This is a genomic window from Pseudomonas sp. W5-01 (assembly GCF_046540435.1).
Lineage (GTDB): Bacteria > Pseudomonadota > Gammaproteobacteria > Pseudomonadales > Pseudomonadaceae > Aquipseudomonas > Aquipseudomonas graminis_B.
The window spans coordinates 1-57,671 of the sequence record NZ_JAXCIP010000010.1 but is presented as its reverse complement, the minus strand read 5'-3'; the positions used below and the strand labels follow the sequence as shown (position 1 = coordinate 57,671).

42 protein-coding genes and 1 riboswitch (1 of these 43 running past the window's edge) are annotated in these 57,671 nt (G+C 61.4%); of the genes, 12 read left to right on the top strand and 30 right to left on the bottom strand.

The features are described 5' to 3' along the window. The 8 genes from parC to SLW75_RS24675 all read right to left on the bottom strand — a co-directional run. Positions 1 to 1,976 carry the 5' portion of a DNA topoisomerase IV subunit A gene (gene parC / locus SLW75_RS24710; RefSeq protein ID WP_410935706.1) on the bottom strand. It extends 292 nt beyond the left edge of the window, so 1,976 of the gene's 2,268 nt are visible here — the first part of the coding sequence; it begins with the start codon at positions 1,974 to 1,976; the stop codon falls past the left edge of the window. A 10-nt stretch (positions 1,977 to 1,986) separates the two neighbouring features. Beyond that, entirely contained in the window at positions 1,987 to 2,469 is a 483-nt protein-coding gene (locus SLW75_RS24705; RefSeq protein ID WP_296310613.1) for a TIGR02281 family clan AA aspartic protease, read from the bottom strand. Between the two features lie 35 nt (positions 2,470 to 2,504). Next, a complete protein-coding gene (locus SLW75_RS24700) occupies positions 2,505 to 3,482 on the bottom strand; it encodes an esterase-like activity of phytase family protein (RefSeq protein ID WP_192135365.1) in 978 nt (325 codons plus the stop codon). Then, positions 3,482 to 5,386 (bottom strand): DNA topoisomerase IV subunit B, encoded by a 1,905-nt coding sequence (parE, locus tag SLW75_RS24695; protein WP_065987823.1) that lies wholly within the window; start codon positions 5,384 to 5,386, stop codon positions 3,482 to 3,484. Before parE ends, SLW75_RS24700 begins: the two co-directional genes overlap by 1 nt. Before the next feature lie 103 nt (positions 5,387 to 5,489). Beyond that, on the bottom strand, positions 5,490 to 6,107 hold the full coding sequence (locus SLW75_RS24690; RefSeq protein ID WP_410929714.1) for a YqiA/YcfP family alpha/beta fold hydrolase: 618 nt from the start codon (positions 6,105 to 6,107) through the stop codon (positions 5,490 to 5,492). A gap of 143 nt (positions 6,108 to 6,250) precedes the next feature. Then, positions 6,251 to 7,060 (bottom strand): 3',5'-cyclic-AMP phosphodiesterase, encoded by an 810-nt coding sequence (gene cpdA, locus SLW75_RS24685; RefSeq protein ID WP_065987825.1) that lies wholly within the window; start codon positions 7,058 to 7,060, stop codon positions 6,251 to 6,253. A 121-nt stretch (positions 7,061 to 7,181) separates the two neighbouring features. Continuing rightward, positions 7,182 to 7,634, bottom strand: a complete 453-nt coding sequence (locus tag SLW75_RS24680) for a DUF1249 domain-containing protein (RefSeq protein WP_065987826.1) — start codon at positions 7,632 to 7,634, stop codon at positions 7,182 to 7,184. Beyond that, positions 7,625 to 8,242: an NUDIX domain-containing protein gene (locus SLW75_RS24675; protein ID WP_410935705.1), complete on the bottom strand. Its 618-nt coding sequence runs from the start codon at positions 8,240 to 8,242 to the stop codon at positions 7,625 to 7,627. The genes SLW75_RS24680 and SLW75_RS24675 overlap by 10 nt, the downstream gene beginning before the upstream one ends. Before the next feature lie 219 nt (positions 8,243 to 8,461). Here SLW75_RS24675 and SLW75_RS24670 point away from each other — a divergent pair, with 219 nt between their 5' ends. The 3 genes from SLW75_RS24670 to SLW75_RS24660 all read left to right on the top strand — a co-directional run bounded on the left by SLW75_RS24670 (position 8,462) and on the right by SLW75_RS24660 (position 11,435). Next, entirely contained in the window at positions 8,462 to 9,208 is a 747-nt protein-coding gene (locus SLW75_RS24670) for an RsiV family protein (RefSeq protein ID WP_296313816.1), read from the top strand. A gap of 237 nt (positions 9,209 to 9,445) precedes the next feature. Then, complete coding sequence (locus tag SLW75_RS24665; protein ID WP_410935704.1) at positions 9,446 to 10,804, top strand: DUF6861 domain-containing protein; 1,359 nt, start codon at positions 9,446 to 9,448, stop codon at positions 10,802 to 10,804. 4 nt (positions 10,805 to 10,808) lie between these two features. Then, on the top strand, positions 10,809 to 11,435 hold the full coding sequence (locus tag SLW75_RS24660; protein WP_410935703.1) for a GAD-like domain-containing protein: 627 nt from the start codon (positions 10,809 to 10,811) through the stop codon (positions 11,433 to 11,435). A 54-nt stretch (positions 11,436 to 11,489) separates the two neighbouring features. On the opposite strand, the gene cytX is transcribed toward SLW75_RS24660, so the two are convergent. Next, on the bottom strand, positions 11,490 to 12,782 hold the full coding sequence (cytX, locus tag SLW75_RS24655; RefSeq protein ID WP_410935702.1) for a putative hydroxymethylpyrimidine transporter CytX: 1,293 nt from the start codon (positions 12,780 to 12,782) through the stop codon (positions 11,490 to 11,492). A gap of 113 nt (positions 12,783 to 12,895) precedes the next feature. Further along, positions 12,896 to 14,797: a phosphomethylpyrimidine synthase ThiC gene (thiC, locus tag SLW75_RS24650; protein ID WP_410935701.1), complete on the bottom strand. Its 1,902-nt coding sequence runs from the start codon at positions 14,795 to 14,797 to the stop codon at positions 12,896 to 12,898. Between the two features lie 171 nt (positions 14,798 to 14,968). After that, a riboswitch (TPP riboswitch) is annotated at positions 14,969 to 15,073 on the bottom strand. 182 nt (positions 15,074 to 15,255) lie between these two features. Here thiC and SLW75_RS24645 point away from each other — a divergent pair. Further along, on the top strand, positions 15,256 to 16,695 hold the full coding sequence (locus SLW75_RS24645) for a TolC family outer membrane protein (RefSeq protein ID WP_065987833.1): 1,440 nt from the start codon (positions 15,256 to 15,258) through the stop codon (positions 16,693 to 16,695). A gap of 374 nt (positions 16,696 to 17,069) precedes the next feature. Here SLW75_RS24645 and waaA read toward each other — a convergent pair whose 3' ends face one another. Continuing rightward, positions 17,070 to 18,344 carry a lipid IV(A) 3-deoxy-D-manno-octulosonic acid transferase gene (gene waaA, locus SLW75_RS24640; protein WP_410935700.1) on the bottom strand — a complete coding sequence of 425 codons (1,275 nt, stop codon included), beginning with the start codon at positions 18,342 to 18,344 and terminating at the stop codon, positions 17,070 to 17,072. Positions 18,345 to 18,506: 162 nt separating this feature from the next. Here waaA and SLW75_RS24635 point away from each other — a divergent pair, with 162 nt between their 5' ends. The 4 genes from SLW75_RS24635 (at position 18,507) to SLW75_RS24620 (ending at position 21,886) form a co-directional block, all read left to right on the top strand. After that, positions 18,507 to 18,839 (top strand): DMT family transporter, encoded by a 333-nt coding sequence (locus tag SLW75_RS24635; RefSeq protein ID WP_065987835.1) that lies wholly within the window; start codon positions 18,507 to 18,509, stop codon positions 18,837 to 18,839. Positions 18,840 to 18,902: 63 nt separating this feature from the next. Then, the gene (locus tag SLW75_RS24630; protein WP_410935699.1) at positions 18,903 to 20,078 is read left to right on the top strand and encodes an NAD(P)/FAD-dependent oxidoreductase; all 1,176 of its coding nucleotides are present in this window, start codon (positions 18,903 to 18,905) and stop codon (positions 20,076 to 20,078) included. Then, a complete protein-coding gene (locus SLW75_RS24625) occupies positions 20,075 to 20,884 on the top strand; it encodes an aldo/keto reductase (RefSeq protein ID WP_410929720.1) in 810 nt (269 codons plus the stop codon). The genes SLW75_RS24630 and SLW75_RS24625 overlap by 4 nt, the downstream gene beginning before the upstream one ends. A gap of 36 nt (positions 20,885 to 20,920) precedes the next feature. Further along, entirely contained in the window at positions 20,921 to 21,886 is a 966-nt protein-coding gene (locus SLW75_RS24620; RefSeq protein WP_410935698.1) for a metal ABC transporter ATPase, read from the top strand. A gap of 8 nt (positions 21,887 to 21,894) precedes the next feature. Here the strand turns inward: SLW75_RS24620 and SLW75_RS24615 are convergent, their stop codons facing one another. The 7 genes from SLW75_RS24615 to msbA all read right to left on the bottom strand — a co-directional run bounded on the left by SLW75_RS24615 (position 21,895) and on the right by msbA (position 30,212). Then, positions 21,895 to 22,707, bottom strand: coding sequence for a hypothetical protein (locus SLW75_RS24615; RefSeq protein ID WP_410935697.1), 813 nt, complete (start codon positions 22,705 to 22,707; stop codon positions 21,895 to 21,897). Between the two features lie 67 nt (positions 22,708 to 22,774). Then, positions 22,775 to 23,485 carry a hypothetical protein gene (locus SLW75_RS24610; protein WP_410935696.1) on the bottom strand — a complete coding sequence of 237 codons (711 nt, stop codon included), beginning with the start codon at positions 23,483 to 23,485 and terminating at the stop codon, positions 22,775 to 22,777. Continuing rightward, positions 23,485 to 24,459 (bottom strand): glycosyltransferase, encoded by a 975-nt coding sequence (locus tag SLW75_RS24605; protein ID WP_065987841.1) that lies wholly within the window; start codon positions 24,457 to 24,459, stop codon positions 23,485 to 23,487. The genes SLW75_RS24610 and SLW75_RS24605 overlap by 1 nt, the downstream gene beginning before the upstream one ends. 73 nt (positions 24,460 to 24,532) lie before the next feature. Then, entirely contained in the window at positions 24,533 to 25,957 is a 1,425-nt protein-coding gene (gene hldE, locus SLW75_RS24600; protein ID WP_065987842.1) for a bifunctional D-glycero-beta-D-manno-heptose-7-phosphate kinase/D-glycero-beta-D-manno-heptose 1-phosphate adenylyltransferase HldE, read from the bottom strand. A gap of 139 nt (positions 25,958 to 26,096) precedes the next feature. Then, positions 26,097 to 27,500, bottom strand: coding sequence for a PIG-L deacetylase family protein (locus tag SLW75_RS24595; protein WP_192135383.1), 1,404 nt, complete (start codon positions 27,498 to 27,500; stop codon positions 26,097 to 26,099). A 1-nt stretch (position 27,501) separates the two neighbouring features. Beyond that, positions 27,502 to 28,398, bottom strand: a complete 897-nt coding sequence (locus SLW75_RS24590) for a GNAT family N-acetyltransferase (protein WP_369319081.1) — start codon at positions 28,396 to 28,398, stop codon at positions 27,502 to 27,504. Next, positions 28,392 to 30,212 carry a lipid A export permease/ATP-binding protein MsbA gene (gene msbA, locus SLW75_RS24585; protein WP_065987845.1) on the bottom strand — a complete coding sequence of 607 codons (1,821 nt, stop codon included), beginning with the start codon at positions 30,210 to 30,212 and terminating at the stop codon, positions 28,392 to 28,394. Before msbA ends, SLW75_RS24590 begins: the two co-directional genes overlap by 7 nt. A 121-nt stretch (positions 30,213 to 30,333) precedes the next feature. On the opposite strand from msbA, the gene SLW75_RS24580 reads away from it, so the two are divergent. Beyond that, positions 30,334 to 30,975, top strand: a complete 642-nt coding sequence (locus SLW75_RS24580) for a lipopolysaccharide kinase InaA family protein (protein WP_410935695.1) — start codon at positions 30,334 to 30,336, stop codon at positions 30,973 to 30,975. Here the strand turns inward: SLW75_RS24580 and SLW75_RS24575 are convergent. The 4 genes from SLW75_RS24575 to SLW75_RS24560 all read right to left on the bottom strand — a co-directional run bounded on the left by SLW75_RS24575 (position 30,944) and on the right by SLW75_RS24560 (position 35,982). After that, entirely contained in the window at positions 30,944 to 31,837 is an 894-nt protein-coding gene (locus SLW75_RS24575; RefSeq protein WP_410935694.1) for a lipopolysaccharide core biosynthesis protein, read from the bottom strand. The two genes, SLW75_RS24580 and SLW75_RS24575, sit on opposite strands and share 32 nt — an antisense overlap. Beyond that, positions 31,824 to 33,032: an O-antigen ligase family protein gene (locus SLW75_RS24570; protein ID WP_410935693.1), complete on the bottom strand. Its 1,209-nt coding sequence runs from the start codon at positions 33,030 to 33,032 to the stop codon at positions 31,824 to 31,826. Before SLW75_RS24570 ends, SLW75_RS24575 begins: the two co-directional genes overlap by 14 nt. A 78-nt stretch (positions 33,033 to 33,110) precedes the next feature. Further along, positions 33,111 to 34,241, bottom strand: a complete 1,131-nt coding sequence (locus SLW75_RS24565; protein WP_410935692.1) for a glycosyltransferase — start codon at positions 34,239 to 34,241, stop codon at positions 33,111 to 33,113. Further along, on the bottom strand, positions 34,225 to 35,982 hold the full coding sequence (locus SLW75_RS24560) for a carbamoyltransferase (protein WP_410935691.1): 1,758 nt from the start codon (positions 35,980 to 35,982) through the stop codon (positions 34,225 to 34,227). The genes SLW75_RS24565 and SLW75_RS24560 overlap by 17 nt, the downstream gene beginning before the upstream one ends. Before the next feature lie 390 nt (positions 35,983 to 36,372). Here SLW75_RS24560 and SLW75_RS24555 point away from each other — a divergent pair, with 390 nt between their 5' ends. Beyond that, the gene (locus SLW75_RS24555) at positions 36,373 to 42,420 is read left to right on the top strand and encodes a dermonecrotic toxin domain-containing protein (protein ID WP_410935690.1); all 6,048 of its coding nucleotides are present in this window, start codon (positions 36,373 to 36,375) and stop codon (positions 42,418 to 42,420) included. A 4-nt stretch (positions 42,421 to 42,424) separates the two neighbouring features. On the opposite strand, the gene SLW75_RS24550 is transcribed toward SLW75_RS24555, so the two are convergent. From SLW75_RS24550 to glnE, 8 genes are all read right to left on the bottom strand, one after another. Beyond that, complete coding sequence (locus tag SLW75_RS24550) at positions 42,425 to 43,876, bottom strand: lipopolysaccharide kinase InaA family protein (protein WP_410928106.1); 1,452 nt, start codon at positions 43,874 to 43,876, stop codon at positions 42,425 to 42,427. A 77-nt stretch (positions 43,877 to 43,953) separates the two neighbouring features. Continuing rightward, a complete protein-coding gene (locus SLW75_RS24545; RefSeq protein ID WP_410935689.1) occupies positions 43,954 to 44,709 on the bottom strand; it encodes a lipopolysaccharide kinase InaA family protein in 756 nt (251 codons plus the stop codon). Further along, the gene (locus SLW75_RS24540; protein WP_065987853.1) at positions 44,706 to 45,440 is read right to left on the bottom strand and encodes a lipopolysaccharide kinase InaA family protein; all 735 of its coding nucleotides are present in this window, start codon (positions 45,438 to 45,440) and stop codon (positions 44,706 to 44,708) included. Before SLW75_RS24540 ends, SLW75_RS24545 begins: the two co-directional genes overlap by 4 nt. Next, the gene (gene rfaP, locus SLW75_RS24535; protein WP_065987854.1) at positions 45,440 to 46,246 is read right to left on the bottom strand and encodes a lipopolysaccharide core heptose(I) kinase RfaP; all 807 of its coding nucleotides are present in this window, start codon (positions 46,244 to 46,246) and stop codon (positions 45,440 to 45,442) included. The genes SLW75_RS24540 and rfaP overlap by 1 nt, the downstream gene beginning before the upstream one ends. Next, on the bottom strand, positions 46,243 to 47,367 hold the full coding sequence (locus SLW75_RS24530; protein WP_410935688.1) for a glycosyltransferase family 4 protein: 1,125 nt from the start codon (positions 47,365 to 47,367) through the stop codon (positions 46,243 to 46,245). The genes rfaP and SLW75_RS24530 overlap by 4 nt, the downstream gene beginning before the upstream one ends. Further along, on the bottom strand, positions 47,367 to 48,431 hold the full coding sequence (waaC, locus tag SLW75_RS24525; protein ID WP_192130984.1) for a lipopolysaccharide heptosyltransferase I: 1,065 nt from the start codon (positions 48,429 to 48,431) through the stop codon (positions 47,367 to 47,369). The genes SLW75_RS24530 and waaC overlap by 1 nt, the downstream gene beginning before the upstream one ends. A gap of 1 nt (position 48,432) precedes the next feature. Next, on the bottom strand, positions 48,433 to 49,467 hold the full coding sequence (gene waaF / locus SLW75_RS24520) for a lipopolysaccharide heptosyltransferase II (protein WP_192130982.1): 1,035 nt from the start codon (positions 49,465 to 49,467) through the stop codon (positions 48,433 to 48,435). A 126-nt stretch (positions 49,468 to 49,593) separates the two neighbouring features. Further along, on the bottom strand, positions 49,594 to 52,545 hold the full coding sequence (gene glnE, locus SLW75_RS24515) for a bifunctional [glutamate--ammonia ligase]-adenylyl-L-tyrosine phosphorylase/[glutamate--ammonia-ligase] adenylyltransferase (protein ID WP_410935687.1): 2,952 nt from the start codon (positions 52,543 to 52,545) through the stop codon (positions 49,594 to 49,596). 384 nt (positions 52,546 to 52,929) lie between these two features. Between glnE and aceE the strand changes: the two genes are divergently transcribed. Both aceE and aceF read left to right on the top strand, forming a co-directional pair. Beyond that, positions 52,930 to 55,575 (top strand): pyruvate dehydrogenase (acetyl-transferring), homodimeric type, encoded by a 2,646-nt coding sequence (gene aceE, locus SLW75_RS24510; RefSeq protein ID WP_065987859.1) that lies wholly within the window; start codon positions 52,930 to 52,932, stop codon positions 55,573 to 55,575. Between the two features lie 146 nt (positions 55,576 to 55,721). After that, complete coding sequence (gene aceF / locus SLW75_RS24505; RefSeq protein ID WP_410935686.1) at positions 55,722 to 57,383, top strand: dihydrolipoyllysine-residue acetyltransferase; 1,662 nt, start codon at positions 55,722 to 55,724, stop codon at positions 57,381 to 57,383. Positions 57,384 to 57,671: the final 288 nt, after the last annotated feature.

Below are 57,671 nucleotides of genomic sequence, written 5' to 3'. Positions count from 1 at the left end.
GTGGTCACGGCGGCGAGCCAGTTGTGCTCACGATCCGGCACCGGACGCGGCAGGATCACCTTGGCCCCGGCCGGCAAGCTCAACAGCGCCTTGCCTGCTTTGTTCTTGGCCTGCAGGTCTTCACCCTTGACCACGAAACCGTAGCCGGCATCGGACGCAACCACGTACAGCGCGTCATCCTCGGGCAACAGCACGCATTCGAATGTCGCACCGGGCGGCGGCGTCAGACGCCCGGTCAGCGGTTCGCCTTGCCCACGGGCCGATGGCAAGGTGTGCGACGGCACCGAATAACTGCGACCAGTGGAGTCGATAAACACCGCAAACTGGTTGGAACGACCCGGCGCCAGGGCCTTGAAGCCATCCCCGGCCTTATAGGAGAGCCCGGTGGCATCGGTTTCATGACCTTTGGCGGAACGAACCCAGCCTTTTTCCGACAGCACGACCGTCACTTTCTCGTTCGGCAGCAGATCGTGTTCGGTCAGGGCTTTGGCTTCGGTGCGCTCGACGATAGGCGAACGACGGTCGTCGCCATAGGTTTCGGCATCCTTGATCAGCTCGGTGCGTACCAGTTTCTTCAGCTTGGCCTCGCTGCCCAACAGGGCTTGCAGCTTGGCTTGTTCCTTGAGCAATTCATCCTGCTCGGCACGCAACTTCATTTCTTCCAGTCGCGCCAACTGACGCAAACGGGTGTCGAGAATGTAATCGGCCTGGATTTCGCTCAGGGCGAAACGCGCGATCAGCGCGGCTTTCGGGTGCTCCTCGGTGCGGATGATGTGAATCACTTCATCCAGATTGAGGTAAGCGATCAACAAACCATCCAACAGGTGCAAGCGACGCTCAACCTTGTCGAGGCGGAATTGCAGGCGACGACGCACGGTCTGTACCCGGAACTCCAACCACTCGACCAGCAATGCGCGCAGGTTTTTCAGCTGCGGCTTGCCGTCCAGGCCAATGATGTTGATGTTGACCCTGTAGCTAGACTCCAGCTCGGTGGTAGCGAACAGGTGCTGCATCAGCGCATCGTGGTCGAAGTTCTTGCGGGCGCCCGGGATGATCACGATCCGGCACGGGTTTTCGTGGTCGGATTCGTCACGCAGGTCAGCGATCTGCGGCGCTTTGGACGGTTTGGCCTGCATCATCGCCGCGATCTGCTCCAGCACCTTGGCACCGGACACCTGATGCGGCAGCGCGGTAACGATGATGTCGCCGTCTTCGATGTGGTAAACGGCGCGCATACGCACCGAGCCCTTGCCGGTTTCGTACATTTTCAGCAGGTCGGCGCGGGGCGTGATGATTTCCGCTTCGGTCGGGTAGTCCGGGCCCTGAATGTGCTCACAGAGCTGTTCGACCGTGGCTTTCGGCTCATCGAGCAACCGCACGCAGGCTGTCGCGACCTCCCGCAGGTTGTGCGGCGGTACGTCGGTGGCCATGCCGACAGCGATGCCGGTGGTGCCGTTGAGCAGAATGTTCGGCAAACGCGCCGGCAACACCAGCGGCTCGTCGAGGGTGCCGTCGAAATTCGGTCCCCAATCCGCCGTGCCCTGACCCAATTCACTGAGCAGCACTTCGGAGTAACGGGACAGACGCGCTTCGGTGTAGCGCATGGCGGCGAACGACTTGGGATCGTCCGGCGCACCCCAGTTACCCTGGCCGTCGACGAGTGTGTAGCGATAGCTGAAGGGTTGTGCCATCAGCACCATGGCTTCGTAGCAGGCCGAGTCGCCGTGGGGGTGAAACTTGCCGAGCACGTCACCGACGGTACGCGCCGATTTTTTGTGCTTGGCGTCAGCGTCCAGGCCCAGCTCGCTCATCGCGTAGACGATGCGTCGCTGCACAGGCTTCAGGCCGTCGCCGATGTGCGGCAGCGCCCGGTCCATGATCACGTACATGGAATAGTTGAGATAGGCCTGTTCGGTGAAGTCAGCCAGCGATCGGCGTTCTACGCCATCCAGGCTGAGGTCAAGGGAGTCGCTCATGCGGGCCTCATCATTTTGTCGTCTGGCGCAGCAGCAATGTGCCGCCGCGCTGTGTGAATTCGAGTTGTTTCACGGCGCTCATGCCCAGCAGCACCTGTTCACCGTCCAGACCGGGCACCACCAGGGCGCGCACGTTGTTCAGGACGATGTCGCCAATCTGTAACCGTTGCAGCGTGGTCCGGAACGCGTCGGTGCGTCCGTTGGCCGTACTCACCTGTACGCGCTCGCCCCGCTCGAGGCGCAGCGCCTGCGCGACGTTCTCCGGCACGGCGACGTTGGTTGCGCCGGTGTCGAGCATGAACTGCACCGGACGGGTATTGATCTGCCCGGTCATGACAAAATGGCCGTCACGATTGCCCACCAGCTTCACCTCGACATAGCCGTCTCCATGCTCGGAGGCGACGATGGTATTCGGATTTTCCTGACGCTGCTCCCACTCGCCAAAAAACCGCGTCGCCAGAAACAGCGCCGCCGCCCAGGCGATGATCAGCATCAGCCGCCCGGCGCGTTTGCCGGGGGGTGACGGGGTCAAGGCTTGCCGCTCCAGCCACCCTCGGGCGCGGCAAAGCGCCAGACGACGGGACGTTTTTCGCCATCGGCGCGGACACCGAAGTTGTTGTCGGTGCCGACCCAAGCGCCTTTTTCGTCGACGATCAGCGCTTCGGTCAGGCCGTATTTCTGGTCATACAGCCGGTTTGGCTGGAGCGCCTCTTTGGCGAACGACCAGCACGTTTCCAACTGACCTGTCGTCAAGGTCCGACGGCAGATTCGGTAAGCCGCGCGCTCCAGGGTGAACAGCTTGCCCTTGTACAGCGAGACGTCGGAAAAGTCCTTGGAGACGGCCTTGCCACCCAGCTCGGGCGGCAAAATATCGTTGCCGGACTCGACTCGCAGAATGCAGCTGGCGTCACAGGCCCAGCCGTCCTTGCCGAGCTTTGCGGTCAACAGGCCGCGCTTGTCACGCTCGGCGGCGAGCCATAGTTGATCGCCTGCCGGATTGACCGCGATCCCTTCGAAGATGGCGTTGAAATGCTGCAGCATCCCGGCCGACTGCGCTTCTTCGACGACCTTCCTGGGCAGCTCCAGCCAGACCGGCGCACCGTCAACCGGCACTTTCAGCACGGCGGCGTAGGCTTCACTGACGAGGTAACGGTTGCCCGCTGCGTCGCAACTCACGCCTTCAAAATCCAGGTCGCCGCCACGGATCAGCGCCGAAGCCTTGGCCATGCCACGCAGGGTCGCAGACAGCCCGCTGTCCGGAATCGGTGGGATTTCCAGCGTCTGGGCCTTGGCTTTCCAGACCGTTGCCGAGGTGTCAAGGCTGTAAAGCAGGGTGTCGTCGCGGTCCGAAACGGTCCACAGCACGCCGTTGCAGGACGCGAGCCCGGACAGGTTGCCGCCGATCATGTCGTCCACCGGATGCTCTGACAGCAGCTTGAGCTCGGGCAATGGCGCGGCGAAAACGGGCGTGGCGATCAATAACAGCGCTGCAAACCAGCCCCGCATCAGACCAGCACCTCGGCCAGATTGCCTTTGGATTCGAGCCAGCTCTTGCGGTCGCCTGCGCGTTTCTTGGCCAGCAGCATGTCCATCATTTCCGACGTCGCCTCAAAGTCATCCAGGGTCAGCTGCACCAGTCGGCGGGTATTCGGGTCCATGGTGGTTTCGCGCAGCTGCGGCGGGTTCATTTCACCCAGGCCTTTGAATCGGGTGACCTGCGGCTTGCCGCGTTTCTTCTCAGCCACGAGCCGGTCGAGAATGCCGTCGCGCTCGGCTTCGTCCAGGGCGTAATAAATGTCTTTACCCAAGTCGATACGGTACAGCGGCGGCATGGCGACGTAGACGTGACCTGCATCCACCAGCGGGCGGAAATGCTGGACGAACAAGGCGCACAGCAGCGTGGCGATGTGCAGGCCGTCGGAGTCGGCGTCGGCGAGGATGCAGATTTTGCCGTAGCGCAGCTGGCTCATGTCCGCAGCGCCCGGATCAACCCCGATCGCCACGGCAATGTTGTGCACTTCCTGGCTGGCGAGCACTTCGCCGCCGTCGACTTCCCAAGTGTTCAGGATCTTCCCGCGCAACGGCAGGATGGCCTGAAATTCCTTGTCCCGGGCCTGTTTGGCGGAGCCGCCGGCGGAGTCACCCTCGACCAGAAACAGCTCGGAGCGCATCGGATCCTGCCCCGCGCAATCGGCCAGTTTGCCCGGCAGTGCAGGGCCTGAGGTGATGCGTTTGCGCTCGACCTTCTTGCTCGCTTTGAGACGACGACCGGCATTGTTGATCGCCAGTTCGGCCAGCTGCATGCCCATTTCCGGGTGCGCATTGAGCCACAGGCTGAAAGCATCCTTGACCACACCGGCAACAAACGCCGCCGCCTCACGGGACGACAGCCGCTCTTTGGTCTGGCCGGAGAATTGTGGCTCCTGCATCTTCATCGACAGCACGAAAGCGATGCGCTCCCAGACGTCTTCAGGCGCCAGCTTCACGCCGCGGGGCAGCAGATTACGGAACTCGCAGAAGTCACGCATCGCGTCCAGCAGGCCCTGCCGCAGGCCGTTGACGTGGGTGCCGCCCTGGGCCGTCGGAATCAGGTTGACGTAACTCTCCTGAACGCTGTCGCCGCCCTCGGGCAACCACAGCAGCGCCCAGTCGACAGCCTCTTTATTGCCTGCGAATACGCCGCAGAACGGCTCGTCGGGCAGGCGCAGAAAGTCGGACACCGAATCCTGCAGATACGAGCGCAGCCCATCCTCGTAATGCCACTCGACCTTCTCGCCAGTGCCTTTGTCCTCGAAGCTAACCAGCAGGCCCGGACACAGAACGGCCTTGGCCTTGAGCACGTGCTTGAGGCGGCTGACAGAAAATTTCGGGGTGTCGAAGTATTTGGGGTCCGGCGCGAAATACACGCTGGTGCCGGTATTTCGCTTGCCAACGGTGCCAATCACCGCCAGTTCGCTGGCTTTGTAGCCATCGGCAAAGGTCATTTCGTATTCGTTGCCATCGCGCTTGACCCGTACCCGTACCTCGGTCGAGAGCGCGTTGACCACGGAAATCCCGACGCCGTGCAGGCCGCCGGAGAACTGGTAGTTCTTGTTGGAGAACTTGCCGCCGGCGTGGAGCTTGGTGAGGATCAGCTCGACGCCCGACACGCCTTCTTCGGGGTGGATGTCCACGGGCATGCCGCGACCATCGTCGGAGACTTCCAGCGAATTGTCGGCGTGCAGAATGACCTGCACAGACCGGGCGTGACCTGCCAGCGCTTCGTCGACGCTGTTGTCGATGACTTCCTGCGCCAGGTGGTTGGGGCGTGAGGTGTCGGTGTACATGCCCGGCCGTTTGCGGACCGGGTCGAGGCCCGAGAGGACTTCGATGGCGTCTGCGTTATAAGAGCTAGCGCTGGGATTGGCCATGGGGTCTCGTCATCAAGTCGTTCATGAAATTTCGGAGTGCTACTGTTTTACAAGAATGTTTTTACAAGACTGTTCTACACGTGTGTCGCAGCGACGGCTCAGGTCAGAGCCCGCTCAGATCGACGCCCTGCAGCAGCGCTGGAGCGAACCCGGCGAAGCTCAACAGCGCTGGCATCTTTGCAGCGAAACCCTGAAACCCGTGGTCGCCACCCGCTTCGATGCGCAATGCACAAGCCCGATAGAAACTTTGGGCGCGGCGGTAATCCAGCGTCTCGTCGCCCGTTTGCAGCCACACCTGAATACGCTGCGGGTCCTGCGGAGCAGGCACTTCCAGCTCGGCCAGCGCCTTCACGTGGTCGTGCGTCAGCTCCCAGCTCTCGCCGGTATAAAGGTTTTGTTGGGTGCCGAGAAAACCATCGAAGAGCTGATGCGGATTGACCGCCGGGTTGATCAGCACAGCCTTGAGGCCGTGGCGCTCAGCCAAGTGAGTCGCATAGTAGCCGCCGAGCGAGCTGCCGACCAGCAGCGGCCGACCGAGCTCCTTGATTGCGGCCTCCAACTGGGTCAGCGCCTGACGCGGATGATGATGCAGTTCGGGCACGCGCACGTAATCGCTCAAACCCAGACGCGCCATCAGCGTCGTCAGCTGTGTGGCTTTCTGCGACCTGGCCGAGCTGTTCAGGCCGTGAATATAAAGAAGCGTCGATTGATCCTGGTTCACGCAGTTGCCTCCCAAACGGCAATCGATACATCCCGGACGGGCTGGCCTGTCGCCGCCCATCAAGGCAAAGCCACGCAGTTTACAGGGTCAACTGCGCGATGACTCACCTGTTGACGAATCGCGGCAAATTGAGGAAATGTCTTTCAGTAGCCCGCGCCGTTGATGTCGACGTCGAACAGGTCGGGCTCGATACGCGAAACACCGGTTTCGACCCGGCCATCGTCGTGCAGGCGCAGCCAGCGATAGCCGGGCGCAAGGTCATCAAGACCGAAATCCACGCTGTTCGGCGCGAATTGAATGCAGGTCGATGGCGAAGCCATTAGCCGCACGCCGTCACGAAGCTGATCGAATTCTTGATGCACGTGCCCCCACAGCACCGCACGCACCTGAGGAAATCGATCCAGGACCGAAAAAAGCGCCTCGGGATTGCGCAAACCGATGGGTTCCATCCATGCCGCCCCGATGGGCAGCGGATGATGATGCAGACACACCAGATGATGCCGCTCCGGCGCCTCGCTCAAGGCCTGGGCGAGCAACTGAAGCTGGCCGTCTTGCAGATAACCGGGGACGGACCCGGAAACAGCAGAATCCAGCATCGTGACCCGCCAACTGCCGACGTCGACGACCGGTTCGAGAAAGTCGCTGTTCTGCGCGGCAATCGCCATCTCCCTCAGCTCGTCGTGATTCCCCGGAATCCAGCGCACGGGCGCATTCAGGCGCTCACTTGCCTCGCGGAATGCCTGATACGACTCAACCGTGCCGTCCTGAGACAAGTCCCCCGTCGCCAGCACCAGATCGATCGCCGGCTGCTCGATGAGGACACGCTCGACCACCGCATCGAGACTGGCGCGCGTGGGCATGCCCAGCAGCGTGCCGTCCGCTTCGGCGAACAGATGGCTGTCGGTCAATTGGACCACCAGCACGGATGAGGAATGAGAGGATGGGCTCGACAATGGCCATCTCCTTAAGCGGATGTGGCCGGATTATGGTGTGAGATCGGTGCGGCGGCAAACCTGGAAAGAGGGCCTGGTTCTCATCTGCGTGCAGAAGGTCCAGCCGATAAGTCGCGCCGTCTCAGCGTACCGCCTCAAACTCATGCCCGCACGCCAGGCAATGGCTGAGCCATTCACCCAGAAAAACGTTGAGCTGGGCCTTTTCGTCAGGCTGGTGCATGTCGGCATTGGGATAGGGATAGATACCCTGGAAACGACGCGCGTGCTCGGCGCCGATGACTTCGGCCATGCGCGCGTCGTGGTAGACCTGCACTTCGAGGACGGGCACCGGCAACCACGGCAGGCTGTGTTCCTGACGGACTTGGAGCGTGGTGGTGTACGGGCAATCGAGGATGACCTCGACCGCCAGCACGCCCAGCATCTGATCGCCCTGGGTCACGGCGACCCGGCGTGAGCGCTGTTGATTGCGCATATCGGGCAGCAAACGCATCAAGCGCGCGTAGTTCGCCTCGCAGGCGGCTTGCAGCCCGGCGAGGTCGACACGATAGCGCTCGCGCAGAAGATTCACGACCATAGCCCCCTTACTTCGGCGCGATTGAGCGCCAGCCATTGCATTGCAATAATAGTTGCGGCGTTGACGATGCGCCCGTCCCTGACGGCTTGCATCGCGTCGTCGAATGACCAGACCGAAACCCGGATGTCTTCGGCCTCTTCTACCAGCCCGTGCAGCCCACCTGCCCCCTCGCTGTCGCACTTGCCCAGGTACAGATGCACGAACTCGTTGCTGCCCCCCGGCGATGGAAAGTATTTGGTGATCGGCCAAAGGGCGTTGAACGTCAGCCCAGCTTCCTCTTGTGCCTCGCGGTGAGCAACCTCTTCGGGCTCCTCTTTTTTATCGATCAGGCCGGCGACCATTTCGATCAGCCACGGGTTGTCGTGCTTGCCGATAACGCCGACGCGGAACTGCTCGATGAGCACCACTTCATCGCGCTTGGCGTCGTAGGGCAGCACGCACACCGCATCATGGCGAACGAACAGCTCACGCTTGATTTCCGGGCCCATGCCGCCCGCGAACAACTCGTGGCGCAATTGAAGACGGTCGAGCTGGTAAAACCCTTTGAAGCAGGTCTCACGGTGTGTAATTTCGTGCTTTGTCGGTGTCGATCTGTTGCTATCCGTCATACATTTCTCACTGCTTGAGCACTGTGTCCGGGCCCATCCTAACGCGCTGTGGTGCGGGATGCAGCCCTTTGAATTCGCAAAACCGGTCACCGGGGTAGACGACTGCCGGCGAAAGCACTCTAATCCGCCCGATGGCGAACTGATTGCGCCACCCACAGTCGAAGGACCTTGCCGTTACCTACCACGTGACGCCCCCTTATGCCGATGCCAAGGATCAACATGTCTTTTCTGAAGATCATTTCACTGGCCTGCGTGGCCCTGATTTTGGGCGCCTGCCAAAGCCTGTTCCAACCCAATCTGCGCAGTCCGCTGACCGTTCAGCGTGACGCCTCCGAGCTGATGAAGCCCGGCTGCACCACCGATGATTGCCCGCTGGTGAACATCGACACCGTGCATTTCCCCGATGAGCCGAAACTTGACGAGATCGTCCAGCGCACGCTGCTGCAACTGACCCGCAGCGACAGCGATGGTCCGGTGCCGCCGACGCTGAAGGCGTACCAAGAGCAATACTTGAGCCGCGCGCCGGCGCGCAACAGCAGCTACCTGCAAGCCAAGGTACGTGAGCAGCATGACGGAATCGTGGTCGTGGAGCTGTCCAGCTACGTCGATTCCGGCAGCGGCCAGGGTAATCCGGGCCGCGCGTTCATCAACTATTCCCGCCAGCAACACCGCGTGCTGACGCTCGCCGACATGCTGGTCCCGGGTCAGGAAGCTGCCTTCTGGGACAAGGCCCGCCTCGCTCATCAGGCCTGGCTGATCAGCAGCAAGCTGGACAAGGACACCGAGTTCCAGAACATGTGGGCATTCAAGCAAACTTCCAACATTGCTCTGACGTACGGTGCGGTGATCCTCAAGTACCCGGTGACAACCATCGCCCCCTACGCCATGGGCCACATCGAGCTGAAGATTCCGTATCCGCAGTTGAACGGCATCGTTAAGCCTGAGCTGTTTCCTGGCCGGAGCTGATTGGTTGAACCCAAGCCGGTTGCTGAGAAAGCGCCGGCTTTTTTATTAACATCCCCTTCCTTAACCCCCCCTCTTTTCCATATCCAGCTCCTACATACACGTTCATACATAACTTCCAAACATTAAACATCAACCTCCTTAAACCCGCCCCATTATTAAACCCCTTGTTTATTGACGCCTCACTGATTTAATCATTAAGTTCCGCCCTGAACTTTTTAGAACAGTCAGGGAGACGGGATGCGCTTATGGAATGTCCTGCCGTCATGGTTTGAAATTGAAGATCGATTGAGGCTTGAAGTTCAAAGTAGCGGCCTAGGCGACTTTCGAAGTTACCTAAATGAACAGGCGCCTTCTGTCGAACTTGTTCTGCGCCGTGTCGACAACATCAGAACTGCCTTTTACTGCGCCGAGTTTGAAGCCAGCGCATTATTGCGCCAGCGATTCGCAGACATCGACATAGCCGACGTGCTGTTTGATCTGATGGGCGTCGTCGGCGACATGGCCATGATCATTGTCGGCAGTGTTCTGGCCGGGGGCGCGATGGGTGCGGGGGTAGGCGCCCTGGCGGGTGGCATAGGCGCGGGGCCCGGCGCGATCGCTGGCATGGCGGCGGGATTGCAAGCCAGCAGCTGGATTCTCGGGGTGCTTGGGCTGGCGTCGGTCGCGGAGTTTTTCGTACAAGGTCTGCCTGCGCTGCTGGACCACTACGTGCGCGGTATCGAGGTCGCTTGGGACGGGACCCGAGGCAACGATGGGCTAAACCCGATTTCACAGGACGACCCGTGGGTTGTCGATCAAGCGGCACACCACATCGCCCGCGGGCACACGGAAGTGGTAATCCTGCTGCTCGGCGCAATGGTTGAGTATTTGACCCGAGGTCGCGGCGACATCGCGCTACTGGCTGGCCAAATGCGCGCCAGCAGAAAAGGCGCGCGGCTGGCGCAGTGGATGGTCAAGTATGAAGAGGGCCTTAAAGGGCGGCCTGACTTGCAGCCTGCCAGGGCTCGAACGGGTAGCTCGCTCACACCGGAGCCTAAGTCCGACAGCTCTCGGGAAACCGATCGACCGGGCGGGAAGAAACCGCTGGGCATGCCGGAATACAAGGTGCCATGCTTTAACGCGAGCAACCTGCATGACAGCAAGATTCCCGAGTTCGACAGGCAGCTGGGTGGACAGGAAAGAGGGTTGAATGATTTGACCGTGGCTGAGTATCTGCGGGGGCGGGAGGCGTTCAAGGCGGGAGATAAGGTTAGGGATCCGGGGGTGGCCCGGCTCGCCAGAAAGGCTCTGGAAGAAGGTTTGATTAAAGACGCCATGGCCAAAATGAAGCTAGACGATACCCCACTACTCGGAGCGAGACGCGCGGCGAAAATCATAGCGCGAGAAAAGATGAGCATCCTTGCCGCTTTGCATAACCCCGATTTATTTGCGGGAGGGAAAGACGTCATCTCTGACTTCGGAGATGCACGTGTCAATTCAAGTATTGGCGCGCAGTGGCGAGGCAGAATAGACGGATTGGATCACGCCGCGAGCACAACGAGCGTAGATATGCGTGACAGCGTAAAAATCAACGCAAGACTGGAAAGGTGTAAATAGGGGTATGGACGAATATTACGTTTGCTTGATTGAAGAAGTCGGCCCGGAAATAAATAGAAGGGAAGCTCCATTATCATCCATGGAAAAGTACACAGGGGTATTGCCATCGCAACTGTTATTACATTGGCATCGGTATGGCTGGAGCGGCTACGGAAATGGAGTATTTTGGTGCGTCAACCCGGCCGAGTACGAAGTAACCATGCGCTCTTGGCTGTCGGAGTCAGGCATTCCAGATCCTGAGACCTATCATGTGATCGCAAGAGGGGCATTTGGGGATATCTACATGTGGCAGCAAGGTACCGGAAGCTGGCTAACGGTCAATGCAGTTTATGCTAGATATATGCGAACCACTCGACACATATCCACCGAACGTTTTGATGACGAGATACAAATCTTCTTCGCGTCCTTTGATCACGCTTCGAACGACTTTGACGATCTGTTTGAAAAAGCACTGGCAGTACTAGGACCGCTGGAGCCCGATGAGATGTACGGCTTCGTACCTGCCCTCGTACTTGGCGGTCCAGCCGATCTCAAACATCTGCAAAAGGTCAAAACCATCGAGCACCTGACTTTTCTGTCCCAGCTCGCACCGCTGACGGATTGGGGATTCCCGGACCTTGATTCGCTCTGATGAATGCTGCCGACTTGAGCCTGAATACTGTAAATCCAGGCCCGGCCCGCTGAGTTAATGCCGCACATCGGCCTTGAATGCAGATGCCTGTCCGCGCGCCAATCCCCACTGCAGCACGCCAGCGACAATAAGCGCGGGCAGCGTTGCGCCGATGTCCGGATACAGATTCGCCAGCAGATGGTAGGTGCCGATCCCGCCGATCCACGCGATTAACGTCATCCAGCGCAGGCCCGTCGTCGCGATGCCGTGACGACGGCGGCGCAGGATGAAGTGATCCACCAGTACCACGCCGAACAGTGGCGCGAACACCGAAGCGATCATCAGCAGGAAGTTCTGGTATTGGGCGAGTGGCGCAAAGCAGGCGATCAGTGTGCAGATGATGCCGATCGCCAGCGACAGGTGTTCGACTTTGGCCTTGAGCAGAATCCCGCTCGACACGGCTGCACTGTGAATGTCGGCAAACGCGTTTTCCGATTCGTCCAGCAGGATAAGCAGCAACGGAATGCCCATCCCCGCGCCCGCCAGCGCCAGCAGCAGCGCGTTGGCTTCACCACTTGGCGCGAAGGCCAGGGTGTACGCCACGCCAAGGGACATCAGCCAGAAATTGCCGATGAAGAAGCCCAGCGCTGTGCCACCGAACACACCGGTGGCGCGCTTGCCGAACCGTGAGTAGTCCGCAATCAGCGGCAGCCACGACAGCGGCATGGCGATGGCAATGTCGAAGCCGACGGCAAATGGCATCGAATTGTCGCCCGCGCGTGACCACAGCGCCGTCAAATCAGCCTTGCTGAACAAGTTGAAGGTCAGCCAGGCGCACGCCGCCAAGAGCAGCCAGATGCCCCATTTGCGCAGGATCTGCCGGACGAAGGCCAACGGACCGCTCACGGCGAGCAAGGTCGCGAGGGCGCCGAACACCAAGGTCCAGAGCATCGGACTCGCCCAAAGGCTCCCTTCGGAGAAAGCGCCCGCGCCCAGCAGGCTGGCGGCGTCGCGCATGACGATGATTTCAAACGAGCCCCAGCCCACCAGTTGCAGCAGATTGAGAATCGCCGGAACGCCTGCTCCCTTGCTGCCCAGGCTGAGCTTGAGCGCCGCCATCGACGACAGCCCGGTGTCACTGCCAACGACGCCAACAGCAGCGAGCAGCAAGACGCCGACCAGCGTGCCGAGGAGAATCGCCAGCATCGAGCCGGACATGCCCAGCCCGGGCGCCAGCAACGCGCCGGTTTGCAGGACCATGAGGCCGATGCCGAGGGAAAACCACAGAGAGAATAGATCGCGCCCGCCAAAAACCCGCTTGGCGGCGGGTACGGGGGCGTCGGGGGAATAGGTGCCGGGAGTGTTCACTTTTGTGTCTCGCTGAAGAGCCGTTATGAGCTGCAAGCCGCAAGCCGCAAGAGAAGATCAAACGCGGGCCTGCTTTTCCTTGCAGCTTGTGACTTGCCGCTTGCCGCTTGCCACTAAACCTTCTTATAAAGCTGACTGCCTTCCTGCCTGAACCGCGCCGCCTGATCGCGCATGCCTTCGTCCACCGACACGTCCACCGCGCTGATCTTCTGGTTAGCGGCGTACTCGCGCACTTCCTGGGTGATCTTCATCGAGCAGAATTTCGGCCCGCACATGGAGCAGAAATGCGCGACCTTCGCCGAGTCTTTCGGCAGCGTCTCGTCGTGGTAGGCGCGCGCGGTATCCGGGTCCAGCCCGAGGTTGAACTGGTCTTCCCAGCGGAATTCAAACCGCGCCTTGCTCAGCGCATTGTCCCGAATCTGCGCACCGGGATGCCCCTTCGCAAGATCCGCGGCATGGGCGGCGATCTTGTAGGTAATGATCCCGGTCTTCACGTCGTCCTTGTTCGGCAACCCCAAGTGTTCCTTGGGCGTGACGTAGCACAGCATCGCGCAGCCGAACCAGCCGATCATGGCCGCGCCGATGCCCGACGTTATGTGGTCGTAACCCGGTGCAATGTCGGTGGTCAGTGGGCCGAGGGTGTAGAACGGCGCCTCGTCGCAGCACTCCAGCTGCTTGTCCATGTTCTCCTTGATCAACTGCATCGGCACGTGGCCCGGGCCTTCGATCATGCATTGCACGTCGTGCTTCCAGGCAATCTTGGTCAGCTCGCCAAGGGTCTCCAACTCACCGAACTGCGCTTCGTCGTTGGCATCGGCAATGGAGCCCGGGCGCAAGCCGTCTCCCAGGGAGAAGCTGACGTCATAGGCCTTCATGATTTCGCAGATGTCGTCGAAGTGGGTGTAAAGGAAGTTTTCCTTGTGATGGGCCAGGCACCATTTGGCCATGATCGAACCGCCACGGCTGACGATCCCGGTCACGCGCTTGGCGGTCAGCGGCACGTAGCGCAGCAGTACACCGGCGTGAATAGTGAAATAGTCCACGCCCTGCTCCGCCTGCTCGATCAGCGTGTCACGGAACAGCTCCCAGGTCAGGTCTTCGGCGGCGCCACCGACTTTTTCCAGCGCCTGATAAATCGGCACGGTGCCGATGGGCACGGGCGAATTGCGAATGATCCACTCGCGGGTTTCATGAATATGCTTGCCGGTGGACAGGTCCATGACCGTGTCCGACCCCCAGCGAATCCCCCAAGTCAGTTTCGCCACTTCCTCTTCGATGGACGAGCCCAGCGCGCTGTTGCCGATATTGCCGTTGATCTTCACCAGAAAGTTGCGCCCGATGATCATCGGCTCGAGCTCAACGTGGTTGATGTTGGCGGGAATGATCGCGCGACCACGGGCGATTTCCTCGCGCACGAACTCAGGCGTGATCTCTTTCGGAATGCTCGCACCGAAGCTCTGGCCTGGGTGCTGCTGGGTGAGCAGGCCGGCGGCGCGGGCTTCCTGCAGCTTCATGTTTTCGCGGATGGCGACGTATTCCATCTCGGCGGTGATGATGCCCTGACGCGCGTAGTGCATCTGGCTGACGTTAGCTCCCGACTTTGCCCGACGCGGATTGCGTACGTGGGCGAAACGCAGCTTGGTCAATTCGGCATCGGCCAAGCGCTGCTGGCCGAAGTTGGAGGTCAGACCTGCCAGACGCTCGGTGTCGGCGCGGGACTCGATCCATGCCGAACGCACGTCGGCCAGGCCTTTGCGCACGTCGATGATGACGTTGGGGTCGGTATAAGGGCCGGAGGTGTCGTACACACAGACCGGCGCGTTGATCTCGCCGCCGCTGTCTGTTCCGGAGAAGCCGGTGGGCGTAACGTCCAGGCTGATCTCGCGCATGGGCACACGGATGTCCGGACGCGAGCCCTGGACGTAGATTTTCTGCGAGCGGGTAAACGGTTGAACCGACCCAGAATCGACTTGGGCGGATTCACTCAGATTGGCGTTTTTTAGTGTTGTACTCATCACGGGCTCTCCAGACATCATCCAGCGGCGGAATGAATTGTCGGAGCTTGAGCCTGATGAACACGGACGGATGCACCCTGAGACGACATGGATGCTGAGAATCGAAGAGGCGCGGACTGTTCAGAAATTGAACAAAGACGACCCCGGACGACGCTCAAGAGGACTCGCCGGGAGACGAGAAATCTTGTTCCCTACGCAGGCGCTAACCTGATCAGGTTCAACGGGATCCGGATTATCCGATCTCAGCCTCATATCAAGGCACCCCGACAAGAACGGCTTCAGTCTAGTCGCGGCGCAGGCCAAACGCCAAGCGCGGAATTCAAACGCGCGTTAAATGGCTGATTTGCCCGATTGTTGTCCCTACCCTCTGGAACTACACTCGCTACGCGGCGCCAAAGCCATCTGGATCGGACGCAACGTCAATGTCTTCATACCGCTTGAATTACTAGGGAATGTCTATGCTGCGCAAATTTTCACTGGCCATTGCCGTGTCGTGTGCTTCGAGTGCGATGGCCGGGGCAGCAGACGTGCCGCTGCCAACCAGGACCGGGTTGGTCAGCGTGTATCAGGAAGCGGTGAACAACAACGCTGATCTCGCGGCGGCCCGCGCCAGCTATGACGCGCAGAAGGAAATCGTGCCTCAGGCTCGCGCCGGCCTGCTGCCGAACATCTCCGGTGGTGCTGACATCAATGACACCCGCACATCGATTGACCAACCCTCCGCCGTCATCAGCCGCAGCGGAACGGTCTATCGCGCGACCCTGAGTCAGCCGATCTTCCGTGCCGACCGCTGGTTCCAGCTCAAGGCTGCGAAGGACGTCAACGAGCAGGCCATCCTGCAGCTCTCGGCCACCGAGCAAAACCTGATTCTGCAAAGCGCCGAAGACTACTTTGCGGTGCTTCGCGCACAGGACAATCTCGCCTCGACCAAGGCAGAGGAAGCGGCGCTCAAGCGCCAGCTCGATCAGGCCAATGAACGCTTCGATGTCGGCCTGTCGGACAAGACCGACGTGCTTCAAGCGCAAGCCAGCTACGACACCGCACGCGCTGCGCGGATCGTCGCCAAACGCCAGGTCGATGACGCGTTTCAGGCGCTGATCACCCTGACCAACCGCGATTACAACTCCATCGAAGGCATCGTGCACACCCTGCCTGTGCTCGCACCTACGCCCAACGACGCGAAAGCCTGGGTCGACACCGCGACGCAGCAGAACCTGAATCTGCTGGCCAGCAACTACGCCGTCAGCGCCGCTGAAGAAACCCTGCGTCAACGCAAGGCAGGCCACGCGCCTACCGTCGATGCGGTAGCGCAGTACGAGAAGGGCGACAACGACCCGCTGGGCTTCACCAATCCCAATTACACCGGTCAGAGTTTCCACGGCAGCGTCGAGCAACGCACCATCGGCCTGCAGGTGAATATCCCCATCTACAGCGGCGGGCTGACCAGTTCTCAAGTCCGCGAGGCCTATGCCCGCCTCGGCCAGAGCGAACAACAGCGCGAAGGTCTGCGCCGCCAGGTGGTGGAAAACACCCGAAACCTGCACCGCGCGGTGAACACCGATGTCGAGCAGGTCCAGGCGCGCAAACAGTCGATCATCTCCAACCAGAGCGCGCTGGAGGCCACGGAAATCGGCTATCAGGTGGGTACGCGCAACATCGTCGACGTGCTGGATGCACAGCGCCAGTTGTATGCATCGGTGCGCGATTACAACAACACCCGCTACGACTACATCCTCGACAACCTGCGTCTGAAGCAGGCAGCCGGCACGCTGAGCCCTGGGGATCTGCAGGATCTGTCGCGCTTCCTGAAGGCCGATTACAACCCTGACAAAGACTTCCTGCCGCCTGATCTGGCGAAAGAAGCGGCGAAGAACTTCGAACGGCCGACGGAGCGGTGAGCGGCTTCACTGAAAGGATGTAATGCATTGAAACGGGAATCACTGCGCTTGATTCGTAGTCAGTGACCTGTGCCCTGAAACCGCGCAGTAGCGTGGTGAATGACGTACTTGTGGGAGTGAGCTTGCTCACGAAGACGATATTCCAGCCGCTGAAGATTTGGCGGATGTACCTGCCTCTTCCCGAGCAAGGTGGAGCGCCACCCCGGTCGGTCCCACAGGTACTCAGTCAGCAGGCAGAGCTGCGGAGTTGGCCAGCTTTACTAGTCGGATTGGTGGCGCCCTGACACTCCGATGCCGTGCGGTAACTAGCGCACCTGTGGGAGTGACCGGGGTGGCGCTCCACCTTGCTCACGAAGGCGGCATTTCAGGCGCAATCAGTTCAACAACCGCCCAATCCCATCCAGCAACCTCTGCAACGCACCTTGATTGGCCTTCATCACGGCCAATCCGGCATCGGCCATTGCCTTTGCTTTCTGAGGATGGTCGATCAAATCACGTACCGTTGCGGCCAATGCAGCTGCGTCAGTCACTTCCTCCAACGCGCCGGCGTTACGCAACATCGCGGCGATTTCGAGGAAGTTGAACAGGTGCGGGCCGCTGAGAACGGGCTTATCCAGCGCCGCAGGTTCCAGCAGGTTATGGCCGCCGTTGGGCACGAGGCTGCCGCCGACGAAGGCGATGTCGGCCACGGCATACAGAAACAGCAACTCGCCCATGGTGTCGCCCACCAGAACCGACGTTTCCGGCGTCACCGCCTCGGCCGTAGACCGACGAATGCTGGCAAACCCCTGCTGCTGGCTCAGCTCAAACACGCTGTTGAACCGCTCGGGGTGACGGGGCACAAGGATCAACAGCGCATCGGCATGGGTTTCCATCAACGTGCGATGGGCCGCCAACACCACCTCGTCTTCGCCCGCATGGGTACTGGCGGCAATCCAGACCGGACGCTGCAGGGTCTGCCATTGCTCACGCTGCTGAACGGCACGCTCGAGCAATTGCGGATCGATGGTCAGGTCAAACTTGATCGAGCCTGTCACCGTGACGCATTCGGGCCAAGCGCCCAGGTCACGAAAACGCTGGGCCTCGGTTTCGGTCTGTACGGCAAACAGGCTCATCTCGGCGAGCATCGGCCGAGTCAGCCCGGCGAAGCGTCCGTAGCCACGGGCGGAACGCTCTGACAGCCGCGCATTCGCCAGCACCGTCGGAATGCCGCGCTTCGCACACTGATGAATGTGATTGGGCCACAGCTCGGTTTCCATGATCACGCCGATCTTCGGCTGGATGTGATCGAGAAAGCGCCCGGCGGCCCACGGAAAGTCATAGGGTAGATAGCAATGCTGGACGCGCGGCTCGTGGGCAAACAGCGACTGAATGCGCTCCGAGCCGGTCGGCGTCATGCAGGTGATGGTGACTGGCAGTTGCGGATAGCGGGCCAGCAAGGCGCGTATCATCGGCGCAGCGGCGATGCTCTCGCCCACCGACACTGCATGCACCCATATGCCCCCGCGCTGCATGGCGGGCAGGCCCATGGCGAAGCGCTCGCCGACCCGCTGCGCGTACGCCGGGGCCTTGCGCGAACGCAGCCACAGGCGCAGGGCGATCAATGGGAGGCCGAGGTGGAACAGGATGCTGTAGAGGGTTCTATTCATGGGCGCGGAGTTTATCAGCCAATTGCTGTCAGATTTCCATCGAGCTTCGCACATATCTTGCCCGGCACAGTCCACCTGAGACCACCGCGCCTCCCCAAAACGCCAGGTTGTTCGGTGCCGGGTAAGCCGCTTTAATGACGGCCATCGAAAAGGAGTAACACCATGCCTGCGTACTACCTGCTGGCCATCGCCATCTGTGCCGAGGTCATCGGCACCGTGTCCATGAAAGCCGTCAAAGGCCTGAGCACGCCGATCCCGCTGCTGCTGGTGATCGTCGGTTACGGCATTGCGTTCTGGATGCTCACGCTGGTGGTGCGCACCATCCCGGTTGGCGTGGCATACGCCGTGTGGGCGGGCATGGGCATCGTCATGGTCAGCATCGCCGCGCTGTTTATTTATGGGCAGAAACTGGATCTGCCTGCCATCGCCGGCATGGGTCTGATCGTCGCAGGCGTTGTGGTCATCCAGCTGTTCTCGAAGACGGCCGGTCATTAAGGGGGTTACTGAAAACAGCCTTCCCCTATAATGCCGGCATTCGTTTCGCCATTTGAGGTGCCCATGTCATCTGCTATTTCCACTGACGTCCTGATTGTCGGCGCGGGCGTTGCCGGTCTCTGGCTCAACGCGCGACTGCGGCATCAGGGCTTTTCGACGGTGGTGGTGGAAAAGGCCAGCCTGGGTGGCGGCCAGACACTCAAATCCCAGGGGATCATTCACGGCGGCGCCAAATACGCCCTGCACGGCGCGCTGTCCGGCGCTTCCGAAGCGATTGCCGACATGCCCCGTCGCTGGCGCGAAGCCCTGGCCGGCAAAGGCGAGCTGAACCTGTCGGGCGTGCGCCTGCTGTCGGAAGCCCACTACCTGTGGTCGCCCGGCACCATCGCCGGCAATCTCACCAGTTTCTTCGCCAGCAAAGCCGTGCGCGGGCGCGTCGATCAGGTCAAGGGCAGCGACCTGCCGCCTGCGCTTCAGGATCCGCGCTTCAAAGGCAAGGTGTACCGCCTGGCCGAGCTGGTCATCGACATCCCCAGCCTGGTGAAAAAACTGACGGAGCTGGCGGGCGACAGCCTACTGGCGGGTCAGGACATCGAGCCGCTGCGGGTTGATGGCGAACTGGTCGGACTGCGCGTCGACGGCCGCGACATCCACGCCCAGCGGGTAGTGCTCAGCGCCGGTGAAGGCATGGCTGATCTGCTCAAGGCGCTGAACGTGAGCCAGCCGGCCATGCAACGCCGGCCGCTGCATATGGTGCTGGTCAAGGGCCCGACGCTTAAACCGCTGTACGCCCATTGCCTGGGTGGCGGGCCGAAACCAAGGATCACGGTGACGACGCATCCGGCGGCCGACGGTCAGTGGGTCTGGTACCTGGGCGGCGACATTGCCGAGGCCGAAGGCGTTGCCCGCAACCCCGCCGAGCAGATCGCCGCCGCAAAAAAAGAACTCGGGAATCTGCTGCCGTGGGTCGACCTCAGTCAGGCGCAGTTCGCCACCCTGCGCGTGGACCGCGCCGAGCCGCAGCAAAGCGGTCTGGTTCGCCCCGACAACGCCTTTCTCGACGTGCAAGGCCGCTTGCTGGTTGGCTGGCCGACCAAGCTGGCGCTGGCTCCCGACTTCGCCGATCGCGTACTGGCCTCGTTGTCCCGGGATGACATTCACCCCACCCCACAACCGCCGCACACCGACTTCCCCAAGCCGCCCCTCGCCATGCCTGTCTGGGATCAACTGCTGCCATGAAGACCCTGCACGATCTGCATCGACCGCTCGGCACCCTCGGCATCAACGTTTCCCCCCTGGGGCTGGGCACGGTGAAGCTGGGCCGCGATCAGGGCGTCAAATACCCCAATGGCTTCAAGATTCCCGACGACGGCGAAGCGCAGATGCTGCTTAAGCTGGCGCGGGATCTGGGCATCAACCTGATCGACACCGCCCCGGCCTACGGTCGCAGCGAAGAGCGCCTCGGCCCGCTGCTGCGCGGGCAACGCCAGGACTGGGTAATCGTCAGCAAGGTGGGTGAGGAATTTGAAGCCGGCCAGTCTCGGCACGATTTCAGCGCCGAACATACGCGGCTGTCGGTGGAACGCAGCCTGCAGCGCCTGGAAACGGATTTCATCGATCTGGTGCTGGTGCATTCCGACGGGAACGACCTGCACGTGCTCAACGAATGCGCCGTGTATCAGACCCTGGCCGAGCTCAAGCGCGAAGGCAAGATTCGCGGCTTCGGCTTCTCCGGGAAGACCGTCGAAGGCGGGTTGCTGGCCTTGCAGGGCGGCGACTGCGCGATGGTCACGTACAACCTCAACGAACAGGGCGAACAGCCGGTCCTCGACTACGCTGCTGCACACGGCAAAGGGGTGCTGGTCAAAAAAGCACTGGCCAGCGGGCACGTTTGCCTGAGCCCCGGTGTCGATCCTGTGCGTGCCAGTTTCGAGTTGCTGTTTGAACATCCCGGCGTCACCGGTGCTATCGTCGGCACCATCAACCCGCTGCATCTGGCCCATAACGTGGCAACCGCCGCTGCCGTGATCCGTCGTCAGCCCTGAGACGCACGGCCGACCCCAACGCAAGAAGGAGCCGATATGCCGCGAACTCTGATCCGAAAGAACCCCAGTAACTTCAAGACCCTGCCGATATTCGTCGAAGCCACCCCGGAAGGCCTGACCTACCAGAGCGTCGGGATGCCGCTGAATTTCACCCAGACCCTGGCGCGGCGTCGCAAGATCGACGTAGAGGACAGCGAACGGTTTTCCACCGAGCTGGCCAATCTCGGCGTCTCGGTGCGTCTGACTCTGCGCTGGCAGAACCGCGATTACTGGGTGCTGGTTCGCCAGCGCCGTCAGGACCGTGGCGATGTGGTGCTCAAGCTGATCTCGGGCTACGTTCCCGCCCACGAGCTCAACCTGCCGTTGCACACCGCGGTGCAGGAAGTCGCTGAGGAATGCCTGATCGAGACGCCCCAAGGCTGGCTCGGCGGACGCTTCAATGAAACCTGGCTGCCTGCGCCCTACGCGGCAGCGCTGCATTACCGCGAAGCGATGCCCTTTCGCCTCACACCGCTTTCCGGGGCGGCACGCCCTGTACGTTGCGGCGGCCTGACCCTGATCGAGCGGCCCCGCGCTTATGTGCATTTACCGACCGCCTCGTTGCAGCTGATTTACGACATGCGCCTGGAAGTGCCGAAAGAGGCTCGACCGCTGAGCCTTTTCCACGTCGATGAAAGCCTGGAAAACAACGAGCTGGTGGCGCGCCTCAATCGCAGCAAGCCGGATCTCTACCTGATGCCCCTGGAAAACGGCTCGCCCCTGCCCGAGCTGTACGCCCTGAAGAACGACAAGCTTTCGCCTGCCGGTACGCGGGGTCTTTATCTGGCCGAGAGCTTCGCTCCGCAAGAAGGCTGGGTGGTGCGCGAGGAGCGGATTCGCTGGAAGGACTGGCTGGTGCAGCAGGGCATGACGCCGAAGAAGAAGCCCAAGTCAGGGCTGACCAAGCTGCGCATCAAGGCGCGGCGCCTGGTCAGGCTGGTTCGCAGCGGCCTGCACAAGTAAGCCGCCGCTCAGCTCTTCTCGGCAAGGTGTTTGTCACGCCAGGTGCGCAGCCGGGCGAAGAAGTGGAAATAGCGGTTTTCGCGTTTGCCCATCCCGCGCTTCGGTGAGAACGACTCATCGGCGAAGGCGCCGGTGATGCGCACACGCGAGGCGGTCGTTGGCAGTGTGCACACCCGGGCATCCGCCTTGAGCAGCGCGTACTTGAGCAAGCGCTCCGAGTGCAGTTTGCGGCCTGTCGCTTCGCAGAATTCAAAGATGCGTTCGATCCGCTTGCCGTAGGCCCGGTAAACATCGCGGCCGCAAATGGCGAAACGATCATTCAGCCCGCCCCACCACTGCCAGTCCGGGATATAGGCGTTCAGCCGCCTGGCCTGCGGCGAATGAAAGACATAACCCGGCAGCGGCGAATGGAAGAAGTTGTCCGGACGCACAAACACCACGAAGTCCGGATCGAACGACTCCATCATGCCCGTGACCGTGTGCAGGGAGTTGAGCTGATAGATCAGGTTGCGCAGGGAAACGTACTCGTCGCCCCAGGTGTCTCCCATCGCCTTGACCCGTTCGAAATCCCAGCGATCGAGCACGCCGTCGGTGGATTCGAGAACCCCCGTCATCGACTGGAAAACGTCGTAGTTCTGCGCCTTCAGCTCGCCCTTCTCCGCCGAGCGCTGGTTGTGCACTTCGTCGATCTTGTAGAGGTGGTAAAAGCATTTGACGTTGCTGCCCTTCGGCAACTGCCCAAGGACATTTTCCTCGATGGACGGAAAACAGATTTCCGAGTTGCGCGGGATACCAAAAAACGCGACCGCAATGTTCAGCACTGACAAACTCTCCGGGATCAATGGCGATGCGCCTGGACGCGCGCGCGCAAGCGGCGGACGGGGTCGTTCATTTACTAAATAGCAGCTTGCGCCACCAGCTTCGGGGCTTGAGGGCGATGACCTCGACATCGGCGCCCAGCAGCCAGTGGCGCTCATAGTCCCAGGCGTGGCCGCCCCAGAGCTTGCCGGCTTCATTGGAAAAACCCAGGGTCAAAAGTCTGTAGCGATAACCGGCATGGGGGCGTAGCCAGTCGAGCAGCACCAGCACGTTGAATCCTGTGGAGGGCCCGACGAAGCGCTTGCCGTTGGGGCGATCAACCGGATAGTGCTCAGCCAGTGCCGGCAACGGAATGCGGTCCCAATAGAGCGCAACGTCAGGCAGCGGGCACTGCTGCACGGCGCATCCCACCAACAGTGTGAAGCAGCGTGACCCCGGTTGGGCGGCGAGTTTTTGTACTTCAGCGGTTGCGGGGAGTCCGAAGAAATAACAGTCCGGCGCATTGAAGCCGTGCACAAACAGGTTGACGCTTTCTGGCTTCAGCAGAGCGGCCTTGATGCACAGATTGAAGCTGACCACCACATCGTCGGCGCCCACGCCCAAGGCATCGAAGTCCGCCTGGGTGATGGCAGGGTTGTTGGCGATGAGGATGACCCGTGCAGCGTTTGCCAGGCACTGGCGCAGTGCAGCGGGAAGTGCGCCGATCACGTCCTGATCGGCGCCCGGCAATACAGGGGGTACAAGGGGCGCGGCGCTGTCGTGTTCTGACGGCAGCGTCATCAGGCCGGCACCTGCATGCCATGGCGCAACTTGACCCAGGCACGGGTCAGCGCGGATGGACGCCGCCACGGGCGCATTGGCCGCTGAATTTCATCGGCCAGATCGCGGCCCACGCGGGCAAAGGCATAGCGTTCTTCGGCGAATCTTTGCCCTTCGCCCGCGATGCGCGCGGCAAGCTCGGGGTCGCTCTGCAGCAGGCGGATCTTCTCGACGGCTTCGTCTTCGGAGCGGTAGAACATGACGTTGCGCCCCTCTTCGAAGCCCAGCAGATCGTCCTCTTCACCCTGACTCCACGCGAGGAGCACGCAACCGCAAGCCATGGCTTCGAAATTCTTGATCATGAACTCGCCCATGCCGATGTCGGCGCTGACGAAAATCCTGATGCGATTAAGGGTTTCCAGGTATTCGGCGCCAGAGGCCGTGCGGGTCACCAGCATGCCGGCGCGCTGCGCGAGGTTTTCCACCAGTTGTTTGCGCTGGGAATACTCGCGGCTCTTCAGGCTGCCGAGAAAGCCCACAGGGATGTCCCGGGGCTGCCCGAGATTGCGCAGCATTTCCTGGTCATAGCCCTTGGACACGAATACCGCATCGATGCCTTCGCCGCGCATGCGCCGCGCCACCACCGCGCCCGACAGCAGCGCGCGACTCCACGGCAGTTGCCGGTACAGGCGCGAGTACATCCCGTGGTATTTGCTGGCGCTCATGTAATTCTGGTAAGCATCGTGCTCAAGAAAGATCAGCCCCGGGATGCACTTGAGCACCGCGCGCTGGCGAGCAAGCCGTTTGACCCGGGAGAAGATCACCACCCGGTCGTAGCTCTGATAGTCGACCGAGGCCAGAAACGGCCCGAGATTCAGCTGCTGTTGCTTGCTCAGGCGAAAGATGACGCAGTCGTCACACTGCTGCCGTACGGTTTCGTACAAGCCGTCCAGTATGACGCGCTGTTCATCCATCACCAGTAACATGACTTTCATACGTTCATATACCGAACTGCGAATACAAAAATGGCAGCGGCAAGGGGTGCCACTCTGCGCTGCGGGCGTCGGATCAGTCCTGGCTGCGGATCTTGTCGACGATGGCTGTCGTTGAACTGTTGGCGACAAGCCCCAACACTTTCACGGTGCCGCCATAAGAGGCGACGATGTCAGCGCCGACGACCTGATCAACCGAGTAGTCCCCGCCCTTCACCAGCACGTCCGGATGGACATGGGACAGAAGGTTTTCCGGGGTGCCTTCCGGGAAGCTGATCACCCAGTCCACCGCGCCCAGACCTGCCAGCACCGCCATGCGTCGATCAACGCTGTTGATCGGGCGGCCCGGGCCTTTCAGGCGACTCACCGACGCATCGTCGTTGACCGCCACGATCAGCCGATCGCCCTGCGCGCGGGCTTGTTCCAGGTAGGTGACATGGCCGGCGTGCAGAATGTCGAAGCAGCCGTTGGTGAAGACGATGGTTTCGTTGTGGGCGCGGGCGTCGTCAATGGCCAGCAGCAACTGATCGAGGGTCAGCACGCCGCGCTCGGAACCTTCGGCACGCTGGATGGCGCGACGCAACTCGGGCGCACTGATCGCGGCGGTGCCCAGCTTGCCTACGACGATGCCCGCCGCAAGGTTCGCCAGCGCGACCGCGTGCGGCAACTCCTCACCCGATGCAATGGCCGCTGCCAGCGTGGAAATCACCGTATCGCCGGCGCCGGTCACGTCGAAGACTTCCCGCGCACGGGCCGGCAGGTGCAGCGTCGGTTGGTCCGGGCGCAGCAGGGTCATGCCGTGCTCGCCACGAGTGACCAGCAACGCACCCAGATCGAGGTCTTTCATCAACGCTGCGCCTTTGGCGACCAGCTCTGCCTCGTCGACACAATGGCCGACGATGGCTTCAAATTCACTGAGGTTGGGCGTGATCAGGCTGGCGCCACGGTAGATGGCAAAGTCTTTGCCCTTCGGGTCGGCCAGCACGGGAATGCCACGGTCCCGAGCTGCCTTGATCAGGACTTGATGGTTCTTCAGCGCGCCCTTGCCGTAGTCGGACAGGACCAACACTTTGACGCCGTCGAGCAAGGCGTCGACCTCGCGGCTCAGGGCCTCGGGATCGGTGGCAAAGGGTTCTTCGAAGTCGATACGCAGGAGCTGCTGGTGCCGGCTCATTACGCGCAATTTGACGATGGTGGGCTGGTGGGCGATGCGTTGGAAGCAGGCGACGACGCCAGCGGCCTTGAGGCTGTTGCTCAGGCTGTCAGCGGCTTCGTCGGTGCCGGTGACGCCGACCAGTGACGCCTTGGCGCCCAGTGCTGCGATGTTCAACGCCACGTTGGCAGCACCGCCCGGACGGTCTTCGATCTGGTCGACTTTGACCACCGGCACCGGCGCTTCAGGGGAGATTCTGGAAGTGCCACCGTGCCAGTAGCGGTCGAGCATGACATCGCCGACAACTAACACTTGAGCCTGATCAAAACGCGGCATGGACAACTTCATCGAACAACCCGTGGCAGAAATGGACAAGGACGGAATCTTAGCACAGCGATCAGCGCTGGCTGGCCGGTTGGCCTCGAATCCCTTAGTGCTTCAAACGGCGCTTCAAATGGCGCCTTTAATGGTGCATCGGCTGTTGCAGTCAGGGACGCGGAAAGCGGCGAACCCAGAACACCTCATGCCGGCGAACAGCCTTGCGGAAGAATTCGTCGTCTCCCGTCAGCGGCCATTCGCGGCCGGCCAGCCAGCGTTGAATCTGCCGACGCAGGCGCTTCTTCAGGGGTGGCGGTCCCTGCAGGTCATGCTGCATCGCCAGAGCCATGGCTTTATCAAGTTGCACGTCCGCACTGAGCGACGTACTCCAGAGCTGATCAACCGACGGCGCTTCAACGAACGGCGGCAGCGCCACGCCTTTCCCGGCCAGACCCATGGGCCAGCGATCGTTGTCGTGCAGGTGATTGGCATAGAACAGCGCCACATCAGGCGTGTGCGCGCTTCTGCTCACCGCCTCATATAACGCTTGAGTCGTGGCGATGTGGTCGGCGTGGGGGTCGAGTTCAGGGTGCGGCATGACAATGACGTCCGGTCGATGCGCGTCGAGCAACGCTGCAAGATCGGCAACAAGATTGTTCCAGGTCGGCGCGCCGTCCCGATCCCCTGGCAACGGCGAAGGATTGTGCTGCCGCGCGCTGCGGATGTCGGTTTCTGAAGAGTCGCGAGAGCCAAACGGCTGATCCGGCGACTGGGCCATGGCCGGCAGTTGCAGGCAGTAGTAGCCCAACTGCACGCACTGGCTCTGGGGCACACCGCCCCACAACGGAATCGCCAGGCTGTCCCACGTGCGCAGGCGACCCTTGAGCCGCGCGGCATCGGCGCGGTTCAGCCCCAGTCGTTCATAGCGTTCGGCCTCGATCTCGCCCTGAGTCACCGTGACGATGCTGCATTCGGCGGCCTGGCTGTACAGGCCAAACGCTGCCAGTTCGGCATCGTCGGCGTGGGGCGCGAGGATCATCAACCGTTGCTGGCGGTAATCCGGGTTGCTCAGCACGTACAAACGGGCGGCATTGCCGATGCGACAGAACCCGCCCTTGAGGCGCAACGTGCTGTCAGCAACGACGTCGCGCTGACCGGTGAGGTTCACGTAGCGACGCCCGGCGAAACCCCGTTCGAAATCCTGGCGGTCGTCGCCGGCCACCACGTAAGGGTCCAGCCAGCGACCCAGCCAGTTGCTGCGCAGATCGAGCTCCAGCAGCAGCGTTTCGCCCTCGGCCAATGGCTCGCTCAGTTGCAGCATGCCGTTGACGACGGAGACAGCCTGCGACTGGGCCGCGTCGGGAAACTGATAGCGGTAGTCGCTCTTGGGCGAATAAAACAGATGGTCGGAGAACCAGGCTTCGTGGGCCACCCAGGCAGCAACGATCAGCAACGGCACCAGCCACCACGCGACCCCGATACCAATGCCGATCAGCAGCACCAGACCGATGATCAGCGCCAGACGCTTGTTGCGCCGATGTCGTTTCAGAAGCTGCTGCTTGCGCCCGGACATGTCATCCAACCTTGTAGACAGGCACCGTCTGGCACCAGCGGTCTTTGTATTCACGATCGGAGCGGCCGAAGGAATAGCGCAATGGCTTGTTCACCGCCCTCGCGTCAGCCCAGGCGTTCTGCGTGTTGACGAAGCTCAGCACGCTGCCGGCGCTCAGCGCCTGATGGGCCGGATCCACACCGCCGTTGATGTATTCCACCGACACCCAATGCGGCGACTCGACCCTGTACAGCACCTGAGCGGCAATGGGCTTGCCCTCCAGCAGGATCATCGAGCCGGTCATGAACTCGCGCATCAGCTCGAACACCTTGGCCAAGTGATCCTTGCCCGGTACATCGAAGCCCCAGCGGGCATGAAACAGGCTTGAGTAAATGCGCGCTTGTTCCTCGGACGTGAAATCCAGCATCGGCTGCACGACCCCGCCCGCCTCCTCAAGTAACCGCTGCTCGCGACGCTGGTTGTAGCGGAATTTCTTGGAATAGTCCTCGGGCGCGCGGGCGATCGCCAGGCTCTCGGCTTGCGGCTTGAGGGTGTCGATCTGGCCGGCGTTCAACTCCGACACATAGCTCATGCGCTGGCGCACTGGCACTGTCACCCCAGGGGCAACCGGCAGAATGATCTCTGCATTGCCCAGATCGAAGACCCGCCGATCACGCTGCTTGAGCACCTTTTTAGCCAGCGCCAGATCCCGGCCCCAGCAGGCGACCGCAGCGACAACGTTGCCGTCCTGCAGCCAACCCAGATACCGAACCGGAATATCCGCCAAACCGGCCAGACGCTCGATCACCTGAGGGTGCGTGGCAACGCTGCCGCCAAACTGCTGCCACGCGGTGGCGTAGGTCGATGCATCGATCGGGGTCCAGCCTCGCTCACGCCATGCGCGCAAGTGACTCAGCATGCATCGACTGCCCGATCGATTTCGACAGGCTCGTCTTCTTCGAACTGTTTGGCATGCAGGCGCGTGTAGTAACCGTTCAGCGCCAGCAGCTCGGCATGGGAACCGCGCTCGACGATACGGCCTTCGTCCATCACCAGAATAACGTCGGCTTTTTCGATGGTGGTCAGGCGGTGGGCGATGACCAGCGTGGTACGGCCCTGCATGACTTTTTCCAGCGCCTTCTGGATGTGGCGCTCGGACTCGGTATCCAGCGCCGAAGTTGCTTCGTCGAGAATCAGCAGCGGCGCATTTTTCAGCAGCGCGCGGGCAATTGCCAGACGCTGACGCTGGCCACCGGACAGCAGCACGCCGTTCTCGCCGACGAGGGTCTGATACTGCTGAGGCAGTTTGTCGATGAACTCGTCGGAATAGGCATCGGCCGAGGCTTTTTTGATCTCTTCCAGCGGCACGCCCGCCAGATCGCCATAGGCGATGTTGTTGGCGATGGTGTCGTTGAACAGCGTGACGTTCTGGTTCACCAGGGCGATCTGTCGGCGCAGGCTGCGCAGGGTGTAATCCTGAGTCTGGACGCCATCAAGGAGGATCTGGCCCTGCACATGATCGTAGAAACGCGGGATCAGGCTCGCCAACGTGGATTTGCCGCTGCCGGAGCGACCCACGAGCGCGACCATCTGGCCGGCTTCGGCGACAAAACTGACGTCGTTCAGCACGCGTTTTTCCGTGCCCGGGTAGGTGAACGTGAGGTTTTTGACCTCCAGACGGCCGGAAACCTTGTCGCGCTCTACCGTGCCCAGGTCCTGTTCAGTTTGCTCGTCCAGTTGCTCGAAGATGCTCTCCGCACCGGCGACGCCCTTCTGGATGGTGGAACTGACTTCGGACAGCTGGCGGATCGGCTTGGGCAGCAGGCCGGCCATGGTGATGTAGGCCACCAGATCGCCCGCCGAGGAATCGCCGCGCAGATAAAGGACAAGGAACATCACGATGGCCATGCCGCTGTAGGTCACCAATTGCAGCATCGGCGTGTAGACGGCACCGGTCTTGGTCATCGCCAGTTGCTTCTTGGTGTTGCTGCGGCTGGCCTTTTCGAAGCGGGCCTTTTCGTAGTCTTCGCCGCCAAAGCTGCGGACCACGCGATAGCCGTGAATGGTCTCGGACGCCACGTGAGTCACGTCGCCCATCGCCACCTGAATCTTCTTGCTCTGCTTGCGAAATTTCTTGCTGGTGCTGTTCACCATGACCGCGATGAGCGGCAGTATCGCCAGCATCACCAGGGTCAGTTTCCAGTTCATCCACAGCAGCGCGCCGAACAGGAAGATGACCGTCATGCCTTCACGAATCACGACTTTGATCGCGTCGGTGGCAGCGCCGGTGACCATGGTCACGTTGAAGGTGATGCGCGAGATCAGATGCCCGGAGTTGCTGTTGTCGAAGAAGCGGTTGGGCAGCGTGAGCAATTTGTTGAACAGCACGACGCGCAGGTCATGGACCAGCCCGAGGGAGACGCGGGCCAGGAAGAAGTTGCCCAGATACGAGCCGGCACCTTGCCACGCCGCGATCAGCACGATCATTAGCGGCACCGCCTGCAGCAATTGCAGGTGGCCAATATAAGGGTTGCCGGGGAACAGGCTGGCTTCGGGATTGGCCAGGCCATCGACGAAGTATTTGAGGATGTAGGCGAGCATCGGCTGGGTGGACGCAAAGATAAGAAAGCCGACAATGCTCAAGCAGAAAAGGCCTATATACGGCCGCACATAGGTCAATAGACGAAAGTAAATCGCCAGGGTCGTTTTAGCTTGAGGATCAGGACTGCTCATGGGAATCCGCACGAAAAAATTAGGCGGGCATGGTAGCACAACCCATATTTGTCGACCCCTGCTGCGACCCAAGCGGGGCCGACTCGGGTAACATGCCGCATTTGTTCAGGTAAGTATGCCGATGCACCCAATGGAACACAGCGCCTATCTGGCCTTGCGAGAAAACGCCACCGTGCTCGAAGCGGACGGATCCGGTGACAAGGTTCTGTTGCTTGAGGACGGCACCATTCTCAAACTGTTCCGCCGCAAGCGCCTGATCAGCTCGGCCTTGCTGTTTCCCTACGCGCAACGCTTCGCCGACAACATCGAAGCCCTCAAAAAGCGCAACATTCCCTGCCCGGACGTCATCGCCACCTACCGAATTGCCAGCATCAGCCGCGACGGCGTGCGCTACACGCCGCTGCCCGGCCTGACCATCCGCCAGGTGCTGAAAGAACACGGTGAAAGCGCGCCACTGCGGGCTGAGCTGGGTGCGTTCATCGCCCGCTTGCACGATCAAGGCGTTTATTTCCGCTCGCTGCATCTGGGCAACGTGATCCTTACCCCCGAGTCAAAACTGGGGCTGATCGATATCTCGGACATGAAGTGCCAGCGCAGGACGTTGAGCGACTCGAAGCGGCTGCGCAATTTCCAACACCTGCTCCGCTACAAGGAAGATCGCGCGTGGCTGGTGGAAAGCGACGCGGGCGTGGCCTTTATTTCGGCTTATGCAAAAGGCCGGAGCGCGCACTTTACGGCGCGTTTGAAGGCGCTGTTTGCGTAGAGGCGTCGGATTGGACGCCCAGCAGTTCGTCGAGGCGCTGCAGGGTGATTTTGGGAATCACCCGCTCCGGCATGCGGCTGACGCGGGATAGGTTGAACACCTGCATGCCGGTTCGGGGAAGAATCCTGCGAGCCATCAGCGCGAAGCTTGGCAGGATGTACTGCTCGAAATCCTCGTCCAGGCTGCTGGGCAAAGCCGCTTCTCCCTTCTCGTAAAAGCGCCCCCCACCCTGACGCAGGTCCATTCCGATCACAAACACCTGACGAAACCCCAGATGACAGACCAGCTGCAAGGCGCCGAAAGGAATGGTCCGGCTGCCGAAATAGCCTCGTTTGAGGTTCAGGCTGAAGCCGATACGGTTGGGCTTGCGACGCAGCAGGGAGAAGTTCGAGATCAGCTCATCGTCGTTACGGATAGACCACGCATAGGCTCGATCTGACATGACGGCCTTGCCTTCCTGGCGATTGACCCGCTCCAGCAGATAGATCTTTTTGCCGTTCAGGGCAGTGGCGTCAGCCGCGTGAATCGCCTGAAGCACATCAAGGCTCATCGCCAGATGCTCGCCATGGCTGACCCCCATCAGTGCGAGCGCCGGCCGACCGATGACGAAATTCGGATCGTCACACAGGTAATAGAAAGGCCGTATGCCCTCGTCGACACAGCGCACGATCGAGCCGTTCATGGCGACAACCGGCAGGCTCCGGTAACGGGGAAGCGGGAACTCATTCGCCGAGGGTCCGGACGCCAGCAGCAGCACCGGCCCTGTGACAGAACGCCGTGAATGCGCGAAGTCCTGCAGGCAAATTTCCAGATCATGCCCTACCAGCCAGCATTGCTCGCCCCGCGCTTCAACCCTCAGCACGCCGCGCCTCCCGGGAGATCGCCACGGCGCCGGCCAGCGGCAGCCAGAGCCATTCCCACACCAGATTGGGTGACCCAACGAAGGTGTGCAGCTCGACCGTCATCACCACGCCACCGGCGCAGAGGATCGCCAGCCAGAGCCGGGCGGTCTCCGAGGTCTTGCGCGCTCGCGCCAGACAAGCGCCGGCGTGCAGCATTGTCGCCAGCAGCAGCGCCAGACCGACGATGCCGAACTGGTAAAGCACCTCGAAATACAGGCCGTGGGTATTGCGTACGATTTGCCCGGTGGAAAGGTGAACTTCCCCCAGCGGCGTACCGGCGCCAACCCCGAACCACCAGTGCCCGGCCAGTCGCTCGAACACCGCCAGCCAGACTTCGTTGCGCCCCGTCACGCCGCGGGTCTGCACTTCGTACGCCAGCTCGCTGAAGCCGAATATGAGCACGAGCGCGATGACGATAGCCGCCGGGATGAGAATATTGCGGCGCAGTTTGCCGCTGGTCATGGTGCCGAGCAGCACCAGACCGCCGACCGATGAAGCCAGCCAGGCGCTGCGCGCGAAGGTGAAGTAGATGTAGGTGGCAACAAGGGCGCAGCACAGCAACCAGAGAGCGATTTCGGCACGACGCCGTGAACGTAGCGTCAGCCAGACCCCGGCCAGCAGAAACAAGCCGTAGTTCATGCCGGCAACGATGGTGTTGCCGAAGTCGGCCACATCGGTCACGCCCGAGCCGGCCAGTGACATCTGCCGATAGCCCAGAACAAAGGCGCCGTGAATGGCGAGATTGAGCATCGAAAACCCGGCGAACAGGGCGACCACAACCACCGATATCTTGAGGATTTTTTCCCAGTCGAAGGTGCCGCTCGCCCGTATCACGCCAACGCCGATGAAAAACACGAGAATGAGCAGAAGCCGACGCAGGGATTTCATGTCGTCGTCGGCCAGGAGGCTGTTGATCAGCAGATAGGCGAACAGTAGCAGGACGGTATACGTCAGCGGACTGACTGAAAATGACCGCCGACTCAGCGCCGGCGCGGCGCAGAGCAAGGCAATGACCAGCGCCGCGCGAATGAACGCAGCCCAGGAACTTGACTCACCGGGCCACCAGAACGGCCCGAGAAATATGATCAGCATCACCACTGCAAGCAGTAAACCTGCAATGTACCCCGCACGTGCCGGCAAATTTTTTACAACCATTCCAATCCATATCCTGTGCTATGCAGCCGGGTGTTCATTGCTATCAGAGGCCAATGGCTGCCAGCGGTTCGAGTGAAATCAGGTTTCCGAAGTGAGCGCGACGACTTGCGGCAGCTGCCAGAACACCGCTTTTACCGCCTCGTCGCTGAAACGGTCGTGCAGCCGCTGCAGCATCGCATCCGCGCAGGACTGGCGCAGTTCGGCGTCCATCCGCGAAAGATGTACCAGCCCTTGAGCCAACGGCTCGGCACCGCCCAGGGGGAACAGAATGCCCACGCCTTCGACGACTTCCTTCGCGCCGCCACAGGCTGTGGCCAGCAGCGGCACACCGGCCACCATGGCTTCGAGCAAGACCATGCCGAAGGGCTCGTGATCGGAACTCAGCGCGAATACGTCGAAGGCCTTGAAGTAGCGGCTGGCCTGGGTCACTTGCCCCGCCAGCATGACCTCGTGGCCGATGCCCAACTCGACTGCCAGGTGCTTGAGGTCTTGCTCCAGTCGGCCCTGACCGAGAATCACCAGCTGGCTGTCAGCGGGCAGGTCGGGCAACGCCTGGGCGAAACCGCGAAGGAGCGTCGACTGGTCCTTGTCAGGGTGCAGCCGACCGACATTGCCGACCACCCACGCCTCCTGCGCCAGGCCCAATGCGTCGCGGGCCTCTTCGCGGGACAGCAGCGTAGCGCTGAGCTGATCGACATCGATGCGGTTGTAGAGGGTCTGGATACGCTCGGCCGGCCACTTGGGGAGGCATTTGCGTATGTCATCGCGCACGGCATCAGACACGCCGAGCAGGCTCAAACGGGAGCGGAACAGGTTAGCCAGCACCTTGCGGCTGCGGCGGCGGTAATCACCAAACGCATGATGAACACCGATCACCGGCAAGCGAGTCGCGACGAGGGCGATGTAGGTCGGCTTGAAGCGGTGGGTGATGCAAAACTGAAAGCTGCGCGACGCCGCGATCTTGCGCAGATCGCGAATGGCTCCCACCTTCATGCCACCAATGGCTTTGGAGCTGTACTCCATGAACAGCACTTCGTCCGACGCGCAGCTGGCTGCAACGTCGGCATCGGCGGCGCCGGTCAGGAATACCGTGGTGACCCGGTATCCCCTGCCCACGAACAGACTGGCGTATTGACGGGCGCAGTCGAGGAACGGCCCGTCATAGCCGTGGCAGAACTGTAAAACAAGACGCTCAGCTGAGCGTGTCATGGGTGTCCACGCCGTCTTTGACCACCAGAATGTCTTCCATGATCAGGTACTCCAGATCCGAGCCAAAGAACATGTTCAGCGCGTCGGTCGGCGAGCAGATCATTGGCTCGCCGCGGCGGTTGAGCGACGTGTTGAGCGAGACACCGTTGCCGGTCAGGTCTTCGAGCGCCTTCATCATGTCGTAGTAACGCGGGTTGTACTCGCGCTTGAGCACCTGGGCGCGGGACGTACCGTCTTCGTGGACGACTTCCGGCACACGGGTTTTCCACTCTTCCGCCACTTCGAAAGTGAAGGTCATGAACGGCGCCGGGTGATCGATCTTGATCATCTGCGGGGCGACGGTGTCGAGCATCGAAGGGCAGAACGGCCTCCAGCGCTCGCGGAACTTGATCTGATGGTTGATGCGGTCGGCCACGCCGGCGACGCTCGGGCAGCCGATGATCGAACGACCACCGAGGGCGCGTGGGCCGAACTCCATGCGGCCCTGGAACCAGGCCACCGGATTGCCCGCGACCATGATCTTGGCGATGCGCTCGGGGGTGTTGTCGATCTGGCGCCAGGCCGGCTTGCTCGGGTGGCGGGCGCAGGCGGCGATCACGTCTTCGTTGCTGTAGGACGGGCCGAGGTAGACGTGCTCCATCTTCTCGACCGGCACGCCGCGGGCGTGGGAAACGTAGGCGGCAGCACCCACAGCAGTGCCGGCATCACCCGACGCCGGCTGAACGAACAGCTCTTTCACGTCGGGGCGCGCGATGATTTTCTGGTTCAGCTTCACGTTCAGGGCACAGCCGCCGGCAAAGGCGAGCTTGCCGGTTTCCTTGAGGATGTCCCCCAGATAATGATCGATCATCTGCAGCGACAGCTTCTCGAACAGCGCCTGCATGCTGGCGGCGTAATGGATGTACGGCTCGTCGGCGATGTCGCCTTCGCGCTTGGGACCCAGCCACTCGATCAGTTTCGGCGTGAAGTAGAAGCCTTTGCCCTTCTCTTTGTAACGGCGCAGGCCGATGACGTTAGCGTATTCGGTGTTGATCACCAGTTCGCCGTTTTCAAAGGTGGCCAGACGGGAGAAATCGTATTTGGTCGCGTCGCCGTACGGTGCCATGCCCATGACTTTGAATTCGCCGTCGAGCATCTCGAAACCGAGGAATTCGGTGATCGCGCCATACAGGCCGCCGAGGGAATCCGGATCGAAGAATTCCTTGATCTTGTGGATCTTGCCGTTTTCGCCGTAGCCGAAGAACGTGGTGGCGTACTCGCCCTTACCGTCGATGCCGAGGATCGCGGTTTTCTCTTGGAAACCGGAGCAGTGATAAGCGCTCGATGCGTGAGCCAGGTGGTGCTCGACGGGTTCGATCTTGATCTTTTTCGGATCGAAACCGAGTTGTTCCAGGCACCAGACGATCTTGTTGCGATAGCGCTTGTAGCGGCGGTTGCCCATCAGGATCGCGTCGAGTGCGCGGTCCGGGGCATACCAGTAGCGTTTGGCGTAGTGCCAGCGCGCTTCGCCGAACAGGCTGATGGGCGCGAAAGGAATGGCGACGACGTCGACATCGGAAGGCTTGATGCCCGCTTGTTCGAGGCAGAACTTCGCTGACTCGTAGGGCATGCGGTTCTTGGCATGCTTGTCGCGAACGAAACGCTCTTCTTCGGCCGCAGCAACCAGCTTGCCGTCGATGTACAGGGCTGCGGAAGGATCATGGCTAAGGGCGCCGGACAGGCCAAGGATCGTCAATGCCACTAGGGTCTAGCCTCTTAAGTCTGCATGCAGGCATCACGCGCCTGACAAATAAGGTGTGTCTGGCGCCACGGCGGCAGACAGCTAAAGGGCGGGATTATAGCGTAATGGCTCTGGAAGTGGTCGCAGGGAATGAAGTGCCGCGCGATGCTTCTCCAGGGCCGGCTTCAGCCGGGAAGAGGCCCGCACTGACACCCTCGATTTTGAGTTGTGGCGAATGACGCCTTCCCGGCTGAAGGCGGGCCTACAGGTTCGCTCCTCATCCCGTGCGTTAACTATTTAGCACCACGCGCTCCGGCGTTCTGATTGATTGATCGCTCGACGAATCATCGGGCTCTCGCCCGGCTCGCGCCTGCCATTTTGCGCAGAGCTCACTCAGGAATGCTTAACGCCATGGAAACATTTTCACCCAACCCGCCGGCGCTGGATCGGCTGACGACGCTGGCCACCGTACTCGACGCCGAGCTCCAGCATCTTCCGGATGCAGAGGCTTGCCTCAATACCCTGCCCCAGCCACTGAGCGCGGCGCACCAAAGGTTGTTGCTCTCGGCCATCGAGCGCTTTTGGGCCCACGCCAGCGCCCGTGACATTTCGCGCCGCGAGCTGTTCGTGACTTGCATCGAATTAACCCTGCGTGATGACCTGCTGCTGAACATCGAAGAAGGCGAACTGCACCGCGACTATGCGCGCTGCCTGCCAGGCATGGAGGCTCGGGAGCATGTCGTGTTCAGCGCACTTGAGCTCCAGCTCGATGCACAGCGCAGCATCGAATTCGCCGGAGCGATCGTTGCGACCGCCCAACAGGGGCACACGCTGCTCTGGTTGCCGGGACAAGCCGTCGAATGCTTCGTGTCGAACGAGGCATTGCGCCAAGAGCTCGCCCGTCGAACCAACCACCCACTTCTGCGGTTGCCCCTCCTGCGCCTGATGCAAGACAGCACGCGCGACGCCTGGCTCGAGATCTCATCCGGGGGCGATGTCTTTCTGGAACCGGCCCAGCCTTCGGACTTTCAACTGAAGCCCATCAAAAGCTCGCCCTACGACCATGCCTTTGATCGCCTGCTGGCCAGGCAGCGTGTGGACATTGACGCGCTGTTCGCGACCGCCCACAACCTGTCGCATCAAACCCTTCAGGCCCGACTTGAAGACTTGCTCCACCAGCCGAAATCCTGGGGCCCCGACGGCGCCATTGCCGCCGCAGAGGAACGCCGCGCCCACCGCGATCAACGCCGCGCACGCCCCGGCTGGCTGGAAATGGCCAGCACCGAGCAGCGGGAGCGTTACGCCTCGGGCCTGATGAATTACGAGCGCGCGCGCAGCGTGTTGATGAGCGTCATGGACGGTGCCGCGTCCCCGGAGCAGTTCGCACGCAGCCGTCTGCGCGCGCGACTGGCCAATGACTTGGGTATCGACGTCAATCCTGACGACATCCTGATCAGCACCCAACGAACGCTCCCCATCACCGGTACACCCTTCACAGCCAGCCGTACGCTGACGAAGCTGGCGCTTTACGGCCTGCACCCGGGCGATGCAACGCCAGGTTCGGCATTCCAGATGAGCACCCGCCTGACCCGCAACGGCCAGCCGCTTGAGCCTGAATACAGTGCCCTGACGCCGGCCTACCTCGCCGACGTCGTCAACGAGCAGGACCTGCGGATCCGATTCGGGCCCGCGCAACGCGAATCCCTCGGCTCGCCGACCACCCAGCGTCTGATGGCCGAGGCCATGCATCATCAACTCATCGCCCAAGCCCGCGGTGCGGAGTTGCAAGGGCACATTCAGCCCTCCGATCTGGCCCTCATCGAGGCACTGAATCCGGACACCGTCGCGCCGAGAAACCCCGCAGTGGCCGTTCAGCAGATCAAGCTGAATGTGCACGATACCCTGAGCAGCGTGCTGCTGTTGCGTACGCTCGATGCCTCGGGGCAGTCGGACGGGTTGCTGATGTTTACCCCGGACAGCCCACTGCCTCGGCAGTTTTACCGCTTCGAGAACGAACGCCAATTGCTGGGCGAACTCGTGAGCTGGAGTCGGTCCGCAGATCTGAGTCGATTCTTGCTGGAGCAGATCACCGTCGGCAGACGCGAAGCCCTGGAAGACCAGTTGCGCGACTTGAGCGAAAAACCGGCGCCGGCTCAGGACTGGATCAGCTACGCGACCCTGCCCGATTACAACGCCGGTTTGCGCGCACTGGTGTCGGCACGGGTAAAGGTGAAACTGTCCGAACAACGGCTGCACACGCCTGACTGGTTCCTGCGAGCCTCCGCCGAACACCGCAGGCAACTGGTAGCACTGGAAGATGCGATTGTGGGTGCAGGTGAAATCTATCAGGCCGCTCCGCACACGCAGGTGACCGAGTTCGACGCCTACGCCCATCAGACAGCCACCCGCAAGATCAACGAGCTACTTGGTCTGCCGCCCGCCACGGTGGACCCTGACCGAATCATCATTCATACGCCCCGCGAAACCCTGTCCTACACCCAGATGCTGCGCGACGGTTACGACGACACGCTTGGGCTGCTCAAGGCATCTGCCGACACCACCGCCACCTTCAGTGGCCCCGAGGGCATCGACCTTACGCCACTGAGTCCGGAGAAAGTCGCCGGTTCGGTTCGTGGCCAGTGGCTGTCCGATCAGTACATCACGATGATTCGTCAGCAGCTGCTGGCGCCCGACAGCGAGGGTTATGACTGGCGCCGTCAACACAGTCTGGTGCTGACACAGCTGCAAATGCGCGCTGACGCGCTGCGCAGTTTTCTCCAGGGACACATCGACGCTTCACAACTGCGCTGGCTTAGCACTTCCATTCTCAACATGCATCAGGGCAGCCCCGCGGAGCGCCTGCACTACCCCGTCTATCCACTGAAGTTGAATGTGAACGTGATGGGCGTCGCCTCACGCGCCGAGACCATTCAAGGCTGTTTCCTGCTAACACCGCCTGAGGCGAGCACGCTGGGGCAGGTAATGCTGTATACGCCTCAGGCACCCGATGGCCGCGCCTTCCGACTGCTAAGCACTTTCAGCAACACCCTGTTGAGCCCGGGCATGGGCGACTACTACTTGAAGCGCGCCCGTGTGAAGGCCGGGATGCCGCTGGCATTTGCCCTGGCTGAACTGAAGAAAGGCGGCGGTCACAAACCTGCGTTGCCGAGCAAGCCGTTCAGCAACCTCCACGAGGTGTGCTTCAACCACGTTATCGAGCGCAAGATCCGCGATGTCGAGGACACCACGACCGGTCGTGCCGACATGCTCTGCCGACAGGTCTGGAGCAGCCTGGAGCTGATCGCGACCGCGGTGACCTTGCCCTTCCCCCCTGCCAGCTTTGCCGTCGGCATGATCATCGCGGGCGCTGACGGCTATCGCGCACTGCAAGCCCTCGACGAGCGGGATCACGCGACCGCCAGCTTCTACGTGCTCAGCGCCTGGCTGAACACGGCGGGCGCTGCGGGTGATCTGCACTCGGGAATGAAAGGATTGGGCGGCGTGCTCAAAGACCTGACCGACCAAAATGCGGGCGGCAGGTATGCCCGGTCGGTTGCCCATGCCACCGATGAGACGCTGCAACCGATCGTGGTGGAGAACGAACTCTTCTGGGCCCCGCCACAATCTGCCAACCGCCACGTTCCGCTCCACAGAACCCGCGCGCTGATCCCCGAAACGCTTCAGCCCACCGGGCGTTATGCGCAAACCGATGTGACCGGTGTGTGGAGAGCCTTGCAGCAGGACAACCCGCCGGTGCGCGCCGCAGACACACTCGTCCATCCGCTTCACGCCGTTGATGTCTCTCTGGCGGACGCCGTGCCTCTGACCCGTCCGCACGGGCAGGGTGTCAGCGTCGTTCGCGGGAATTGCTACATTTCCCTGCAGGGCCAGACCTACCAGGTCCAGTATGACGCCCGGCTCGCCATCTGGCAGATCGTCGATCCGCGTAACCCGTTCGCCTTCTTTGGCCGCCAAACGGTGCGCCTCAACAGCCAGGGGCACTGGCAACTGCTTGAGCCTGCGCGGTTGCGCGGCGGCGTTCTGCCTTCATTCCGCCGACTGGACGAAACCCCGGCAGGCCCCTCCACGGCGGTGGGTGACTTGAGCGATTACGAAATGCCGGAATCGCTGCAGCCCTACGTCTTCGGCATCGTCAGCCCAAAGCAGGCTGAACACTTTGAAGAAGGCCCGTTTGGTCTGCATGAGTTTTTCGACGACATTTTCCAGGGCGGTCGCTCGACCTACAGGACCCTGCGCCAGAATCTGTACCGCGATGCGAAAGCGTTCTTCGAGCAGCCGCCCCTCCCGGGCAAACCCGAGCTGCCAGTGCTCGCAGATGGCGTGACGACCCAGGGCTTCTTTGATGCAGTACTTGAGAAATCGAGCGGCCTGGTGATTGGTGAGGCACCGACGTCCATCGCCAGCAAGCAACTGCTGATCGATAACATGCCGTTGCTGGCAGAGCGCAAGGTCGAGGTGCTGTACATCGAGCATCTGCAGACCGACCAGCACACGCACAAGCTGCAGAAATACAAAGCGCTCGGCAGCAAGACGCGCAGCGGCTCCCACATGCTCAAGCATTATCTGGAGACCGTGAACGAGGGCGCACTCAAAAACGGCAGCGACCGATACGACTACTACCATCTGATCAAAGCGGCCCACCGAAACGGCATCGACGTTCGGCCGTTCAGCTCCTCGGTCAGCTATGACTACGCCGATAACGAAGTGGCGTCCGCTGCTGGTGACGCACTTGCGCCGCAAAAGATGGCAGTTTTCTTTGGTCACAAAGTGATCAGTGGCGACGTGCAGACGCATCCTGGCAGGCGCTGGATCGCGCTGCTCGACCACCGCACCGCCAACACTTGGCAGCAACAGCCGGGTATCAGTGAACTGCAAGGCGTACTCAGCGTGCGCGTCGAAGACGTACCGGTGGGCACACCACCCCAGATATCCCTGGACAGCGATGCCGTCATCAGCAGCGCTGCCTCGCGCGCAGATTTCAAAGTGCAGATCGGCAACCCGACTGTCCACAACGTGGCCGGCGCATCGTCGCCCGACAGTCCGGCCGGCACGTCACTGGACGACGCGCTTTACAGCTTTTTCGAACGACGCTCGCCCATGGAGTGGGGCCTGGACCCTAACCGCCGCGCCATCGTTTCCCATCGCAGAAGCGAGCTAAACCCGTACATCGGCGAGCACGGCTTTGAATGGAATCCGGCCGGTTACTGGACCCGCGCCGAGGCGGCGAACTGGAGCAGCGACTATCCTCTGGGCGCCATTCAGCAGTCACTGATCGATGACCGCTATCAACTGCCTGGCGACATGCAGAGCATCTTCCATGACCTTGCTCACTTCCGTCACAGAGGCCTGAATCCTGATTACTCTTTCATCGAAAGTCATTTGATCGAGGTGCGTGAACGGTTCTTCGAATTGGCGAATACGCTGCAAAAAGACGCGCGCTCGGTGCTCAACCTCGCCCTGCCTGAGCGCGTGATGTTGCCTGAAGTAAAAGCCGACACGCCGTTAAGCATGTTCATCGAAGAGTTGTACGAGAACACGTCCGGCGTGGTCATCGGGGAATCCCATTCGGCACGCGCCAGCAAGCGCTTCATCCTCGACAACATGGAACATCTGGCGCGCCAGGACGTGCGCACGCTGTACATGGAGCACCTGTTGACCGACCTCCACCAAGCCGATCTTGATCGCTTCGCTGAAACCGGGCTGATGAGCAAACGTCTGCTGCACGACCTCAAGCACATGGACAGAACATTTCTGACAGACCCAACTGGCGCCTACTCATTTGAGAACCTGGTGATTCAGGCCAAGCGGCACGGCATTGAAATCCGTGCCATCGACTGCACCGCCAGCTATTTCATCCGCCATCTGCCGAGCAGCTCCAACACCACGCGCCAACAGGTGCTCAGCTATTTTGCGTCTCGTACGATACGCAAGCACCAGCAGGTGATGGGGCCACACAAGTGGATTGCCCTGGTGGGTGAAAGCCATGCCAATACGTTCAAGAACAGCGTGCCGGGCATCGCTGAACTGGAGCAAGGGATTGGCGTGCGGGTGATGGACGTGGCCCCGGGCAAGGCGCGCGGCATCATGATCGATCCGGGCGAACAGGTCGCTGCGGGGCTGGGACACGAGCCGGTGCTGGTGAAGAATGACTTCCGCGTGGAGATCGAACTGCCCGCGCGACCTCAACTCGCGACCCCGGTGGGCGGCAGATTGCACAGTCCGGGCATGTTCCTGCTCGACGAATCCGTGGCCTTGCGGCCAACGATCGTGCATCGCTCAAGGGACCGCACGCTCAAGCACACCCCGGTGCGCTTCAATACCGCGGGCAAAGCCTACGTCGAGCGCGAGTCATGGCCGCAGGTCAATCGTCAGCCGTTCGATGACGTGCAGGCCCTGATCGACGCATTGGTGGAGATGAACCTCAATCACGTGAGCTGACGGGTCAGTCCGGCGCTTTTGAAACCGTCGGAATGCGCTGCTCCAGCAACTGGTGCAGCGCGCTGTCCGCCGGCCAGTTGCGCATGAAGCGCGCGCGATCTTTGGCGAACGCCGCCGCGAACGAGGTCTGGGAGCCATGCTGGCACATGGCGTCCAGATCGATGAGCGACCAGCGATCGTTGTGCCAGAACACGTTGTGGCCTTTGAGATCGCCGTGGCTGATGCGCTCGCGGATCAACTGCGCAAACAACAGATCCAGCGCCTGCAACTCGGCTTCCGGCGCATCGCCGCTGGCCACGTAGGGCGCAAAGCGCTCGATGATGTCGGGGCCTGGCAGAAACTCGGTGACCAGGAACGCCTCTCGGCGCAGCCATACGAAGCGTTTTTCCAGCAGCGCCAGCGGTTTGGGCGTTGCGATGCCGAGGAACCGCAGCCGATTGCCTTCGCGCCATGAGTGCCAGGCGCGGGACGGTCGCCAGAACCGTTTGAGCCAATGCGCCAGGTTCTTGATGTTGTAACGCTTGATCACCAGCTCGCGGCCGGCGACGTCTACCTTGGCGACGCTGGCCGCACCACCGGTCTTGTACAGATGACCGCCCTCGACCAGCACGTCGGCCTTTTCCAGCACCGGCAACATCGACGCCACTTCCTCGCGACGAATCGCGCGCAGTGCGAACGGCCCGTCTTCGACGCTGAACAGGCTGCATTCACGGCCGATCTTGATCAGGTAATCCCGCAAGCGCCAACTGCGCACCTTGTCGATCTGCTTTTGCAGGGCCTCGACCGGCAAGCCATGCTCGCCATTGCTCAGCAGGTAATAGACCAGTAATTCTTCGGTGAACGGCTCCAGCGACTTCGGCAACTGGGCGAAGAACACGCCGAGGTTTTCCAGCACTTTTTGCCGCGACAACGGCTTGCCGGCTTCCTCAACGCGAATGCCTGCGCCGTCGATCACGTACAAGGTCGAGCCCTGACGCAGCAGATTGTCCAGGTGCAGGTCTTCCTGCCACAGGCCTTTGGCGTGCATCTGGCCCACAACGGCGAGCGCATCGCCGAGCACCGACTGTTGTTCATCGGCCAGCGGCGGCAGCGCTTCCACCGATTTCCAGGCATCGCCCAGACTTTCGGCCTGATCCAGAAACTCGAACAGCAGCCAGCCGCCCTCACCTTCCTGCAGCCCGTCGGCCAAGAGCAACGGCGTCGGCAAGCCTTGCTTTGCCAAAGCCTGCACGCCGTCGCGCTCGCGCTGGAAATGCCGCGGGGCTTTCGGCCCGACCAGCAGCTTGGCCAGGACCGTGCGTCCGCGCCAGATGCCCGCGCCGACGTAGCGTTGCCCGGGCAGGACGCGCAGCAGGCTGAGCAATTGCAGCTCGGCAGGACCGGCCGCATCCTCCAGCGCAATGTTCATCGGCAGCGCCGGAGTGCGACCGGCGTTTTTCAGTTCAGACAAACGCATCGGCGCCCTCTTTGATCAAGCCTGTCCAGATTACAGATCTGACAGGCAGTGAATCTCGTGTGCATCAAAACCGGAAATCACCGGTCACGGCGCTTGTGACTGCCCCGCTTGGCAACCCGCTGCCACCAAGCGTCAACCAGCCCGCTGTCGGTCGGGGCGTGCAGATAAGCGGCGAGCAGTTCGCGGATTTCCGTCTCGTCCCAGACCGGTGCGCGGCGTAGCAAAGGCTCGATGTCCTTGACCCGGTCGCGCTGGCCGAAGATCGACTTGCGCGTCTTCTCCAGGTCGATCAGCTGCGCCATATACTCGCCGCCCCGCGCACGCATGAAAATATGCTTGGGATAGAAACAGCCATGCACCTGCCCGGCCTTGTGCAGCGTGCGCGCCAGTTGCCCGCAGGCCTGCAGAATCGCCAGACGCTCGGTGGCCGGCCGCTCGTGCCAGTCCTGCAACAGCGTGTCCAGGTCGGTCCAGCCATCCAGCGCCCGGGTCATGAGAATCGCGCGGCGCTCGCCGTCGACTTTCCTGTCGGCGTAAAACACCGCATGCAGCGCCGGAATGCCCAGCTTCTGATACAGGCTGATGTTGCGAAACTCCCGGGAAAACGAAGGCTCGCCGAACGGGTGATGCAGGGTGTACGTCAGGTAGTTGCTCTGGCGCTTGAGGTAATAACCGGAGCCTTCCAGCTCCAGGCGAAACACACTGCTCCAGCCGCCGCGACCGGTGTTGGGTTCATCCACCGCGTCGAGTTCGACGCTCCACAACGCATCGAAGTCCGCCAGACCGTGCCGCTCGAGCAGCCCCCGGTCGGCGTCAGCAATGAACACACTCATTCGCGACCCTCAAAAAAACTGACGATGTGGCGGATGCGCTTTTTGTCAGATTCGTTCAAGCGTTCGCGCCCACGGTATTGCAGATAGAAACGCAGACGCTGAGTGGCCGACAGATGATATTTAGCCACCTTGTCCAGGCACGCAAGGTCCTTGGTGATCCGGTAGCGCAGCATGAAGCTGACCCAGAACGCCCCGTTGGGGCAGTCGATCAAGAACACCGTTGCCTGATCGTCCACCAGCAAGTTGCGCCACTTCAGATCGTTATGGGTGAAGTGATGGTCGTGCATGGTTCGGGTGTAACGCGCCACCTGCTGGCTGACGCCGTTGACCCATGAACGGCTGTCCAGGCGCGTGTCGTTGACCCGCGCCAGTTCGGACAAATCTTCGGTGCGCGGCAGCTCGCGGGTGATCAGCGCGCCGCGATCATACGCAGCGCCGTTGCGCTCCAGGCCCCAGGCGACGACTTCTGCCGTCGGAATGCCCCACTTGGCGAAGCGCTTGAGGTTCTGCCATTCGGACTTGACCCGTGGCCGTCCCAGATACCGGCGCAAACCCTTGCCCGCCGCGACGTAGCGCTTGACGTAGTAGTTCACGCCACCGCGTTCGACGCGGATGACTTCGGACAACGGATCGCGGGTCAGCCGCTCGCCTTTGAGGGCGAACACGGCGTCGAGGGTGCCGAAGTCGTCCGTCAGCGCGGCGTAGCCAGGCTCCAGCTTCCAACCCGCCATCAGAGCGCATCCCCGTAACGCAGTTTGCGCTGATAGAGCTTCTCGGCCTTGCCTTCAAGCCAGCTCAACAGCGCCGATTCCTGGGCCAGGATCTGCCGCAGCGGCTGCTGGAAATAGCCCTTGAGAAAGCGCAGTTTGTCGCGCCGGGTCAGGCCGATGTCCATCGCCGAGAAATACAGCGCGGCGAGGTCTTTGTTGCGCCACCGCTGGGTAATCGCCGGGCGCGTCTGGGCGCGGTGCAGGTCGATCACCGAGAGCCTGAAATCATCAGGCGTGACCGGCGTGTCGGTGTGCAGCAGAAAATGACAGATGTAGCAGTCGCGATGATTAACCCCGGCGCGGTGCATCATGCCCACCAGCCGAGCGACTTCAGCGATGTACGCGCGCTTCATGCGCGGCTCGGGCGGCTCGGTGCGCCAGTTGAGGCTGACGTCTTCCAGGCTCTCGGTCGGCGCCAGTTCTTCGGTGATGATGAACGAATGCTGCGTGGCTGGATTGTTGCCGCGCTCGCCGTACGCCACAGCGGTCATGGTCGGCACGCCGACTTCATGCAGACGGTTGACCGCGTCCCACTCCTGACCCGCGCCGAGCACCGGCAGTTTGGCGGTCAGCAGGTTCTTCGCCACTTCACCCCAGCCGATGCCGCGATGGATCTTGACGAAGTAACCGCGCCCGTTGACCTCGGTGCGCAACGTGCGCCGGTTTTCGAGCTCGCGATAGACCTGGCCTTCAAGCGCCTCGACGGCTTCGAACGCATCGCGCCCGGCCCAGAGGCTCTTGAAGGGTTCAGCAAGGATCAGTTTCATCCGTGGTGCTCCGCCAGAATCACATCCGCAGCGTGCTGCGGCATGCTGTAAAGATCAGCCGTGTCGGCGAATGTCAGCCCGTTGCGGCTCCAGGTGCTGCGCGCGGCGTCGTCCTTGAGGATGCGGGCCAGGTACTGATTGAGCTGGTTCTGTTCGAACGGCTCATCGAGCACCAGACCGCTGTCGGCCTCGGCGATGTAATGGGCGTAGCCGCACACCGCGCTGACCAGCACCGGAAGACCCGCCACCAGCGCTTCAAGCAGCACGGTGCCGGTGTTTTCGTTGTACGCCGGATGAATCAACAGGTCGGCGCCCAACAGAAAACGCGGAATGTCGCTGCGCCCTTTCATGAAGGTGACGTGATCGCCCAGGCCCAGCGTCGTGCTTTGCAGCTGGAATACCTTGGGGTCGTCCTGGCCGATGACAAACAGTCGCGTGCGTTTTTTCAGTTCAGCAGGCAGCGCCGCCAGCGCCTTGAGGCTGCGGTCGACGCCCTTGGTCTTGAAGCCGGAGCCGATCTGCACGAGCAACAGGTCATCGTCGGCCAGCTTGAACTCGCGACGGAATTCAGCGCGGATTTCAGCCGCATTCGGCGGTGCGCGGCGGTCCTGAGAGATCCCCGGCGGCAGCAGATGAAAGCGCGCGAGCGGCGTGTCGTAATGCTTGATGAAAAGCGGCTGCTGCACTTCGGAGATCATCAGCACTTCGGTCTTGGCGTCTTTGCCGAACACCGCGCGTTCGTAGTCGGCGAAGTGACGGTAGCGGCCCCAGTATTTGTACAGGCCGTGGCGCAGGTTCTGGGCCTTGTCTTCGTAGCAGCCATCGGCGGCGTAATACACGTCCAGACCGGGCATCTTGTTGAAGCCGATCAACCGGTCCACGGGACGCTTGGCCAGGTCGGCATTCATCCAGTCGGTGAGCTTTTCGTTGCGGCGGTGGTTGAAGATCGCCTTGACCGGCGCCACCAGCACTTCGAAGCCGGACGGCACGTCGCCCTCCCAGATCAGCGTGTAGACGCGGATTTTATGGCCGCGCTGCTGGCACTCCAGGGCGATGCGCATGAAGTCACGCTGCAGGCCGCCGAAGGGGAAGTATTTATAAAGCACGAATGCCAGTTGCATCAGGGATGTTCCTTTGCCAGCAATAGCGCGCCTAACTGGTTCGCTACCCGCTCGGGATTCAGGCGAGTAAAGCACATGGGCCACTCGCGTTCGGTATCGACCTGACGCTGATCTTCAGGCGTCGGTCGGTAGGTGCATTTCTTTTGCAGGCACGGCGCGCAGGCGGGGTAATCGGCCGCCAGATGAACCTGCGACCGGCCGTAGGCGCCGGTCAGACCCGGATTGGTCGGGCCGAACAACGAAAGCGTCGGTACATCCAGTGCGGCAGCCAGATGACCAAGACCGGTGTCCACCGCCACGCAACCCTGGGCGCTCGCCAGTACGCGAGCAACCCCTGCCAGATTGAGTTTGGGCAACACGACGGCATTATCAAGGCCATCGGCAATGCGCTCGGCACGCGCCTTCTCGGCCGGGTTGCCCCACGGCAGTCGCACTTCCAGTCCTTGGCCGATCATGCGTTCGGCCAATTGTCGCCAATACAGCTCGGGCCAGTGCTTGGTGTCCCACGTGGTGCCATGCAGGAACAGCACGAAGGGCGCGTCGTGTGTGGCAGTGAGCAGGCGGCTGCGATCAAGGCCGTAATCGCCCAGTCCCGCAGGCACCTGATAGCCCAGCGCCTGGCCGAACAGCTGACGCAACCGCTCGACCGCATGCTGGCCCCGGGCAACGGCGTAGGGGCGATCGTAAAAACGAGCGGCCATGGGCTCGCGCGCAGAAGTCTTGCCCAGCCCGGCGACAGGCGCTTTGACGTAGCGGGTCAGCCAGGCACTTTTCAGCAGGCCCTGAGCGTCGATCACCAGATCGTAGCGAGTGTCGCGCAGGCGCTGTTTGAACTGGCGCCATTCGCCATTCTTGACGGTCTGCCAGAGGTTCTTGCGCCAGCGACGGATCGCCACCGGAATCACGTTGGCGACCGCCGGATGCCAGGTCGGGATCTCGGAGAAGCCCTCTTCCACCACCCAGTCGAACTGGATGCCCGGCAGCGCGCCCATGGCGTCGGTCAGCGCGGGCAAGGTGTGGATCACGTCACCCAGTGACGAAGTTTTGATCAGCAGTACCCGCAAGTCAGGCGACCTCGACCGGGGCGGCGCCAATGCGGCCAAGGGCCTGGATCACCGAATCCGGCTCCAGCAGGCGCAGGCAGTTGTAATGGCCGAAGCGGCAGGTGCGCTCGAAGCACGGGCTGCACTCGATGCCGAGCCGGACGATCTCGACTTCATCGGCCAGCGGCGGCGTGAAGCCCGGCGACGTCGAGCCGTACACCGCCACCAGCGGGCGATTCAGCGCGGCGGCTACGTGCATCAGCCCGGAATCGTTGGAAACCACGGCGTCTGCGCAGGACAGCAGGTCAATGGCTTCGGCCAGTGACGTGCCGCCGCTGAGGTTCATGGATTCTTCGCGCAGCCCCGGAATCAGCCGCTCACGAATGCTTTCGCCCACCCCATGGTCGTTCTTGGAGCCGAACAGCCAGACCTGCCAGCCTTCACGAATCTTTGCTTCGGCGACTTTGGCGTAGTGCTCGGAAGGCCAGCGCTTGGATTCACCGAACTCGGCGCCCGGGCACAGCGCAAGCACGGGCCGATCAAGACTCAGACCGAACTTGGTTAGCGCCGCGTCACGGCTGGCGGTTTCGATTTGCAGGCTGGGTTTGGGATAAGGGCGCGGCAATTCAGCGCCTTTGTCGTAGGCCAGCGCCATAAAACGCTCGATCATCAACGGGTAACGCTGTTTGTCGAGGGTGCGCACGTCATTAAGCAGGCCGTAGCGAAACTCGCCACGCCAGCCGGTGCGTTTGGGAATGCCGGCGAAAAACGGCACCAGCGCCGACTTCAGGGAATTGGGCAGCAGAATCGCCTGATCGTACTGGCCCTTGAGGGACTTGCCTATGCGCCTGCGCGTGGCCAGTTCCAGCGCGCCATGGCCGAGCGGGAAGCTCAAGGCCGTGCGCACTTCAGGCATGCGCTCAAGGATCGGCCGGCTCCACTCAGGCGCCAGCACATCGATTTCGCACTGCGGGTGACGCTGTTTCAGGCACTGGAACAGCGTCTGCGCCATCACCATGTCACCCACCCAGCTGGGCCCTACGATCAGAATTCTCATGCTCATCCAAAAACGACCAGAAACGAGCAGGGAGGCCCATCAAACTGCGTGATGCTTGCACACGCAGCCTGACGCCTCCCTGTCATAGCTTTATATAGATCCGTCAGATCCGGACCCTGCCAGCAATCAACCCAGCCCCAGCTGCCCCCAGAGCCGCATCACTTCGCGCCGCTCGGTGACGAACTGGTCGCCGGCCACAACACCCGGATCGTTCTGCAACGCCTGTCGGTGAGCGGCCGAGCGGTAGGCCTTGTAGGCCTCACGCAGCAGTCCGGCATCGGCGGCGGCCATCAAGCCCGCCTCTTCAAGGCCTTCGAGAATACGGATGTTATCGGTGTAACGAAGCAGCGCGGGATGCTCTCTGGACCACGCCAGAGCCGCGTATTGCACCATAAATTCAATATCGACGATACCTCCGGCGTCCTGCTTGAGGTCGAACCGCGCCGTCGGTTCAAATGCATTCGCCCCCTTGCCGGCCGCCGTTGCGCGGGTGCCGAGGTTGTCGCGCATCTTGGCGCGCATCTCGCTGACCTCCTGACGCAGCTTCGGCAGATCCCGTTCACGGCCCAGCACCAAAGCGCGTACGGCTTCGAACTGCCGGCCGACATCGGTGCTGCCCACCAGCACCCGCGCGCGCACTAACGCCTGATGCTCCCACGTCCAGGCCTCGTTCTCCTGATACCGGGAAAACGCCCCGAGCGAGCTCACCAGCAAGCCCGCCGCGCCAGACGGGCGAAGGCGCATGTCGACTTCGTACAACTGCCCGGAGTTGGTCTGGGTGGTGATCAGGTGAATGATCCGCTGACCGAGCCGGGTGAAAAACTGCGCGCCATCGATCGGCTTGGCGCCGTCGGTCTCAGCCTGGGGATCGCCGTCGTGGATGAACACGAGGTCCAAATCAGAGCCGTGTCCCAGCTCAATGCCGCCGACCTTGCCGTAGCCGACGATGACAAAACCGGGATCGCACAAGGTGCCATCCGGACGCCGCGGCGCGCCATGGCGGGCAACGGTGTGGCGCCAGGCAAGCGCCAGCACTTGCTCCAGAATCGCCTCGGCGAGCCAGGTCAGGTAATCGCTGACTTTCATCAGCGGCAGGCTGCCGGTGATTTCCGACGCAGCCACGCGCAGACGGTGCGCCAGCTTGAAATGCCGCAGGGCTTCCATTTGCTGTTCGAGATCGTCCTCGGGAATTCGCGTCAGACGCTCGCGCAGCTCAGCCGCCAGTTCAAGCGCCTGGGGCGGGCTGAACAGGCGACCTTCGTTAAGCAACTCATCGAGCAGCAACGGAAAGCGGGCGATCTGTTCGGCAATCCACGGGCTGGCCGCGCACAGGGTCAGCAATCGACGCAGTGCGCCGGGGTTCTCAGTGAGCAACACCAGATACGCCGAGCGACGGGCCACCGCTTCCACCAGCGGCAGTACCCGCTCCAGCACCAGATCGGGATTGTCGTGCTCGACCGCTTGGGCGAGCAGGCGCGGAATAAAGGCATCAAGCCGTTCGCGCCCCAGACGCTGCATTGAGCGCAGCTGTGAACTGTTGCGCAGGTTGCTCAGATTTTTCAGGGCCTTTTGCGCGTCGGCGAATCCGCCCTCCTGGAGCTGGAGGCAGGCGCTTTCCTCGTTCTGCGACTCTTCCCACAGCGGCAGCCACTCGCCACCGACGATTTCTTCGCCGTGGTCCTGCTGCCCATCTTCCTCGTCCGGGTCAGCGATGACCTGCCGGAAGTGCCACGCGACCCGCTCACGCCAATACATCAGTCGTTCATGGAAACTCGCCCAGTCGGCAAAGCCCATCATGAAGGCGATGCGCGATTTATCCTGCGGGTCGTCGGGGAGCATTTGCGTCTGCCGATCGGCGATCGCCTGAATGGCGTGCTCGGTGTAGCGCAAAAACTGGTAGCCCTCACGCAATTCATTGATGACCGCAGCCGGCAAATAGCCCTGTCCTTCCAGGGTTTTCAGCACCTTGAGCAGCGGCCGCTGCTGCAGACTCAAATCGCGCCCGCCGTGAATCAGCTGGAACGCCTGGGCGATGAATTCCACTTCGCGGATGCCGCCGGAACCGAGCTTGATGTTCTCGGCCATGCCCTTGCGGCGGACTTCCTGCTGGATCAACTGCTTCATGGTGCGCAGCGCTTCAATGGCGGAGAAATCCAGGTAGCGGCGATAGACAAACGGCCGCAGCATGTCGAGCAACTCGCTGCCCTTCTCCTGATCGCCGCCCACCACCCGCGCCTTGATCATGGCGTAGCGTTCCCAGTCGCGGCCCTGATCCTGGTAGTACTGCTCCAGCGCGTTGAAACTGAGCACCAAGGCACCGGAAGACCCGTACGGCCGCAGGCGCATGTCGACACGAAAGACAAAGCCGTCGACCGTGACCGGGTCCAGCGCCTTGATCAATCGCTGACCCAGTCGGATGAAGAATTCCTGATTGTCCAGCGGCCGCTTGACGCCCTGGGTTTCGCCGCCTTCGGGGTAGGCAAAGATAAGATCGATGTCCGAGGACAGGTTCAGCTCGACGGCGCCCAGCTTGCCCATGCCGAGGATGACCATCTGCTGCGGCTCGCCGGTCCGACGGCCGGTCGGCGTGCCGAATTGCTGGCAATGCCGCTCGTACAGCCACTTGTAAGCCAGATCAATGCAGCCATCTGCCATGTCTGAGAGATCGCGGCAGGTTTCCACCAGATCGGCCTGCCGGGTCAGATCCCGCCAGATAATTCGCACTTGCTGGCGCGTACGTTGACGACGTAGATTACGCCCCAGTTCATCGTCGCTGGCAGCCTGAATGACGGCACTGGCGATGTGCCCAAGCAGCTCGCCGGGCGCAAAACTGCGCTCCAGCTCACCGGATTCAGCGAGGTCGAGCAACATCAGCGGATCGCGCGACACCTGATCGGCAACAAAATCGCTGGCCGCACAGACGCGGTCGAACGCCTGCAGCCGCGCCTCCGGCCAAGTCCGAAACGACTGCCTGGCTTCACCTGTCAGGGAATCAAGCGCGGTGCGCCAGGATTGGCCGGCCCGCGCGACCAACGGCATAAGGACAGCCGGCAGCTCGGCCAGCAGGGGAAGGCTCATGTTCTATCCTTGATCGGCGTTCAATTGCCAGCCCGACAAGGCGGTCGTAAACACGCCACGGACGGACTGTCGAACAAAGGTTAAAAATTGCTGATGGCTGGCGTTTCTTGGCTGCCAGCAGGTTATATCAGGCGATTCGTCAGATTTTTGCACCGACAACACTGCTTTATCGGACACTGCAACACGAGCGAAAACATCGCTGCGCTGTAGTTTTACTACTGTATATACAAGTCAAAAAGCTGAATTAGCCCAAGATTTGTAGTAAAACTACACAACGCCGGGAACCCATCCGGCCATCCAAGAATTTACATCGTCTGCCCACAAGGCCAGTCGTAACAAACTCAGGCAACCGATTCTGGAAGCCTTTCCGCCCTGGAGCAAGCCATGCAAGACCTCGATCCCGTCGAAACCCAGGAATGGCTGGACGCCCTGGAATCGGTTCTCGACAAAGAAGGCGAAGACCGTGCTCACTACCTGATGACCCGTATGGGTGAGCTGGCCACACGAAGTGGTTCGCAACTGCCTTACGCCATCACCACGCCTTATCGCAACACCATCCCCGTTACCCACGAAGCACGCATGCCTGGCGACCTGTTCATGGAACGCCGCATTCGCTCGCTGGTACGTTGGAACGCATTGGCGATGGTGGTCAAGACCAACATCGGCGACCCGGATCTGGGCGGCCACATCTCCAGCTTCGCTTCCAGTGCAACCCTGTACGACATCGGATTCAACTACTTCTTCCAGGCCCCGACCGACGAACACGGCGGCGACCTGATCTACTTCCAGGGTCACGCATCGCCAGGCGTTTACGCCCGTGCGTTCATGGAAGGCCGCATCACTGAAGACCAGATGAACAACTTCCGTCAGGAAGTCGATGGCAACGGCCTGTCGTCTTATCCACACCCATGGCTGATGAAAGACTTCTGGCAGTTCCCGACCGTTTCCATGGGTCTGGGTCCGATTCAGGCGATCTACCAGGCGCGCTTCATGAAGTACCTGGAGCACCGCGGTTACATCCCTGAAGGCAAGCAGAAAGTCTGGTGCTTCCTGGGCGACGGCGAGACCGACGAGCCGGAATCCCTGGGCGCCATCGCCCTGGCCGGTCGCGAGAAGCTCGACAACCTGATCTTCGTCGTGAACTGCAACCTGCAGCGTCTGGACGGTCCGGTTCGCGGCAACGCCAAGATCATCCAGGAACTGGAAGGCGTGTTCCGCGGTGCTCAGTGGAACGTGAGCAAAGTCATCTGGGGCCGTTTCTGGGACCCACTGCTGGCCAAGGACGTCGACGGCATCCTGCAACGTCGTATGGACGAAGTCATCGACGGCGAATACCAGAACTACAAAGCCAAAGACGGCGCGTTCGTGCGCGAACACTTCTTCAACTCGCCAGAACTCAAGGCGATGGTTGCGGATATGTCCGACGACGAAATCTGGAAACTCAACCGTGGCGGTCACGACCCGTACAAGGTCTACGCGGCGTACCACGCAGCGGTGAACCACAAGGGTCAGCCGACCGTGGTTCTGGCCAAGACCATCAAGGGTTATGGCACCGGCGCCGGTGAAGCGAAAAACACCGCGCACAACACCAAGAAGGTCGACGTCGACAGCCTGCGTCACTTCCGTGACCGCTTTGACATCCCGATCAAAGACGATCAGCTCGAAGCCCTGCCGTTCTACAAGCCGGAAGAAGGCAGTGCCGAAGCGCGCTACCTGTCCGAGCGTCGCGCTGCACTGGGCGGCTTCGTGCCACAGCGTCGCGCGCAGAGCTTCAGCCTGCCGACCCCGCCACTGGAAACCCTCAAGGCGATCCTTGATGGCTCCGGCGACCGCGAAATCTCCACCACCATGGCCTTCGTCCGCATCCTGACCCAACTGGTCAAGGACAAGGAAGTGGGTCAGCGCATCGTTCCGATCATCCCGGACGAAGCCCGTACCTTCGGTATGGAAGGCATGTTCCGCCAGCTCGGCATCTACTCGTCCGTAGGCCAGCTGTACGAGCCGGTCGACAAAGAACAAGTGATGTTCTACCGCGAGGACAAGAAAGGTCAGATCCTCGAGGAAGGCATCAACGAAGCCGGTGCGATGTCTTCGTTCATCGCTGCAGGTACTTCGTACAGCAGCCACAACCAGCCGATGATTCCGTTCTACATCTTCTACTCGATGTTCGGTTTCCAGCGTATCGGCGATCTGGCATGGGCCGCAGGCGACAGTCGCACCCGTGGCTTCCTGATTGGCGGCACCGCCGGTCGTACCACCCTGAACGGTGAAGGTCTGCAGCACGAAGACGGCCACAGCCACATCCTGGCTTCGACCATCCCGAACTGCCGCACCTTCGATCCGACCTACGGCTACGAGCTGGCGGTGATCATTCAGGACGGCATGAAGAAGATGTTCGAAGAACAGCAGGACGTCTTCTACTACCTGACCGTGATGAACGAGTCCTATACGCAACCTGCCATGCCGGCCGGTTCCGAGGAAGGCATCATCAAGGGCATGTACCTGCTCGAAGAAGACACCAAGGAAGCCGCACACCACGTACAGCTGCTCGGTTCGGGCACCATCCTGCGTGAAGTGCGCGAGGCGGCGAAGATCCTGCGCGAGCAGTTCAACATTGGCGCGGACGTCTGGAGCGTCACCAGCTTCAACGAGTTGCGTCGCGACGGCCTGGCCGTAGAGCGCAGCAACCGCCTGAAGCCCGGCCAGAAGCCACAGTTGAGCTACGTTGAAGAATGCCTCAACGGCCGTAAAGGTCCGGTGATCGCTTCGACCGACTACATGAAACTGTTCGCTGACCAGATCCGTCAGTGGGTTCCGACCAAGGAATACAAAGTTCTGGGCACCGACGGCTTCGGCCGCAGCGACAGCCGCAAGAAGCTGCGCAACTTCTTCGAAGTTGACCGTCACTTCGTGGCGCTGGCCGCCCTGGAAGCCTTGGCCGATCGCGGCGATATCGAACCTAAGGTCGTGGCGGAAGCCATTGCCAAGTTCGGCATCGATCCTGAAAAGCGCAACCCGCTGGACTGCTAAGGTCTGCGTAACGATCGAATAGAGCGCTGAAATGTGCGCGAAACAGCCGCCGATGCGGAATTTACTTCGGTAAATGAGCATCCAGGCTGTTTCGTCGCAGATGAATCAGCGCAGTCGAGGAACAGGTTCTCCTAAGGAGAGACATTGTGAGTGAGTTAATTCGGGTACCCGACATCGGCAACGGTGAAGGTGAAGTCATTGAGTTGATGGTCAAGGTCGGTGATCGCATCGAAGCTGACCAGAGCGTGCTGACGCTGGAGTCGGACAAGGCAAGCATGGAAATCCCTGCGCCTAAAGCCGGTGTCATCAAGGCGATGAAAGTGAAGCTGGGCGACCGTCTGAAAGAAGGCGACGAACTGTTTGAGCTGGAAGTGGAAGGCGAAGCGGCGGCCGAGCCTGCTGCTGCACCTGCTGCCGCCGCGCCCGCCCCTGCTGCTGATAAGCCAGCCGAGAAGCCAGCCGAAGCCGAAGCAGCCCCTGCCGCAGCGGCTGCACCTGCTGCGTCGGATACCGTTCAGGATATTCACGTTCCGGATATCGGTTCGTCGGGCAAGGCTCGCATCATCGAGCTGATGGTCAAAGTGGGCGACAGCATCGAAGCTGATCAATCCCTGATCACTCTGGAATCCGACAAAGCCTCGATGGAGATCCCGTCTCCTGCCGCAGGCGTTGTCGAAAGCATCAGCGTCAAGGTTGAAGACGAAGTCGGCACTGGCGACCTGATTCTGAAACTGAAAGTGGCGGGTGCTGCACCTGCTGCTGCGCCTGCTCAGGCGGCTGCACCGGCTCAGGCCAAGGCAGAATCGGCTGCTCCGGCTGCCGCTGCTCCCGCACCGGCTGCCAAAGCTGAAAGCGCTCCTGCACCTGCCGCTGCACCTGCGAACAATGGCGCCAAGGTTCACGCTGGCCCGGCGGTTCGTCAGTTGGCTCGCGAGTTCGGCGTCGAGCTGAACGCCGTGTCGGCAACCGGCCCTCACGGCCGTGTGCTGAAAGAAGACGTGCAGGCGTACGTCAAATCGATCATGACCAAGTCCAAGGACGCGCCTGCTGCTGGCGGCGCTGCCGGCGGCATGGGCATCCCGCCGATCCCGGAAGTCGATTTCAGCCGTTTCGGCGAAACCGAAGAAGTGCCGATGACGCGTCTGATGCAGCTGGGCGCAACCGGTCTGCATCGCAGCTGGCTGAACATTCCGCACGTCACGCAATTCGACCAGGCCGACATCACCGACCTGGAAGCTTTCCGTATCGCGCAGAAAGCCGTGGCCGAAAAAGCCGGCGTCAAGCTGACCGTGCTGCCGCTGCTGCTCAAGGCCAGCGCGCACATGCTCAAGGAGCTGCCGGACTTCAACAGTTCGCTGGCACCGAGTGGCAAGGCGATCATTCGCAAGAAATACTTCAACATCGGTTTCGCGGTGGACACACCGGAAGGCCTGCTGGTCCCGGTCATCAAGAACGTCGATCAGAAGAGCCTGCTGCAACTGGCGGCCGAAGCAGCTGAGCTGGCTGAGAAAGCGCGCTCCAAAAAGCTGTCGGCCAACGACATGCAAGGCGCCTGCTTCACCATTTCCAGCCTGGGTCACATTGGCGGGACCGGCTTCACGCCGATCGTCAACGCGCCGGAAGTGGCGATCCTTGGCGTGTCAAAGGCCACCATGCAACCGGTCTGGGACGGCAAGGCTTTCCAGCCGCGCTTGATGCTGCCGCTGTCGCTGTCCTACGATCACCGCGTGATCAACGGCGCCGCTGCTGCACGCTTTACCAAGCGTCTGAGCGAATTGTTGGCGGACATCCGCACAATTCTGCTCTAAGCCGCCAACGGACGGTAAAGGGGACTGATTTATTTACAACGCTCCACCGTAAATGAATCTGTCCCCGTTCAGCGCCCCCGTTCAGCGCCAGGTTTAACGAGCTGCCACGCTCGTACCTCAACCCCGCTCACTGGCGGGGCTTTTTTTGCCGTTTGAAAAGCACTCATTCACGGCAACCGGTAAAGGGGACTGATTTATTTACAACGCTCCACCGTAAATGAATCTGTCCCCGTTCAGCGCCCCCGTTCAGCGCCAGGTTTAACGAGCTGCCACGCTCGTACCTCAACC

Coding starts and splice junctions, on each gene's coding strand:
- SLW75_RS24705 (WP_296310613.1), bottom strand. CDS start 2,469: ATGCTGATCATCGCCTGGGCGGCGGCGCTGTTTCTGGCGACGCGGTTT.
- SLW75_RS24700 (WP_192135365.1), bottom strand. CDS start 3,482: ATGCGGGGCTGGTTTGCAGCGCTGTTATTGATCGCCACGCCCGTTTTC.
- parE (WP_065987823.1), bottom strand. CDS start 5,386: ATGGCCAATCCCAGCGCTAGCTCTTATAACGCAGACGCCATCGAAGTC.
- SLW75_RS24680 (WP_065987826.1), bottom strand. CDS start 7,634: ATGGTCGTGAATCTTCTGCGCGAGCGCTATCGTGTCGACCTCGCCGGG.
- SLW75_RS24675 (WP_410935705.1), bottom strand. CDS start 8,242: ATGACGGATAGCAACAGATCGACACCGACAAAGCACGAAATTACACAC.
- SLW75_RS24670 (WP_296313816.1), top strand. CDS start 8,462: ATGTCTTTTCTGAAGATCATTTCACTGGCCTGCGTGGCCCTGATTTTG.
- SLW75_RS24665 (WP_410935704.1), top strand. CDS start 9,446: ATGCGCTTATGGAATGTCCTGCCGTCATGGTTTGAAATTGAAGATCGA.
- SLW75_RS24660 (WP_410935703.1), top strand. CDS start 10,809: ATGGACGAATATTACGTTTGCTTGATTGAAGAAGTCGGCCCGGAAATA.
- thiC (WP_410935701.1), bottom strand. CDS start 14,797: ATGAGTACAACACTAAAAAACGCCAATCTGAGTGAATCCGCCCAAGTC.
- SLW75_RS24645 (WP_065987833.1), top strand. CDS start 15,256: ATGCTGCGCAAATTTTCACTGGCCATTGCCGTGTCGTGTGCTTCGAGT.
- waaA (WP_410935700.1), bottom strand. CDS start 18,344: ATGAATAGAACCCTCTACAGCATCCTGTTCCACCTCGGCCTCCCATTG.
- SLW75_RS24635 (WP_065987835.1), top strand. CDS start 18,507: ATGCCTGCGTACTACCTGCTGGCCATCGCCATCTGTGCCGAGGTCATC.
- SLW75_RS24630 (WP_410935699.1), top strand. CDS start 18,903: ATGTCATCTGCTATTTCCACTGACGTCCTGATTGTCGGCGCGGGCGTT.
- SLW75_RS24625 (WP_410929720.1), top strand. CDS start 20,075: ATGAAGACCCTGCACGATCTGCATCGACCGCTCGGCACCCTCGGCATC.
- SLW75_RS24620 (WP_410935698.1), top strand. CDS start 20,921: ATGCCGCGAACTCTGATCCGAAAGAACCCCAGTAACTTCAAGACCCTG.
- SLW75_RS24610 (WP_410935696.1), bottom strand. CDS start 23,485: ATGACGCTGCCGTCAGAACACGACAGCGCCGCGCCCCTTGTACCCCCT.
- SLW75_RS24605 (WP_065987841.1), bottom strand. CDS start 24,459: ATGAAAGTCATGTTACTGGTGATGGATGAACAGCGCGTCATACTGGAC.
- hldE (WP_065987842.1), bottom strand. CDS start 25,957: ATGAAGTTGTCCATGCCGCGTTTTGATCAGGCTCAAGTGTTAGTTGTC.
- SLW75_RS24595 (WP_192135383.1), bottom strand. CDS start 27,500: ATGTCCGGGCGCAAGCAGCAGCTTCTGAAACGACATCGGCGCAACAAG.
- SLW75_RS24590 (WP_369319081.1), bottom strand. CDS start 28,398: ATGCTGAGTCACTTGCGCGCATGGCGTGAGCGAGGCTGGACCCCGATC.
- msbA (WP_065987845.1), bottom strand. CDS start 30,212: ATGAGCAGTCCTGATCCTCAAGCTAAAACGACCCTGGCGATTTACTTT.
- SLW75_RS24580 (WP_410935695.1), top strand. CDS start 30,334: ATGCACCCAATGGAACACAGCGCCTATCTGGCCTTGCGAGAAAACGCC.
- SLW75_RS24570 (WP_410935693.1), bottom strand. CDS start 33,032: ATGGTTGTAAAAAATTTGCCGGCACGTGCGGGGTACATTGCAGGTTTA.
- SLW75_RS24565 (WP_410935692.1), bottom strand. CDS start 34,241: ATGACACGCTCAGCTGAGCGTCTTGTTTTACAGTTCTGCCACGGCTAT.
- SLW75_RS24555 (WP_410935690.1), top strand. CDS start 36,373: ATGGAAACATTTTCACCCAACCCGCCGGCGCTGGATCGGCTGACGACG.
- SLW75_RS24550 (WP_410928106.1), bottom strand. CDS start 43,876: ATGCGTTTGTCTGAACTGAAAAACGCCGGTCGCACTCCGGCGCTGCCG.
- SLW75_RS24545 (WP_410935689.1), bottom strand. CDS start 44,709: ATGAGTGTGTTCATTGCTGACGCCGACCGGGGGCTGCTCGAGCGGCAC.
- SLW75_RS24540 (WP_065987853.1), bottom strand. CDS start 45,440: ATGGCGGGTTGGAAGCTGGAGCCTGGCTACGCCGCGCTGACGGACGAC.
- rfaP (WP_065987854.1), bottom strand. CDS start 46,246: ATGAAACTGATCCTTGCTGAACCCTTCAAGAGCCTCTGGGCCGGGCGC.
- SLW75_RS24530 (WP_410935688.1), bottom strand. CDS start 47,367: ATGCAACTGGCATTCGTGCTTTATAAATACTTCCCCTTCGGCGGCCTG.
- waaF (WP_192130982.1), bottom strand. CDS start 49,467: ATGAGAATTCTGATCGTAGGGCCCAGCTGGGTGGGTGACATGGTGATG.
- glnE (WP_410935687.1), bottom strand. CDS start 52,545: ATGAGCCTTCCCCTGCTGGCCGAGCTGCCGGCTGTCCTTATGCCGTTG.
- aceE (WP_065987859.1), top strand. CDS start 52,930: ATGCAAGACCTCGATCCCGTCGAAACCCAGGAATGGCTGGACGCCCTG.